Raw genomic sequence first — 50101 nt, 5'->3', positions numbered from 1 at the left:
ACACGGGTAATGTTCATGACGAGTTCTCCTCACCCTCAGGCTGGTTGGTGTTCCCGCCCACCAGTGTGGCGCAATGACGCCGATATAGGGTGGGGAGGACTCCATCCCATTGCTACCGACGCCATCCATGGCGTAGGACCTCCTCTACGGCTTGTCCCCAGCGCCCCTTGGTTTCTGTAACTGCGAGAGCTTTGGCCGAACACCTTGGCGGCGGGACAGCTCGGGGCGGGGCTGTCAGAATGGCCGGGTTCCCGTTGCAGGAGGGCCGGCCGTGGAGGCGCCACTGATCACGCTGCTGCCGCTGGCGTTGCTGGGGTATCTCAGCGGCAGTTGGCTCGGCGCGCTCACCGTCTGCCGGCTGGCCGGCGTGGGCGATCCACGCCTGGCAGGCTCCTTCAACCCGGGGTTTTCCAATGTCCTGCGCCTGCACGGCCGGCGACTTGCCCTGGCGACCCTGCTGGTGGATGCCGCCAAGGGGGTACCGGCCCTGGCGCTGGCGCTCCTGCTGGGGTTGCCGCCCTGGGCCCAGGGGGTGGTTGGCCTGGCCGTGCTGTTGGGCCACAGCTACCCGGCCTGGCACCGTTTCCGTGGCGGCAAGGCGGTGGCCAGCGCCTTCGGCGTGATGCTGGTGCTGACTCCGGGGGTGGCGCTGGTGTGTGCCGTGCTATGGGCGCTGCTCGCCTGGCGGGTGCGCACCGCCGCGGTAGCGTCCCTGGCCAGCGCCGCCGCCGCACCCCTGGCCAGCCTGTGGCTGGCGCCGGATTACGTCATCGTGGTGATCGCCTTCACCCTGCTGGTGCTGGTGCGCCACGTGCTCAATATCCAGCGCCTGGGACGCGGCGACGAGCCGCCCTTGTAAGCTTACGGCTCTTGCAGGGTATCCATGGGCCAGCGCGGTACTGCTTTCATAACGCCGGTCTCGTCACGCTCGCAGGCCTGCAGGCGTTGCGCGCTGTGACATAAAGAGCGCGATCATGGCGCCGTTCAGCTCCCGGCAGGCGGTTCCAGGGTATCCATGGGCCAGCGCGGCACTGCTTTCATAACGCCGGTCTCGTCACGCTCGCCGGCCTGCAGTCGCTGGGCGCCCACATAAGCGATCATGGCGCCGTTATCGGTGCAGAAGCGCCCCCGGGGATAGTAGGCCCGGGCGTCGCGCTTTGCGCACTCGCGCTCCAGCCGCTCGCGCAGTCGGGTATTGGCGCTGACCCCGCCGGCCACCACCAGGCGCTTGAGGCCGGTCTGATCCAGGGCGCGGCGGCACTTGATCACCAGAGTGTCGACCACCGCTTCCTCGAAGGCGCGGGCCACGTCGGCACGGGCCTGGTCGTCGAGTTTGCCCGTCTCCTCGAGCTGGCGGATGGCGGTGAGGGTGTGAGTCTTGAGCCCCGAGAAGCTGAAGTCGAGACCGGGGCGGTCGGTCATCGGTCGCGGGAAGCGCAGGCGTGCGGGGTCGCCGTGCTCGGCCAGGCGCGCTATCTGGGGGCCACCGGGGTAGTCCAGGCCCAGCATCTTGGCCGCCTTGTCGAAGGCCTCGCCAGCGGCGTCGTCAACCGATTCGCCGAGCAGGGTGTAGCGCCCGAGGCCGCGCACCTCGACCAGTTGGGTATGGCCGCCGGAGACCAGCAGGGCCACGAAGGGGAAAGCGGGACGGTCATCCTCCAGCATGGGTGCCAGCAGGTGGCCCTCCATATGGTGGACGCCGAGTACCGGGATGCCCAGCGCCCGGGCCATGCCGTGGGCAGTGGCGGCGCCCACCATCAGAGCCCCCACCAGGCCAGGGCCGGCGGTGTAGGCGATGGCGTCGAGATCCGCACGGACCAGGCCCGCCTCGTCCAGCACCTGCTGGATCAGCGGCAGCAGGCGGCGGGTGTGATCGCGGGAGGCCAGCTCCGGCACCACGCCGCCATATTCGGCGTGCATGGCGACCTGGCTGTAGAGGGCGTCGGCCAGCAGGCCGCGCTCGGTGTCGAAGAGGGCGACGCCGGTCTCGTCGCAGGAGGTCTCGATGCCCAGTACGCGCATGGTGTCGGCTCGGTGTCTCGGAAATGGCCGCCATTCTACGTGGAAAGGACGCGGAAAGCATTTGCATAGGCCGGGCGTGAGGTCTAGACTACTGTGCGCTGCAAGACTGGGTCGTGCACCCAGGTGGCGAAATTCCGCGACCGATACCCTCGTTTTCCGGCGCGCTCAGGCGTTCCGGGCGTTTGTTCGTCGCGAAACGTGCCACCCGCAGGGGTGTGCGTACTAACCGAACTCTAGTTACCTAAGGTAGGTGAGTGCTTAATGCCTTCTGTCAAAGTACGAGATAACGAGCCGTTTGACGTCGCGCTGCGTCGCTTCAAGCGTTCCTGCGAAAAAGCCGGTGTTCTCTCCGAGGTGCGTCGTCGCGAGCATTACGAGAAGCCGACTGCGGAGCGCAAGCGCAAGGCGGCGGCTGCCGTCAAGCGTCACGCCAAGAAGCTCCAGCGTGAGCGCAAGCGCTTCGAACGGCTCTATTGATCCGTACTGGAGACGTCGGGGCCCAGGCCCGGGCTGTCTCAGGAGGACGCCAAGCGGCCGCCATCCGGTGGCCGCTTGTTTTTTCCGGGTCGGTGGCGGCTGCCGTCGACCCAGGGTGATCACACCGCAGCCGTCGAGGTGATCCGACTTCATGGCCGGACAGATTCCCCAGCGCTTCATCGATGACCTGTTGGCCCGCGTCGACGTGGTCGAGGTGGTGGGTGAGCGAGTCCAGCTCAAGAAGGCCGGGCGCAACTACTCGGGCCTGTGTCCCTTCCATCAGGAGAAGACGCCGTCGTTTACCGTGAGTGCCGACAAGCAGTTCTATCACTGTTTCGGCTGCGGCGCCCACGGCAATGCCCTGCGCTTCCTGATGGAGTACGACAAGCTGCGCTTCCCCGAGGCGGTGGAGCAGCTGGCCGGCCGCCTGGGTATGGAAGTACCACGTGAGGGGGCCGACGACCCACGTGCCCAGGCCCGGGAGCGCAAGCGCAAGGAGGGTGTGAACCTCCTCGAGCTCTCGGCCAGCTTCTTTCGCGAGCGGCTGAAGATGCCGGAGGGCCAGGGCGCCCGGGAGTACCTGGAGCGCCGCGGCCTGGCGCCTGAGGTGATCGACACCTTCGGTGTCGGCTATGCCCCGGACACCTGGGAGAGCCTCAAGCGCCACCTCGGTGAGCGCGGGGTCGGTGAGGCGGTGCAGGTGGAGTATGGCCTGCTGGTGCATCGCGAGGAGAGCGGACGCACCTACGACCGTTTCCGCGACCGGGTGATGTTCCCGATCCGCGATATCAAGGGGCGCACCATCGGCTTCGGCGGGCGGGTGCTGGGCGATGCCAAGCCCAAGTACCTCAATTCGCCCGAGACCCCGGTGTTCCACAAGGGCCGCGAGCTCTATGGCCTCTACGAGGCGCGCCAGGCCGATCACCGTCTGGAGCGGGTGGTGATCGTCGAGGGCTATATGGACGTGGTGGCCCTGGCCCAGTTCGGCATCCGTAATGCGGTCGCCACCTTGGGCACCTCCACCAGTGAGGAGCATCTCGGGCGACTGTTCCGGCTGGTCAACGAGGTGGTGTTCTGCTTCGATGGCGACCGTGCCGGACGCCAGGCCGCGACACGGGCGCTGGAGACGGTGCTGCCGCTGATGATCGATGGCCGCCAGGCACGCTTCCTGTTCCTGCCCGAGGGGGAGGATCCGGACACTCTGGTGCGTCGCGAGGGCAGCGAGGCCTTCCAGGATCGCATCACCTGCGCCAGCCCGCTGTCGGAGTTCCTCTTCGACCAGGCGGCGGCAGGCCGCGACCTGGCGCGCATAGAGGATCGCGAGCGGTACGCCAGCCAGGTGCTGAAGGCGATCGGGCGCTTGCCGGAAGGGGTGCTCAGGTCGCTGATGCTGAGCGAGCTGTCGCGGCGCACCGGCGTCGAGGCGGCGAATTTCTCGGCCCTGCTGGCAAGGGGCGAGGGTGTGGCGGGGCGAGAGTCGCGCGGCGCACAGGAGCCAGCCGCCATGGAAGGGGGTGAAGGCAGCGCCATGTCGGAGCCGCCGCCCCGGGGTGAGAGCAGTGCCGCTCTTGCGCGTCGCTCCGGTGGGGCCTTGAGCCTGGCGGCGCGCGCCCTGCAGCTGCTGCTTCACGAGCCGGCGCTGGTGTCGCGATTGCCCGAGGAGGACGACTGGTGTCCGGAAGAGGAGCCCGACGGGGTGCTGTGTCGCGAGGTGATCCGCCTGCTGAGGGCCGGTGGCTACCGCAGCCCCCAGGTGCTGCTGGCGCACTTCCATGGCAGTCCCGAGGGTGAGCGCCTGGCGGCACTGGCACGACGTGAGCTGCTGATCCCGAAGCCGGCAAGGGGTGCCGAGCTGGAGGGGCTGGTGGCTCACTTCCGGCGGCACCGTCGCAGGCGCTCACCCCAGGAGGAGTTCGACGCACTGCTGGCCAGGGAGAAGGCGGGTGAGCGGTTGTCGCGGGAGGAGAAGCAGCGACTGATGGCGTTGATCACCGAACTGCATCGCTGACCGGAAGGTCAAAAAAACACACGACGGATTGGCGCTGCGGTTGATTTCTCTCCTAACATCCCCACATAGGAGACATCGCTCGGCACCGGCGTAACCTGACAACCTAACACACCTGAATGACCGCGCAAATAGATCGAACTGGCAGAAAGGTGCTTTCTGCCGCTATACTGTTCGGCTTTATGAGTTTTCTCCACCCAGCGCTTCAGGTGCTTCATTCTTCTTCGTCGAGATAGGGTTTCTATGGCTGGAAATGCGCAGCAGCAGTCGCGTCTGAAGGAGTTGATCGCGCGCGGCAAGGAACAGGGCTACCTGACCTATGCCGAGGTCAACGACCACCTTCCCGAGGATATCGCCGACCCGGATCAGGTGGAAGATATCATCGGCATGATCAACGACATGGGCATCAGCGTCGTCGAGGAAGCCCCCGATGAAGACACCCTGATGATGTCGGATCAGTCCACCGACGAGTCGGCGGCCGAGGAGGCCGTGGCGGCTCTGGCCGCCGTGGAAAGCGACGTGGGTCGCACCACCGATCCGGTGCGCATGTACATGCGCGAGATGGGGACGGTGGAGCTGCTGACCCGCGAGGGCGAGATCGAGATCGCCAAGCGCATCGAGGAGGGCACCCGTGAGGTAATGTCGGCGCTGGCCTACCTGCCCGGCGCGGTGGACTCCATCCTCGATGCCTATGATGCCACCCAGGACGAGGAGGCCCCCGGCCGTCTCTCCGACCTCTTCTCCGGCTTCATCGATCCCGACGAAGGTATTCCCGGTGTGGCCGAGGCGGAGGTCCCCGAGGAGGAGCCCCAGGCGGCGGATGACGACGACGAGGACGGCGAGGCCGAGGAGGAGACGACCGGCGGCCCGGATCCCGAGGAGGCCCGTGCGCGCTTCGAGCAGATCCGCGAGCAGAACGCTGCGGCCCAGGCAGCCATCGAGGCCCACGGCCGCCACGCCAAGCCCGCCCAGGAGGAGCTGGCGCGGCTGGCCGAACTGTTCTCCCCGATCAAGCTGGTGCCCAAGCACTTCGAGCGCCTGGTCAATCAGGTGCGCATCAGCGTCGAGCAGGTGCGCGCCCAGGAGAAGGCGGTGATGCAACTGTGCGTCAAGAAGGCACGCATCCCGCGCAAGACCTTCATCAAGGCCTTCCCGGGCAGTGAATCCGATCCCGAGTGGCTGGATGCCTTCGCCGGCGAGCACCCGAAGTATGCCGACCGCCTCGAGCCGCTGCGCACGGATATCCAGCGCGCCCAGCGCAAGATCGCCTTCGAGGAAGCGATGGTTCGCCTGCCGGTGCAGGAGATCAAGGAGGTCAACCGTCGCCTCTCCATCGGCGAGGCCAAGGCACGCCGCGCCAAGAAGGAGATGGTCGAGGCCAACCTGCGCCTGGTGATCTCCATCGCCAAGAAGTACACCAATCGTGGCCTGCAGTTCCTGGACCTGATCCAGGAGGGCAACATCGGCCTGATGAAGGCGGTGGACAAGTTCGAGTATCGCCGTGGCTACAAGTTCTCCACCTATGCCACCTGGTGGATTCGCCAGGCGATCACCCGCTCCATCGCCGACCAGGCGCGCACCATCCGCATCCCGGTGCACATGATCGAGACCATCAACAAGCTCAACCGGGTCTCCCGGCAGATGCTCCAGGAGATGGGACGCGAGCCCACCCCCGAGGAGCTGGGTGAGCGTCTCGAGATGCCCGAGGACAAGGTGCGCAAGGTGCTCAAGATCGCCAAGGAACCGATCTCCATGGAGACGCCCATCGGCGACGATGACGACTCGCACCTGGGCGACTTCATCGAGGACAGCTCCATGGTGCTGCCCATCGATTCCGCCACCGGAGAAGGGCTGATCGAGGCGACGCGCAACGTGCTGGGCGGCCTCACTGCGCGTGAGGCCAAGGTGCTGCGCATGCGCTTCGGCATCGACATGAACACCGATCATACCCTCGAGGAGGTCGGCAAGCAGTTCGACGTCACCCGCGAGCGGATCCGCCAGATCGAGGCCAAGGCGTTGCGCAAGCTGCGTCATCCCAGCCGCTCCGAGCCGCTGCGCTCCTTCCTCGACGAGTAGGGTGCGAATCGCGCCGGCTCCGGCCGGCGTTGGCGCCATGAAGAAGCCCCGACAGGCCAGGCCTGTCGGGGCTTCTTGTGTTGTCGGCGGCCGTGCGCCGGAGGCTCAGCCCGCCTTGCGCGCCAGGGCCCAGCGGCGGGCCAGCAGGACAAGTTCGATTACTGCGATCAGCAGAAGGGCGTAGCCGAACAGCTCCACCACCTCCTCGGCGGCACTCTTGAAATCACGCAGGTAGTTCTCCTGCAGGATCGCCTGCCAGAAGTCGCCACGTCCGTAGAGGCGCGAGAAGACGTAGGTGGTCAAGAAGCCCGCGGCGAACAGGCCGAAGGAGAGGCTGTTGGAATAGGCGGCGAACTCGGCCACGAAGGCGCGCCGGTGGCGGATGACCACGAACAGGATCGGCAGCACCGTGAGGCTGACCAGCAGCTGCCAGGCCCCGTCGAAGACCCGAGCATCGAGTAATGCATCCTGCTCGCGGATCAGCGAGGCGAACAGGAATCCGAACATCAGCAGGGCGACGAGGCGCAGCTGGCGCAGCCCGAGCATCACGTAGAGCAGCAGGGCGGAAGCGGTGGCCAGCAGGCTGGTCTGGGCCAGTTCGGTGAAGCCGCGTTCGGAGAAGCGGTCATCGGGGAAGTACAGGGCTTCGTAGAAGACCCCCTGGGCGATTCCCGCCACCAGCAGGATATAGAGCGTCGCACGCAGGCATACGGCACGGAACCCGATGGGCCAGGAAGGCTCGGGCAAAGACTTATGGGTCATGGCGAAGTTCGAATATGCAGGCAATAGTGTTTGCGTATTCTACCTGCCCCGCCAAGCGGTGGCTAACCTTGCTGGCTAGTTGTTTGCAAGCTATTGAATTCACGGGGCCTACACCATTAGTCTTGTTTTTACCCTGGCCTATTGCCGAGCCGGAATCACTCCTCTAGCTTACGTTAACGTAAAGTGCCGAGGCCGGTGGCCAACAGAGGGTCGCCACCCGTCCGATGCCGGCTGACCCCCGCTGTCATGCCGGTGACGACAACGGCCGACAACAACGACAACAGCACCACGGCGGGTCGCGCGATGCGACCCCGAGAGGACGATCCATGACCCAGGAGTTCATACTGGAGACTCGCGGGTTGACCAAGGAGTTTCGCGGCTTCACCGCCGTGGACGACGTCAACCTGCAGGTTCAGGAGGGGCATATCCATGCCCTGATCGGCCCCAACGGGGCCGGCAAGACCACCGTCTTCAACCTGTTGACCAAGTTCCTGCCGCCCACCCGCGGCGAGATTCTCTATCGCGGCAAGCCCATCACGCGCATGAAGGCCAACGAGATCGCGCGTCTCGGCCTGGTGCGCTCCTTCCAGATCTCCGCGGTGTTCGGTCACATGACCGCCCTGGAGAACGTGCGGGTGGCGCTGCAGCGCAAGCTGGGCACCTCCTTTCACTTCTGGAAGCCCGAGAGCAGCCTCGACCACCTCAACGACCGTGCCCTGGAGCTGCTCGCCGAGGTGGGTCTGGCCGAGTACGCCGATGTGCTCACCGTGGAGATGCCCTACGGGCGCAAGCGCGCCCTGGAGGTGGCCACCACCCTGGCGCTGGAACCCACGCTGATGCTGCTCGACGAGCCCACCCAGGGCATGGGTGCCGAGGACGTCGATCGCATCGTCGAGCTGATCCGTCGCGTCTCCAGGGGGCGCACCGTGCTGATGGTGGAGCACAACCTGAGCGTGGTCAGCCGGCTGTGTGACCGCATCACCGTGCTGGCCCGCGGTGCCGTGCTGGCCGAGGGCGACTATCAGGAAGTGTCGAAGAACCCCCAGGTGCGCGAGGCCTACATGGGCAGCGACGCGGCGGAAGAGGAGGCCAGCGCATGAGCCAGGCAGCCGAGGCGATCAGCGGGACTCGCGACGCCCATCCCCACCATGACGGCGCCGAGATGCTGCGGGTCAGCGACCTGCACGCCTTCTACGGCGAATCGCACATCCTCCACGGCGTCGACTTCGACGTGAAGCGCGGCGAGCTTGTGACCCTGCTCGGCCGCAACGGCGCCGGGCGCAGCACCACCCTGAAGTCGATCATGAACATGGTTGGTCGGCGCACCGGCTCGATCATGATCAACGGCAACGAGACCCTGGGCATGAAGCCCCACCGCATCCCGCGGCTGGGCATCGGCTACTGCCCCGAGGAGCGCGGCATCTTCTCGAGCCTCGACGTCGAGGAGAACCTGCTGCTGCCGCCCACAGTGCGCTCCGATGGCATGAGCCTCGACGAGATCTACGCCATGTTCCCCAACCTCTACGAGCGGCGCCGCAGCCAGGGCACGAGGCTCTCCGGCGGCGAGCAGCAGATGCTGGCCATGGCGCGGATCCTGCGCACCGGGGCGCGGCTGCTGCTGCTCGACGAGATCACCGAGGGCCTCGCCCCGGTCATCGTCCAGGCGCTCGGCGAGGTGCTGGTCAAGCTCAAGGAGCGGGGCATGACCATCGTGCTGGTGGAGCAGAACTTCCGCTTCGCCGCGCCGCTGGCCGACCGTCACTTCGTGATGGAGCACGGTCGCATCATCGAGGAGATCAGCGCCGCCGAACTGCCGTCGCGTCGCGACCACCTCAACAGCCTGCTGGGGGTGTGACGGCACGCCCGTCGCCCGGCAGTTTCACCACCGCCAACCGTATCGACAACAACAAACCGCCCCTCGTGGGCCACGGAGTCAATCATGACCTTCAACCGCAAGATTCTCGCTACCAGCGTTGCCCTGGCCACCGCCACCCTGATGGCCACCGGCGCCCAGGCCCAGATGAGTGATGATGCCGTGCGCATCGGCTATCTCGCCGACATGTCCGGCACCTACCGCGACCTGGCCGGCCCCGGCGGCCTCTCGGCCCTGGAGATGGCCATCGAGGACTTCGGTGGCGAGGTCAACGGCGCCCCCATCGAGGTGTTCAGCGCCGATGACCGCAACAGCGCCGATGTGGGTGCCAACACCGTGCGTGAGTGGTTCGACACCCGCAACGTCGACCTGGTCGCCGGCCTGGTGGCCTCCTCGGTTTCCATCGCTGCCACCAAGGTGATCGAGGAGAACGACGGCCTGGGCATCGTCTCCGGCTCTGCCGCCTCCAGCATCACCAACGAGCACTGCACCCCCAACCATATCCACTGGGTCTATGACACCTACCCGCTGGCCAACGGCACCGCCAAGGCGGTGGTCGAGCAGGGCGGCGATACCTGGTTCATGCTCACCGCCGACTACGCCTTCGGCCATGCCCTGGAGGGCGACGTGACCAAGGTAGTGGAGGAGAACGGTGGGGAGATCGTCGGCGGCGTGCGTCACCCCTTCCCGACCAGTGACTTCTCTTCCTATATCCTCCAGGCCCAGGGCTCCGGCGCCAAGATCGTCGGCCTGGCCAATGCCGGTGCCGATACCGTCAACGCCATCTCCACCGCCAGCCAGTTCGGCCTGACCCAGTCCGGCCAGCAGCTCGCCGGCCTGCTGATCTTCCTCAACGACGTCCACTCCATGGGCCTCGAGGATACCCAGAACCTGCTGCTGACCACCGGTTGGTACTGGGACATGGATGACCAGGCCCGCGAGTGGGCCGACCGCTACTTCGACCGGGTAGGCGCGCGTCCGACCATGGTCCAGGCCGGCATCTACTCCAGCACCATGCACTACCTGGAGACCGTGGCAGAGGAGGGCACCGATAATCCCGAGGCGATCCGCGCGGCCATGGCCGAGCGCCCGGTGGAGGATTTCTTCTCGCGCAACGGTCGCATCCGCGAGGATGGCCGCATGGTCCACGACATGTATCTGGCCCGCGTGAAGACGCCCGAAGAGTCCACCGGTGAGTGGGACGTCTACGAGATCCTCGCCACCATCCCGGCAGAAGAGGCCTACCGCCCGCTCTCCGAGAGCCAGTGCGACCTGGTCAACAACTGAGCGGATGTGGAACCGGCGGCGGCTACGGCCGCCGCCAGCTGACGGGAGGCCCATGAGATGACAATGATTTTCGGGGTGCCGGTGATGGTGTTCATGGGCCAGCTGATGCTGGGCCTGATCAACGGTGCCTTCTATGCCCTGCTGAGCCTGGGGCTGGCGGTGATCTTCGGCCTGCTGAAGATCGTCAACTTCGCCCACGGCGCCATGTACATGCTGGGCGCCTTCGTGGCCCTGCTGGGCCTGCAGTATCTGGGGCTCAATTACTGGGCGGCGCTGCTGGTGGTGCCGCTGGTGGTAGGCGGGCTAGGTATGCTGATCGAGCGCTTTATCCTGCGTCGCATCGCTCACCTCGACCACCTCTACGGGCTGCTCCTCACCTTCGGCCTGGCGCTGATCTTCGAGGGCACCCTGATCAACTTCTTCGGCGTCTCGGGCTCGAGCTATCCCACGCCCGAGGCCCTGCAGGGCGGGATGAACCTGGGCTTCATGTTCCTGCCCACCTATCGCGGTTGGGTACTGCTGGCGGCGCTGGTGGTCTGCCTGGCCACCTGGTTCATCATCGAGCGCACCCGCCTGGGCGCCTACCTGCGCGCCGGCACCGAGAACCCGTCGCTGATGCAGGCCTTCGGGGTCAACGTGCCCCAGCTGATCACCCTGACCTACGGCTTCGGGGTGGCCCTGGCCGCCTTCGCTGGGGTGCTGGCCGCGCCGCTCTACCCGGTGTCGCCGACCATGGGCTCGAGCCTTTTGATCGTGGTCTTCGCGGTGGTGGTGATCGGTGGCATGGGCTCGATCATCGGTGCGGTCATCACCGGCCTGGCCATGGGCCTGATCGAGGGCCTGACCAAGGTCTATTACCCCGAGGCCGCCAACACCGTGATCTTCGTGGTGATGGTGGTGGTTTTGATGCTGCGTCCCGCGGGACTCTTCGGCAAGGAGGCTTGACGCCATGTCGGCAACCCAGACCCTGACTCTCGCCATGCAGCGCCGCCGCCAGGCCAGGCTGCGTCGCAACGTTCTCTACCTGGTGCTGATCGCCATCGCCCTGGTGGCCCCCTTCGTGGCCTACCCGGTGTTCCTGATGAAGGTGCTGTGCTTCGCGCTGTTCGCCTGCGCCTTCAACCTGCTGCTCGGCTACGCCGGCCTGCTCTCCTTCGGGCACGCCGCCTTCCTGGCCACCGGCGGTTACTTCACCGGCATCATGCTGGCCAGCTACCCGGGGCTGACCCCCGAGCTGGGTATCCTGATCGGCACCTTCGCCGCCGTGGTGCTGGGCACCCTGTTCGGCGCCCTGGCGATCCGCCGCCAGGGCATCTACTTCGCCATGGTGACCCTGGCCCTGGCGCAGATGATGTTCTTCTTCTTCGTCCAGGCGCCCTTCACCGGCGGCGAGGATGGCCTGCACGGGGTGCCGCGGGGCGCGCTGTTCGGGCTGATCAGCCTCGACAGCAACCTCAACATGTACTACTTCGTGCTGGCGGTGTTCGTGATCGGTTTCGCCATCATCCAGCGCGCCGTGCACTCGCCCTACGGCCAGGTGCTCAAGGCGATCCGCGAGAACGAGCCGCGCGCCGTGTCGCTGGGCTACAACGTGGATGCCTACAAGCTGGTGGCCTTCGTGCTCTCGGCGGGCCTGGCGGGCCTGGCGGGCTCCACCAAGACCGTGGTCTTCCAGCTCGCCTCGCTGACCGATGCCCACTGGCACATGTCCGGCGAGGTGATCCTTATGACCCTGCTGGGCGGTGTGGGCACGCTGTTTGGCCCCCTGGTGGGTGCCGGCGTGGTGGTCAGCCTGCAGACCCAGCTGGCACAGTCGCCGCTCGGCAACTGGGTCAGCGTGATCCTCGGCGCCATCTTCGTGATCTGTGTGCTGAGCTTCCGCAGCGGCATCGTCGGCGAGATCCAGAAGATGGTGCGCAAGAACTTCAAGTGAACCCCGGTTCCTGCGATGAGCTTATACGATGACTTACGGCGCCTCGCGGGGCGCCTTTTCAATGCGCGCTGGACAGGCGTTGCGGCAGGTAGGCCACCAGGTGGTCGAGAAAGCGCTGCAGCTTGGGCGAGCGCTGGCGGTGGCGGGGGAAGACCGCCCAGACCGCCGTGTCGTCGTGGCGATAGGCGTCGAGCACCGAGATCAGGGCGCCGCTCGCCAGATGCTCCTCCACGTAGTAGTCGGGCAGCTGGGCCAGCCCCAGCCCCTTGAGGGCGGCATCGAGCAGCGCAGGCCCCGAGTTGGCTCGCCACGAGCCACTGACGCGTACCTCGCGACGCACGCCATCCACCGCGAAGCGCCAATGGTCACGACTGCCGACCAGGCAGCGGTGGCGGGAAAGCTCGGCCAGGGCATGGGGCTGGGAGATATGCTCGAAGTAGGCCGGGGCGCCGACCACATACTCGCGGCGTTCGCACAGTCGCCTGGCCACCAGGCTCGAGTCCTCCAGGCGGCCCATGCGGATCGCCACATCGAACCCCTCGTCGATGATATCCACCTGGCGGTTGGTGAAGTGCATGCGCACCTCCAGCTGAGGGTGTTCGAGCAGGAAGTCGTTGACCAGCGGCGCGATGAAGCGCTCACCGAAGGTGGTGGCCGAGGTCAGGGAGAGCCTTCCCCGGGGGCGGTCCTGGAGATCACCGATCGCCGCCTCGGCCTCGCGGAAGCCGTCGAACAGCTGGCGGCACTGGCGGTAGTAGAGGGTGCCGGCGTCGGTCAGATGGATCTGGCGCGTGGTGCGGTAGAGCAGGGCAGTGCCCAGTTGCTGCTCGAGCTGGGCCACCAGCCGGCTGACGTGGGAGTTGGAGACCGACAGCTCCCGCGCGGCCGCCGCAAAGGTACCCAGCCGCACCACCTCGACGAAGGCTTCGATACGATCCCAGCGCTGCATGGACTCTCCTGAAGAATGCAAGATTGTTGCTGTGTGGCAATAATGTAATGCCTTTGGTGCGGTTTATACCGGTTCGGTTTATAGCCTAGACTGTATCTGAACTTTCCCAAGCGAGGAGAACGAATATGAAATCACGCGCCGCCGTTGCCCTGGAAGTGGGCAAGCCTCTGGAGCTGGTCGAGATCGATGTCGAGGGCCCCAAGGCCGGTGAGGTGCTGGTGCGCATGGCCGCCACCAGCGTCTGTCACACCGATGCCTTTACCCTCTCGGGTGCCGACCCCGAGGGTCTGTTCCCCTCGGTGCTGGGCCATGAGGGCGCCGGCATCGTCGAGGAGGTGGGCGAAGGCGTCACCAGCGTGCGTCCCGGGGACCATGTCATCCCGCTGTATACCGCCGAGTGCGGCAAGTGCAAGTTCTGTCTCTCCGGCAAGACCAACCTGTGCAGCTCGGTACGCGCCACCCAGGGCCAGGGTCTGATGCCCGATGGCACGTCACGCTTCTCGCTGGACGGCAAGATGCTGCACCATTATATGGGCTGCTCCACCTTCAGTGAGTATACCGTGCTGCCTGAAGTCTCCCTGGCGGTGGTCTCCAAGGAGGCGCCGCTGGACAAGATCTGCCTGCTGGGCTGTGGCGTGACCACCGGTATCGGCGCGGTGATGAATACCGCCAAGGTCGAGCCGGGCTCCACCGTTGCCGTGTTCGGCATGGGCGCCATCGGCCTGGCGGTGATCCAGGGCGCAGTAATGGCCAAGGCCAGCCGCATCATCGCCATCGACGTCAACCCCGAGAAGTTCAAGCTAGCCGAGCAGTTCGGCGCCACGGACTTCGTCAATCCCAAGGATCACTCTTCCAGTATCCAGGAGGTGATCGTCGACATGACCGATGGCGGCGTCGACTACTCCTTTGAGTGCATCGGCAACGTGAACGTCATGCGCTCGGCGCTGGAGTGCTGTCACAAGGGCTGGGGCGAGTCGGTGATCATCGGCGTGGCCGGTGCCGGCGAGGAGATCAGCACCCGTCCGTTCCAGCTGGTCACCGGTCGGGTCTGGAAGGGCTCCGCCTTCGGCGGCGTGAAGGGCCGCTCGGAGCTGCCGGGCTACGTGGAGCAGTACATGAACGGCGAGATCAATATCGACGACTTCATCACCCACGACATGCCCTTCGAGAAGATCAACGAGGCCTTCGAGCTGCTGCACCGGGGTGAGAGCATCCGCACCGTGCTTCACTATTGACCGATACTTGCCCGCGCCCTTTCCGCCAAGTGCAGGCCGGGGACTCCCCGGCCTTCAGGAGACACCTCGATGACCATGACTGAGAACCTCGAGCTGGTATCGGCCAACAAGAGCTTCGGCGGCTGGCACAAACGCTACCGCCACCGCTCCCGGGCGCTGGACTGCGAGATGGTGTTCGCCATCTACCTGCCGCCCCAGGCCGAGACCCAGCGGGTGCCGCTGCTGTGGTGGCTCTCCGGGCTCACCTGCAGCGACGAGAACTTCATGCAGAAGGCCGGGGCCCAGCGCCTCGCCGCGGAGCTTGGCATCGCCATCATCTGCCCCGACACCAGCCCGCGGGGCACCGACTTGCCGGGTGAGCATGACAGCTATGACTTCGGCTCCGGCGCCGGCTTCTATGTCAACGCCACCCAGGAGCCCTGGAAGCGTCACTACCGCATGTATGACTATGTGACCGAAGAGCTGCCCTCGGTGGTGCGCCAGCACTTCCCGGTCAACGGTCGCGAATCGATCAGCGGCCACTCCATGGGCGGTCACGGTGCACTGGTGGCGGCGCTGCGTCGGCCGGGCCACTATCGCTCGGTGTCGGCCTTCGCGCCGGTCGTCAACCCCTCCGAGTGCCCCTGGGGGCAGAAGGCCTTCTCGAGCTATCTCGGCGATGACCGCGGCAAGTGGACCCAGTACGACGCCTGTGAACTGGTAGCCCGTGGCGCCTCCAGCCAGCCGCTGTTCATCGACCAGGGCGAGGCGGATGACTTCCTCGAGGAGCAGCTCAAGCCCGAGCGTCTCGAGGCGGTGTGTGCCGAGCACGACCATCCGCTGACCCTGCGCCGTCAGCCGGGATACGATCACAGCTACTACTTCATTGCCTCCTTTATCGAGGATCACCTGCGCTACCACGCCGAGCGACTGCACAAGAAGCGCTGAGGCAGCTGCCTCCCGTCGAGGCGACCGGGGCCCTATACTGGCCGCATGAGGGCTGTGGGGCCGTGATCAGGGCCCGGGACGAGGGGAGAGACGCATGCGACGAGGTCGGCGATGATCGCCAGGTGGAGACGCAGACTATGGGGCTGGCTGTGGAGAGCGTGCCTGGGCTTCGTGGTGCTCTCGGTGCTGCTGGTGCTGCTGTTCCGCCAGGCCCCGGTATTCGGTTCCATGGTGATGGTGGAGCGCAAGGTGCACTCCTGGGTGTCCCGGGAACCCATCGACATCCAGCACCGCTGGCGACCCTGGGAGGCGCTCTCTGACCACGCCAAGCTGGCGGTGATCGCCGCCGAGGACCAGCGCTTCCTGGAGCACCACGGCTTCGACCTGGTGGAGATTCGTCGTGCCTGGCAGGCGAGCCGCAACGGTGGTCGGCTGCGCGGGGCCAGCACCCTCAGCCAGCAGACCGCCAAGAACCTCTTCCTGTGGACCGGGCGCAGCTGGGTGCGCAAGGGCTTCGAGGCGTGGTTTACCCTGCTGATCGAGGCCCTGTGGCCCAAGCAGCGCATCCTCGAGGTCTACCTCAATATCGCCGAGTGGGATAGCGGCGTGTTCGGCCTGGAGGCAGCGGCCCAGCACTACTTCGGCGTCTCCGCCGAGCGGCTCAGCGCGGCCCAGGCCAGCCGCCTGGCGGCGATCCTGCCCGACCCGCGGGGTCGCGATGCCGCTCGGCCTTCTCCCGGGGTGGTCCAACGCAGCGCCTGGATCCGCCGGCAGATGAGCAACCTGGGAGGCGTCGCCTACCTGCAGAATTTCTAGGCGAAGCTTACGGCGAGCATGATCGCCCGCATTACAGCCACAATGACAAGAGCAGAATAGCGAGGCCGCCATGCACGATACCACCAGCCCCCAACGAGCACGCCGCCGCGGTCAGTCGCGTGGCCGCGAGCTGGCACCGCTGGCGCTGAGCGGGCTGCGCGCCCTGCTCGGCGACGAGCGTGCCGATCCGGCGCTGCGTCGCCGCGACCGGCTGATCGAGCACCTCCACGTCCTCCAGGACGCCCACGGCCACCTGGCCATGGCGGAGTTGCGGGCGCTGGCCAGCTACATGGCCCTGCCCATGGCGGCTATCTACGAGACCGCCACCTTCTATGCCCACTTCGACGTGGTCCACGACGACCAGGCGCCGCCGCCGGCACTCACCGTGCGGGTGTGCGACTCGCTCTCCTGTCGCCTGGCCGGCGCCGAGGCGCTGCACGAGCGGCTCGCGTCCGGTGCCGACCCCGAGGCGGTGCGGGTGCTGCGGGCGCCGTGCATGGGGCGCTGCGACAGTGCGCCGGTGGCCCAGGTGGGCCACCTGCACGTCCGTTACGCCACCGCGGAGGGGGTCGAGGCGGTGGTGGATACCGGCCACTTCCACCCCGAGGCGATCCTCTGGCAGCGCCTGGCCGACTACCGCGCCGCGGGTGGCTATCGGCTGCTGGCCGCATGCCAGGCCGGCGAGGTGGACTTCGCGGCGCTCTGCGAGGCCTTCGAGCATGCCGGGCTGCGTGGCCTGGGTGGTGCCGGCTTCCCGATCTTCAGGAAGTGGCAGGCGGTGCGCGCCGAGCCCGGACCCCGCTATGCGGTGATCAACGCCGACGAGGGGGAGCCCGGTACCTTCAAGGACCGCCACTATCTCGAGCATGAGCCGCATCGCTTCCTGGAAGGGGCCCTGGTGGGCGCCTGGGCGGTGGAGGCGGAGGCCCTCTATATCTACCTGCGCGACGAGTATCCCGGCCTGCATCGGGTGCTCACCGAGGCCATCGCCGAGCTCGAGGCCGGAGGCCTCGTACCGCCGGGCTATATCGTGCTGCGCCGGGGGGCCGGTGCCTATATCTGTGGCGAGGAGTCGGCGCTGATCGAATCCCTGGAGGGCAAGCCCGGCAAGCCGCGCCATCGCCCGCCCTTCGTGGCACAGCGCGGGCTCTTTGGCCGGCCCACCCTGGTCAACAATGTCGAGACCGTCTACTGGGTTCCGCGGATCTGGGAGCAGGGTGCCGACTGGTTTGCCGCCCAGGGGCGCCACGGGCGCCATGGCCTGCGCAGCTTTTCGGTCTCCGGGCGGGTTGCCCGGCCCGGGGTGCACCTGGCCCCGGCGGGGATCACGCTCGCCGAGCTGATCGAGGAGTACTGCGGCGGCATGGCCGAGGGGCATCGCCTCGTCGGCTACCTGCCCGGCGGTGCCTCCGGTGGCATCCTCCCCGCCAGCAAGGCGGACATCCCGCTGGATTTCGATACCCTGCAGGAGCACGGCTGCTTTATCGGCTCGGCGGCGATCATCGTGCTCTCGGACCAGGATGATCTGAAGGCGGTAGCGACCAACCTGCTGGGCTTCTTCGCCGACGAGTCCTGCGGACAGTGCACGCCCTGCCGGGTGGGCACCGAGAAGATGCTCACCCTGCTCGAACGCGATGAGTGGGATGTCGAGCAGCTCGAGCGTCTCGCCCGGGTGATGGCGGATGCCTCCATCTGCGGCCTGGGCCAGGCGGCGCCCAATCCGGTGACGAGCCTGCTGCGCGATTTCCGCGGTGAGCTCGAAGCCCGGCACCTGATCGCGAAAGGGTAGGGAGGTCGAGATGAGTGACTCCAGCAGCAACGACAGCTTCACCCTGACCCTGGATGGCGTCGAGGTCAGCGCGCGTCCCGGCGAGACCCTGTGGCAGGTGGCCAGGCGCGCCGGCGAGACCATCCCCCACCTCTGCTTCAAGGATGCCCCCGGCTACCGCTCCGACGGCAACTGCCGCGCCTGCATGGTGGAGATCGAGGGCGAGCGGGTACTCGCCGCAAGCTGTATCCGCGAGGCGGCCCCGGGCATGGTGGTGAAGAGCGCCGGCTCCGAGCGCGCCCGGGAGGCGCGTGAGGGGGTCATGGAACTGCTGCTCGCCGACCAGCCCGAACGCGATGCCGGCCCCGACCGCTCGAGTCACCTCTGGGCCATGGCCGACCGGCTGGCCATCGACGTCGGTGCGGTGCGTCAGCACCTGCCGTCCCGGACGGAGCGCGAGGCGCCCACGGTGCACCATGTCGCCGCACGCTCGGCAACGCTGCCCCATGCCGACGGCCATGACGCCACCCACTCGGCCATGAACGTCAACCTCGACGCCTGTATCGAGTGCGGCCTCTGCGTGCGCGCCTGCCGCGAGGTGCAGGGCAACGATGTCATCGGCCTGGCGCATCGCGGGGCGGCGGCCAAGATCGTCTTCGACTTCGACGACCCCATGGGGGAGAGCACCTGTGTGGCCTGCGGCGAGTGCGTCCAGGCCTGCCCCACCGGGGCGCTGATGCCCGCGACCCTGATCGATGAGGCAGGTCGCGGCGACTCCGCCGTGGCTGACCGCACGGTCGATTCCATCTGCCCCTACTGCGGCGTGGGCTGCCAGCTCACCTACCACGTCAAGGATGAACAGATCCTCTTCGTGGAGGGCCGCAATGGGCCCTCCAACCAGGGCCGGCTGTGCGTCAAGGGGCGCTTCGGCTTCGACTACCCCAACCATCCGGCCCGGCTGACCCGACCGCTGATCCGCCGCGAGGGAGCGCCCAAGGGCATGGATCCCGGCTTCGATCCCGCCAACCCACTGACCCACTTCCGCGAGGCGAGCTGGGAGGAAGCGCTGGATCTCGCCGCGAACGGGCTCACCGGACTCAAGGCGGCCCACGGCCCCGATGCGCTGGCCGGCTTCGGCAGCGCCAAGTGCTCCAACGAGGAGGCCTGGCTGTTCCAGAAGCTGGTGCGCACCGGCTTCGGTTCCAACCATGTCGATCACTGCACGCGGCTCTGCCATGCCAGCTCCGTGGCGGCGCTGATGGAGTGTCTGGGCTCAGGGGCGGTCACGGCGTCGTTCATGCAGGCGCTTCAGGCCGATGTGGTGATCCTCACCGGCTGCAATCCGGCGGTGAACCACCCGGTGGCTGCCACCTACTTCAAGCAGGCGGCGAGAAACGGCACCCGGCTGATCATCCTCGACCCTCGTGGCCAGGCGCTGGACGCCTACGCCTGGCGCAGCGTGCGCTTCACCCCCGGCGGTGACGTGGCGCTCTACAACGCCATGCTCCATGTCATCGTGGCCGAAAAGCTGTATGACCCGGCCTATATCGACGCCCACACCGAGGGCTTCGAGGCGCTGGCGACCAGCGTGGTCGACATGACCCCGGAGGCCATGGCGCCGCTGTGCGGCGTGGACCCCGGGACGGTTCGCGAGCTCGCCCGGGCCTATGCCGGGGCCGAGCGGGCGATGATCTTCTGGGGCATGGGCATCTCCCAGCATGTTCACGGCACCGACAACGCCCGTTGCCTGATCTCGCTGGCCCTGGCCTGTGGCCACACCGGTCGCCCGGGTACCGGCCTGCACCCGCTGCGCGGGCAGAACAACGTCCAGGGCGCCTCGGATGCCGGCCTGATCCCCATGGTGCTGCCCGACTACCAGCCGGTGGGCGATGCCCAGCTGCGCGCTGCCTTCGAGGAGCTGTGGAATACGCCCCTCGACGCGACGCCGGGACTGACCGTGGTGGAGATCATGGACGCCATCCTGGCCGGAACCATCAAGGGGATGTATATCCTCGGCGAGAACCCGGCGATGTCCGACCCCGACCTCCATCACGCCCGGCAGGCCCTGGCGGCCCTGGAGCACCTGGTGGTGCAGGACCTCTTCGTCACCGAGACCGCCCAGTTTGCCGACGTCATCCTGCCGGCCAGTGCCTGGCCCGAGAAGGAGGGCACGGTGACCAACACCAATCGCCAGGTGCAGCTGGGACGCGCCGCCGTGGCGCCGCCGGGAGAGGCGAAACCCGACTGGTGGATCATCCAGGAGATCGCCCGGCGCTTCGGCCTGGTCTGGGACTATGCCCACCCGCGGGAGGTGTTCGCGGAGATGAAGCAGGGAATGCACTCGCTGGACCACATCAGCTGGGAGCGCCTCGAGGACGAGGGCTCGGTGACCTATCCGTGCCCGGCGGACGATGCCCCGGGAGCGGACGTGGTGTTCTCCGATGCCTTCCCGCGCGCCGGCGGGCGGGCGAAGTTCTCGCCCACCCGACCGCTGCCGCCGGACGAGCCGGTGGACGCCGACTACCCGACGGTATTGACCACCGGGCGCCTGCTCGAGCACTGGCACACCGGCGCCATGACCCGTCGCAGTCGGGTGCTCGACGACCTGGAGCCAGAGGCCGCCGCCAGCCTGGCACCCGCGGAGCTGGGGCGCCTGGGCGTGGCCCCGGGGGAATCGATCACCATCGCCACCCGGCGCGGAACGATCACCCTCGTGGCACGGGCCGATCCGCGGATGCCCGAGGGCATGGTGTTCGTGCCCTTCGCTTTCGTGGAGGCGGCGGCCAACCTGCTGACCAACCCGGCGCTGGATCCCTTCGGCAAGATCCCGGAGTTCAAGTACGCCGCCTGTCGGCTGTCGCCGGCGGTGTCCTGACCACCAGCACCACCCCGGCGATGGCGATGGCCATGCCCAGAAGCGAAACTGGCGGCAGTGCCTCGTCGAACAGCCACCACGCCTGCAGGGCGGTGACCGGCGGTACCAGATAGAAGAGGCTCGCCACCCGCGAGGCCTCGCCGCGCTTGATCAGTGCCATCAGCAGCAGGATGGCACTGATCGAGAGCACCAGCACCAGCCACCCCAGGGTCATGGCGAAGGTGGCGGACCATTCGACATCGCGCTCCTCGAACAGCAGGGCACCCAGGCCCAGCAGGGTCGCCGCCGCCAGATACTGCACCACGGTGCCGGAGAGCAGCGGCATTCCGGTGCAGTAGCGCTTCTGGTAGAGCGTGCCGCCGGAGATGCCCAGCAGCGCCACAAGCACCGCGCCCAGCGCCCCCAGGCCGAAGCCCTGGAACAGGCTCTCCCCCGGGTCGAGCTTGCCCCCCAGCACCAGGATCACCCCGGCCAGCCCCAGCGCCAGGCCCAGCCATTGACGCATCGCCAGCCGCTCCCCGAGCAGCGGCCCGGCCAGCCCCGCCGTCAGCAACGGCTGCAGTCCCACCAGCAGCGAGGCGAGCCCCGCCGGCATGCCCAGGTAGATGCCGTAGAACACGCCTCCCAGATAGGCTCCGTGCACCAGCAGACCGGAGACGGCGATATGCCCCCATAGCGCGGGTCCCCTGGGCCACTCGCCGGAGAGCCAGTGGGCCAGGGGCACCAGCAGCGCCAGTGTCAGGGCGAAGCGGATGAACAGGAAGGTGAAGGGCTCGGCATAGGGCAGGCCGAACTTGGCGCCGATGAAGCCGGTGCTCCACAGTGCCACGAACAGCAGCGGCATGATGGCCAGCCAGAGCCGGTGGGGGGCGAGTGAGTCCATAGAGGCATCCTTGCGAGGCAAAGCCCGCATCATGGCCTCTGGTTAATCCCTTGCCAACCGGCCGCCGTCGCTCTGCCGGGACAAGATGTGTCGGATGACCCGCCCCCGCTCGTGCTTTGGTCGTATAGCCAATGTCGATTGGCTAACTGGTCAGACCAGTTTTTTTCCATATTTTACATGGCCTTGTATCTCATATCGGCACAGTGGTACGACGTCGGCGATCAGGAGTCCGTTGAATCAGTACGTTGGCTGGGCGTTGGGTTTTCGCTAGTTTTCTCAGGGGAGGCGCCCCTCGCGCCCTCACTGTCCGTGTTCGATGGAGTCGAACACGCTGTCGTTCCAGGCCGCTGAGCTGCCCGCGAACGACTTGCCGACCCAGGGAAGACAACAACAAGATCCGGTCGTCATCCCGAGAGGAGCCGACCGCCGCCATCTGGAGTTCATGTCATGCAAGACGACAAGCAGCCGTCACGCATCATCACGTCCCCCGGCGAAGAGGCCACGGCTCGTCGCGAGCCCGCCCGCCGCCGCTTCCTCAAGGCCGCCGCGGTCGGTTCCGCCGCCGCCGTGGCGGCGCCCTGGATCGGCAACGTCCAGGCTCAGGAGGGCATCCGCATCCGCATGCAGTCCTCCTGGCAGCCGGGCACCGTCGGCTACCGCACCTTCGAAGCCTGGGCCAAGGGCGTCGTCGAAGCGACCAGCGGCGAGGTAAGTATCGAGCCCTTTCCGGCCGGTGCCGTGGCTGGTGCCTTCGAGGTCGCCGATGCCGTGCGCAACGGCGTACTCGACGGCCAGAACTGGTTCACCGTCTACTGGCCCGGCAAGATGCCCGCCGGCGTATTCCTCACCGCCTTTCCCATGGGCCTCTCGCTGCCCCACCAGTGGGACATGATGTTCGGTGCCTACGGCGGCTTTGACATCGCCAAGGACCTCTACCGCAAGCAGGGCCAGGAGCTGCTGGGCTACGTCCACCACGACCTCAACCTGATCCACTCCAAGGTGCCGCTGCGCAGCTTCGACGACTTCGATGGCGTCAAGATCCGCATGCCGGGCGGCATCGTCGCCGAGACCTTCGCCGCCATGGGCGCGCGTACCACCCTGCTGCCGGGCTCCGAGGTCTATCCGGCCCTGGAGAAGGGCACCATCGATGCCGCCGACTTCACCGGTGCCGCGGTCAACTACGAGCTGGGCTTCTGGCAGGTGGCCGACTACATCATCATGGGCCCGCCCTCCACGCCCTGTCTGCACCAGTCCGTCGACCTCATGGATATCGCCGTCAACCGCCGCGTCTACGAGCGCATGTCCTCCCAGACCCAGGACCTGATGCACGACCTGGTTGCCGGCTACTCCCGCGAACACTACGCCGCGATCCAGAAGGCCAACGCCGAGGCCTGGCCCAAGTACCGCGAGAAGGGCGTCGAGATCATCCACCTCTCCGAGGAGGACGCCACCCGCTTCCGCGAAGTCGCCATCCCGCTGTGGTTCAAGTGGGCCAACAAGGACCCGGATGCCGCGCGGCTCTTCAAGGCGCACCTCGACACCATGATGGACCCTGCGGTGGCGTTGATCACCCCGGACGACATCAAGGATTACGAACTCAACGTCTGACCTTCCTGCTCGACCCTGCCGGGTGTTGTGCGCCGAGGGCCGCAGCACCCGGCTTGCCTAGGGCATAACTCTCAACCCCGCATCCCGTCGGCTCGATGATCCGTCGCCATCGCCGGGAGGTGATGGCACCGCGGAGGAGTTTTCATGAATTTCGAGATCAATTTCATTCTGCCCCACTGGCTCTACTGGTCGGTGCTGATTTTCCTGCCCCTGGTGGTCATGTTCTTCGTCGATCGCAGCTTCCGCCGCGGCGGTAGCATCGACGGAGGCGAGATCGCCGAGGTGCCCGCCGGCGAGGAGGTCGAGGTCGGCTTCCAGCCCCCGGGCAACCTGTTTACCCTGGTCATCGACCGCATTTCAGGCTTCTTCGGCCGCTACGTGGCCTACTGGTCGCTGGTCGCGCCCTTCGTGTTCGCTTACGAAGTGCTGATGCGCTACGCCTTCAACTCGCCGACCAACTGGGCCCACGAGTCGATGACCCTGATGTTCGGCATGCAGTACCTGATGGCGGGCGCCTTCGCCCTGCGCGAGGGCGGCCACGTGCGCGTGGACATCCTCTACCAGCGTGCCCGGCCGCTGACCAAGGCGGCCCTGGACCTGCTGACCTCGGTGTTCTTCTTCATCTTCACCCTGGCCCTGCTGGTGACCGGCTGGAAATTCTTCTCCCAGTCGGTGAGCGACCAGCTCTTCTTCGGCTCGAGCTACGCCAACGAGGTCTCCTTCACCGAATGGGCGGTGCAGTACTACCCGGTGAAGTTCATGCTGTTCTTCGGCGCACTGCTGCTGTTGTTGCAGGGCATCGCTCAGCTGATCCGTGACGTCCAGTCCTTCCGTCACCATCGTGCTCGGGACGAGCGGGGGCAGGGCTTCCCCAACCTGCTGGTGGCCCTCGGCGTGGTGCTGGCGGCGTGGACCCTGTTCGAGATGGTCAATATCGCCACCACCGACTACGAGAGCCTGGCCGGCAGTCTCGAGAACATCCTGAGTGGAGTGGGCATCGGCGGCCTGACGCTGGTGATGTTCGGCACCCTGATGGTGGTGCTGGTGGCGGGCCTGCCGCTGGCCTTCGTCACCGGTGGCCTGGGCGTGGCCTTCCTCTATCTGGTGGGCGATCAGAACATGCTCAACCTGATGCCGTCGCGCATCTTCCCGATGATGACCAACTACCAGCTCTCGGCCATCCCGCTGTTCATCTTCATGGCCTCGGTGCTGGAGAAGGCGGGGATCATCGAGGAGCTGTTCGACGTCGTCTACAAGTGGATGGGCGGCCTCAAGGCGGGCCTGGCGATCGCCACCGTCATCGCCTCCACGCTGCTGGCCGCCATGGTCGGCGTGATCGGCGCCGCGGTGGTGACCATGGGCCTGATCGCCCTGCCGGCGATGCTCAAGCGCAACTACGATCCGGAGATCGCCATCGGCTCGATCATGGCCGGCGGCACCCTGGGCATCCTGATTCCGCCCTCGATACTGGCCATCATCTACGGCGTCATCGCCCAGCAGTCGGTGGGCGAGCTCTATCTCGGTTCGCTGCTGCCCGGCCTGCTGCTGGCCTTCATGTACGGCTTCTACTGCTGGATGCGCGGCACCCTCAACATCAACATGGCGCCGCCGATGCCGGTCGAGGACCGCGTCGACATGAAGGAGAAGCTGCGCCTGCTGCGCAACATGCTGGCGCCCATCGTGCTGGTGGTGCTGGTGCTGGGTATCATCTTCACCGGCATCGCCACGCCGGTGGAGGCGGCCGGCATCGGCACCTTCGGCGCCCTGGTGGTGGCCGCGATGCACAAACGCCTTACCTGGCCCAACCTGCACGCGGCCTGCATGACCACCCTGGTCGCCTCGGCGATGGTGATGTGGATCATCTTCGGTGCCAGCATCTTCGTCGGCTTCTACATCCTTCAGGGTGGCCAGACCTTCGTGCAGGAGCTGATCTCCGGTGCGGGCCTCGGCCCCTACGCGGTGCTGGCGCTGATGATGGTGCTGCTGGTGGCGCTGGGCATGTTCCTGGACTGGGTGGGCATCCTGCTGCTGGCGGTGCCGATCTTCGTGCCGCTGATCAAGGGACTCACCTTCGATGGCGTGTTCGGCCTGCCCGGCGTCGACCCGGCCGATGTCTCGCTGTGGTTCGGTGTCATCTACCTGGTCAACATGCAGATGTCCTTCCTCAGCCCGCCGTTCGGCTATGCGCTCTTCTATATCAAGGGGGTGTGTCCGCCGCATATCACTATGGCGCAGATCTTCCGCTCCTCCTTCCCCTTCCTGGGGATCCAGGCGCTGGGACTGCTGTTGGTGATCCTGTTCCCGGCGTTGGTCACCTGGTTGCCCAACCTGGCCTACGGCTGATGGGTTCTGCCACGCAAAAGAGGGCGCCTGCGGTCGCTCTCGTTACATTCCAACACAAAACGATCTGAACTCCCCGGGACGCAGGTCGTCACAGGGGGGCACATACATGATGCAATATCCCTGGAGGTATCTATGAAACGCATGACTGCCCTGTTCTCCGCCGCCCTGCTCAGCGCTGGCCTGATGTCGGCCACCGCACACGCCCAGGAGGACTCTGCAGCCAATGCCGCCGAGCAGACCCAGGCCGCCGCCCCGGCCCAGGACTTCTCCGATGCCCAGCTCCAGCAGTTCGCCGATGCCTCCAAGGAGATCGCGGTGCTGTCCCAGGAGTACACCGAGCGCCTGCAGTCCGCCGAAGGCGAAGACGCCCAGCAGGAAGTACGCATGGAGGCCAACGAGGAGATGGTCAAGGTGGTCGAGGAGAGCGGCCTCGACGTGGATACCTTCAACGCCATTGGCCAGGCCATCCAGCAGAATCCCGAGCTGATGCAGCGTGTCCAGGAGATGGCTCAGTCGTAAGCCGCTCCTGACCCGACACCGACTCCCATCGGCATTCGACGGCCACCCTCCGGGGTGGCCGTTTTCGTAGGGAGTTCAAGGCGCTTTACAGCGACTCGGCAAGCTTCCAGACTTGGCGAAAATGGGCGGCGACGGGAGAGGACGCATGGAAGTGGAATGGCTGGAGATTCGCCAGCATATGGGGCGCTTCCCGCCCTTCGACGCGCTCTCCGACGAGCTGCTCGACGAGATCGCCGGCCAGGTGGAGGTAGCCTACTACCGCGCCGACAGCGATATCTTCGTCGCCGACCAGGAGGTTGACGTCCTGGGCTATGTGCGCAGCGGCGCGGTGGAGGTGAGCCGCCGCAACGGGGAGCTCTACGATCGTCGCGGTGAGGGGGAGATCTTCGGCCACTTCAGCCTGCTGCGTAACCACAAGGTGCGCTTCCCCATCCGCACCCTGGAAGACTCGCTGATCTACTTCATCCCCGATGCCGTGTTCCAGCGCCTGTGTGAAGAGGATGAGCACTTCGCCGATTTCGTCGAGGTGGAGCGCCCGCGTCTCGAGAGTGCGGTGGAGCATCAGAAGCAGCAGAACGACATGATGATCACTCGGGTGCGCAAGCTGCTCACTCGTTATCCGCTGATGCTCGAGGCGCGCACCACGCTGCAGGCGGCGGCCGGCCAGATCAGCGACTTCGGCGCCTCGGCGGTGCTGGTGCTGGACAGCCCCAGCGACAACCCGCGCTATACCTTCCGCGACAGCGAGGAGCGCGCCTGGCAGGTGCGCGGCATCCTCACCGACAGCGACTTCCGCCGCACGGTGGCCGAGGGGCGACCGCCCGATACCCCCATCGGCGAGGTGGTGAGTGACCGGCTGGTGGCGATCCAGTCCGACGAGTCGGTGCACGAGGCGATGCTGACCATGCTGCGCAATAACATCCACCACCTGCCGGTGATGCATCGCCGCAGCCCGGTGGGCATCGTGCACCTCTCCGATATCATCCGCTACGAGACCCACTCCAGCCTCTACCTGGTCAGCAATATCTACAGCCAGTCCACCGCCGAGGGGCTGGCCAAGCTGGCGCCGGACGTGCGTGCCGCCTTCGTGCGCATGGTGGAGGACGGTGCCGACTCGCGGATGATCGGCAGCGCACTCTCCACCATCGGGCGCAGCTTCACCCGCCGCCTGCTGGAGCTGGCCGAGGAGGAGCTGGGACCGCCGCCGGTGGCCTACTGCTTCATGGCCATGGGCTCCATGGCGCGCAACGAGCAGACCCTGGTCACCGACCAGGACAACGCCCTGGTGCTATCGGACGACTTCGATCCGAAGGCCCACGACGACTACTTCCTGGCGCTGGCCAAGCGAGTAAGCGATGGCCTGGCGGCCTGCGGTTACAGCTACTGCACGGGCGACATCATGGCCACCAATCCCCGCTGGCGCCAGCCGCTGTCGGTGTGGAAGGGCTACTTCCAGGATTGGATCCGCGATCCCACGCCGGAGCGCCTGCTGCACAGCTCGATCTTCTTCGACCTGGATGCGGTGTTCGGGGAGAACGCCTACGTCGAGCAGCTTCAGGACCTGATCGCTACCCAGGCTCCCCAGAGCCGACTGTTCCTGGCCGCCATGGCCCGCAATGCGCTGAATCGTACCCCGCCGCTGGGCTTCTTCCGCACCTTCGTGATGGAGAAGGACGGCAAGCACAACAACTCCATCAACCTCAAGCGGCGTGGCACGGCACCGCTCACCGACCTGATCCGTGTGCACTCCCTGGCCTGCGGCTCCCGGGCCCAGAACAGCTTCGAGCGTCTCGACGATATCGACCAGACCCAGCTGCTGGCCCAGGGCGTGAGTGCCAAGCTGCGTCATGCGCTGGAGTTCCTGACCATGGCGCGGATACGCCACCAGGTGATCGATATCCAGCACGAGCGGACACCCGACAACAATATCGAACCCGAGAACGTCAGTGACAGCGAGCGCCATACCCTCAAGGACGCCTTCCAGGTGCTGAGTAACGCCCAGAAGTTCCTCAAGTTCCGCTACCCTGTGCCGCCCGCCGCCGAGCGGCGGAGGCGCTAGGATGGCCATGGGGCGCAGGCAGCAGGCGGTACCGGGCTGGCCGGAGTATCTGGCCGACCGCGCGGGCCGGGTAAGTCATCCACTGCTGGCCGACTTCTTTTCTACCGGCTGTCCGCCGGCCGACACGCCCATCGGCGAGGCGCCGCTGGTGGCGCTGGATATCGAGACCACCGGCCTCGACCCGCGTCGCCATGCCATCGTCAGCATCGGCATGGTGCCCTTCAGCCTGGCGCGAATTCCGCTGCGCGAGGCGCGCTACTGGGTGCTCAAGCCCTATCGCGAGCTCACCGCGACTTCGGTAACCCTGCACCACATCACCCATGACGAGGTGGAGAATGCCCCGGACCTGGCCGAGGTACTGCCTGAGGTGCTGGGTCTGCTCCGGGGACGACTGGCGGTGGTTCACTATCGGCATATCGAGCGTGGCTTCTTCGATGCGGCCCTCAAGCATCGGTTGGGGGAGGGGCTGCTGTTTCCGGTGATCGATACCATGTCGCTGGAGGCACGGCTCTACCGCCAGTCGCTATGGGCGCGCTTCAGGCGCTGGCTGGGGCGCCCGCCGGTATCGATCCGCCTGCAGGCGAGTCGCGAGCGCTATGGCCTGCCCCCCTACCAGGGGCACCACGCCCTGGTGGATGCCCTGGCCACCGCAGAGCTGCTGCAGGCCCAGGTAGCCAGTCGCTTCTCGGCGGAGACCCCGCTAAGCGAACTGTGGAGCTGAGCACCTCGAGCGCCGTTCAAAGGCTCGGCCCATAAGCTCGACCCATAACGCAGCGAGGCGGCCCGAAGGCCGCCTCGCTGCGTCTTGCTGGCTGCTTGCCAGCCTGGGGCCGATCTACTTGGCCTTGGGCTCGCTCATCAGTCCCTTGACGATGGCATAGCAGCCCACCAGCAGCACCAGGGTGAAGGGCAGGCCGGTGGTCAGTGCCGCCGTCTGCAGCGCGCCGAGGCCGCCACCCAGCAGCAGGGCGATGGCGATGGCACCTTCGATCAGCGCCCAGAACACGCGCTGGGGCTTGGGTGCATCGACCTTGCCGCCGGCGGTGATGGAGTCGATCACCAGCGAACCGGAGTCCGACGAGGTGATGAAGAACACGATCACCAGCACGATGCCGACGAAGGAGGTGATGGCGCTCAGCGGCAGGTACTCCAGCATGGTGAACAGCTGCAGCTCCAGGGCGGCGTCCTGCACCTCGGAGATGCCGGAACTGATCACCTGGTCGATGGCGGTGGTACCGAAGGCGGTCATCCATACCACCGAGGCCAGGGTGGGCACCACCAGCACGGCGATCAGGAATTCACGCACGGTACGGCCGCGGCTGACACGGGCGATGAACATGCCGACGAAGGGTGACCAGGCAATCCACCAGGCCCAGTAGAAGGCGGTCCAGCCCTGGCTGAAGTTGGCATCCTCGCGTCCGAAGGGCATCGAGAGCGCCGGCAGGTTCTTCACATAGCCGAGCAGGTTCTCGAGCACGCCGGTGGCGATCATCAGGGTCGGGCCCACGGCGATCACGAACACCAGCAGCAGCAGGGCCAGGCCCATGTTGAGCTGCGACAGGCGCTGCACGCCCTTGTCGACGCCGAGCATGATCGAGCCCAGGGCGACGACGGTGATGCCCAGGATCAGCAGCACCAGCGTGACGTTGTTGTCGGGAATGCCGAACAGGTAGTTGAGACCGGCCGAGGCCTGGGTCGCCCCCAGCCCCAGCGAGGTAGCCAGACCGAACAGGGTGGCAAACACCGCCAGGATATCGATCAGATGGCCCGGCCAGCCCCAGATACGCTCACCCAGCACCGGGTAGAAGATCGAGCGCATGGTCAGCGGCAGGCCCTTGTTGAAGGCGAAGATCGCCAGCGACAGGCCCACGATGGCGTAGGCGCCCCACGGGTGCAGGCCCCAGTGGAAGATGGTAGCGGCCATGCCCAGCGAGATGGCGGCCTGCTGGTCACCCTCGGCACCGCCCAGCGGCGCCCAGTCGGTACGCAGGCCATCCTCGCCCATGCTGATGCCGCCGAAGGCGGTGCCATAGTGGCCCAGCGGCTCGGATACGCCGTAGAACATCAGGCCGATGCCCATGCCGGCGGCGAACAGCATCGCGAACCAGCCTGGGTAGCCGAAGTCCGGCGTGGCCTTGGCGCCGCCGATGCGCACCTTGCCCATGGGGGTGAAGATCAGCACCAGCGCGAGTATCACGAAGACGTTGGCACCGAGCAGGAACACCCAGCTCAGCTTGGTGGTCAGGAAGCTGAACATGCTGTTGAAGATCGGCTCCATCTGAGCCTGCATGGCCAGCGTCAGGATCACGAACAGCAGGATCACGATCGACGAGACCATGAACACCTTGCCGTGCAGATCCACGTCGATCCCCATGGGGGAAGCGGTGATGTTGTCCTGGCCGATCACGTAATCCGTGTCGATCAGGTTGGCTGCCCCCTCCGGGGCCGGAATCCCCTCGGAGCCCTGCTGAGGCTCCTGGGGCTTGTCATCGTTGGTCTGGTTGGCCACGAGACGTCTCCCTTGCGGTTATCGATGTACGCAGTTGTGTGTCGTAGCGGTTATTCACCTGCCCCCGGACGTACCAGGAATACCGAGGCCTTGGTGTGCGTTGCCACCTTGCCACCGTGGGACGGCATGATCACGTCCAGATGCTTGGGCGGATGGGTCGGCATCACCACCAGATCGGCACCCACCTTGTCGATGGCCTCGATCAGGTCGTCGTCGAGGTCGGCGATGGGGTCGGGGCTGACGATGGTGTGGGTGCTGACCGGCTGGCCATGTACCGCGGCACGCTTCTGGGCGAAGGCCTCCAGCTTCTGGGAGAACTCCTCCGGGGTGCGTGCCACGCTTCCCGGGGTGCTGGAGGTGATGCCCACGTAGCAGACCTCGGCATCATAGTGCTTGGCCAGGTCGGCCACCGTCTGCAGGGCGGGCTCGATCACCTCGATATGGGCGAGATCGATCGGCACCATGATCTTGCGATACATCACGGCATCTCCTTGTCGTTGCGATGAAGGGGCGAGGCAGCGCCCTGAGCAAGCATGTCCTATACAGCAAGGGACACTCGAAGCGTAGTCGCTCTCTGGCGATCAGTGCTTCAACGCATCACGCTTGTTGTACGCGAACTGTACACCAATGATGAAAGTGGCGCAGGTGAGCTCCGAGGAGCCCGCGCGATACAGCATAGCTGGCATGCCAGACATGAAGCAGGGGAACCACTCGCGTGGCTCCCCCGGGAAGGCGCGGCGAGCGCCGCGGGTCAGCAGGATCAGTTGGCGGCGTCGAGCCACTCCTGGACCTGCTCCTGGTTCTCCTCGACCCACTGCTTGGCGCTCTCGTAGGGGTCGGCGTCCTCTTCCTGGTTCATGAGCATGACCTCGCCCATGTCCTCTGCGGTCCACTCGAAGGCATCCAGGATGGCATAGGCCTCCGGCATATCCTCCTCGAGGCCCTGGCGCACGATGGTGTGGATCTGCTCGGCGCCGCCATAGACGTTCTCGGGATCCTCGAGATACTTGAGGTCCCAGCGGGCGAACATCCAGTGCGGGGTCCAGCCGGTGACGGCGATCGCCTCTTCGTTATCGATGGCCGCCTTGAGAGCCGCGCTCATGGTGGCGCCGCTACCGGTCTGCAGGTCGAGATCGAGCTCGTAGGCGTCGATTACGTCCTCGGTCAGGCGCATGATGCCGGCGCCCGGATCGATGCCCACGATCTTGCCGTCGAAGTCGTCGGCATACTCGTTGAGCTCCGCGATGCTCTCGGCTTCCACGTAGCTCGGTACCACCAGGCCGAGCTTGGTGCCGTCCAGGTTGACCCCGGTATCGACAAGTTGATCCTTGAGCTGGGCGTAGTAGTCCTCATGGGTGGTGGGCAGCCAGCCCGCCAGCAGGGCGTCGGCATCGCCGGTGGAGACGGCCTGCCACATGGCAGCGGCGGAGAGAGAGGTCATGTCGACCTCATAGCCGGCCTGCTCCAGCACGGCGCGCATGACGTTGGTCGAGGCCACTTCGGAAGACCACTCGACGTAGGCCAGGTGGACGGTGCCCTTGTCCTGGGCCTGGGCGGCGCCGGCAGTCAGGGCGGCGCCGGTGGCCAGTGCCAGGCCGGCGAGGCGGATGCGACGGTTAAGCAGATGCTTCATCGTGGTTCCTTCCTCCAAGTATGTACAACAACACTCTGGCGATTTCTTTTCGAGCTTTCAACCGAGGCCCTCAACGCAGCCTTCGGCCATCGGGCTCAGGACTTGCGCTGCTTGCGCAGGGACTGGGTCAGGCGGTCGAGCAGCATGGCCAGGATCACCACGGCGATGCCGGCCTCGAAGCCATCACCCGGGCGCAGACGCTGGATGGCACGCCACACCTCGCTGCCCAGGCCGTCGGCGCCGATCATGGCGGCGATCACCACCATGGAGAGGGCCAGCATGATGGTCTGGTTGATACCCGCCATCACCGTGGGCAGCGACAGCGGCAGCTGCACCTTGACCAGCTTCTGGCCACGCGTGGCACCGTAGGCGTCGGCGGCCTCGATCAGCTCGCCCGGCACCTGGCGGATGCCCAGGGTCGTGAAGCGGATCGCCGGCGGCATGGAGAAGATCACCGTGGCGAAGATCGCCGATACCGAGCCGATGCCGAAGAAGGGAATCGCCGGGATCAGGTAGACGAAGGCCGGCATGGTCTGCATGAAGTCGAGCACCGGCATGATCACGCGGTAGAGTCGCTCGGAAAGCGCCGCGGCGATGCCTACCGGCAGGGCGATCACCACCGCCACCAGGGTGGCGATCACCACCAGGGTGAGCGTCTCGATCATCGGGTCCCACAGGCCCAGGTTCCAGATCAGGGCCAGGCCGGCGGCAGCGCCGATCGCCAGGCGCATGTTGGCGACCCACCAGCAGAGGCCGACGATGATCAGCAGCAGGCCCCAGGGCGGCAGCCACATCAGGGCGTCGTTGAGGCCGTCGATGCCGGTCTGGGTGACCCGGGAGATGCCGCGGGTCACGATGGAGTACTCGCTGGTCAGCCAGTCGAGGCCACCCTCGATCCACTGGCCGAGCGGAATGCTTGGAATCTCGATCGCCATCACTGTTCTCCTGCCGCTGCGATATCGGTGTCTGCGTCTGCCGTGGAGCTCTCCTCGGTGGCCTGGGCGAGCTGGTCGAGCACGGCGCCCTTGACCACTACGCCGAGCAGGCGCTCGTCGTCATCGACCACGGCGATGGGGAAGCTCTTCTCGCTGAACATGGCGAAGAGGTTGTGCAGCGGCTCCTGGGGTCCCACCTTGCGGAAGTCCTGGGTCATGGACTCGCTGATGGTGTCGGCGCCCTGCCTGGCCGCCTGCTCCGCGGCATCCACCTCGAGCAGGCCCAACAGGGTGCGGTCGCGGCGGGTGACGTAGATGGAGTCGAGGTTGTGCTCGTGCATCTTGCGCAGGGTGGTACGCGGGCCGTCGCCCTCGCGGGCCACGGCGCGCACCTTGCGCATGGCGTGCTCGGCGGTGAGGATCTTGGACATGTCCACGCCTTCCACGAAGCGCTTCACATAGTCGTCGGCGGGGTGGGTCAGGATCTGCTCCGGGGTGCCGATCTGCACGATCTCGCCATCCTTGAGCAGGATGATGCGGTCGGCGATGTTGAGCGCCTCGTCGAGGTCGTGGGTGATGAAGACCGTGGTCTTCTGCATCCGGCTCTGCAGTTCCTGCAGCTCCTGCTGCATGTCGCCGCGGATCAGCGGGTCGAGCGCCGAGAAGGCCTCGTCCATCAGCAGCACCGTGGAGTCATTGGCCAGCGCCCGCGCCAGGCCCACGCGCTGCTGCATGCCGCCGGAGAGCTGGTTGGGGTAGGAGTCCTCCCAGCCGTCCAGGCCCACCTGCTTGAGCGCCTTGCGGGCGATCTCGGCGCGCTCGGCCTTGTCCACGCCGCGGATTTCCAGGCCGAATTCGGCGTTCTGCTGCACCGTGCGGTGGGGGAAGAGCGCGAAGTTCTGGAACACCATCGAGAAGTGGCGACGGCGGCACTCCAACAGTGCCTTGTCATCGAGCTCGGGAATGTTCTCGTCGTCGATGACGATCTCGCCCTCGGTAGGCTCGATCAGGCGGTTTAGGCAGCGGATCAGGGTCGACTTGCCGGAACCGGAGAGACCCATGATCACCAGTAGCTCGCCTTCATAGACATCGAAGTCGATATTGGAGAGTCCCAGTGTCTGTCCGGTCTTTTCGTGAATCTCGGCGCGCTTGAGGCCCTGGTCACGCAGTTCGAGCCCCTTCTTCGGATTGCTGCCGAAGACCTTGCTCAGGTTGCGAACCCGAATCTTGACGTTTCGGTTCTCATTCATTGATTTGCCTTCTTGTCAGTCCCTGGCGTAATGCAAACGGCGCAGCATGTGCCGGCCGATGCCGCCTATTTTGGCATGCGGGAGCGTTGACGGTTGCGAAAGGTCCTATACCCTACTTTTTTTTGAACGATCATTCAAATTAAAAAGCCTGGCGGTAACGCCAGGCAAAACAGCAGCAGGGCAGGGAAGAGGAGGACGAGGCTACGCTAGGGAGCCACCGGCGTCAGCCGATAGAGTGCGCCATGGGCGGAGTCCTCGAGCAGGTAGAGGGCCCCGTCTCGGCCCTGGCGGACGTTGCGGATGCGGCCGATCTCGCCCTCGAGGATCACCTCGCGCTCGACCACGTCGTCGCCATCCAGGGCCAGGCGTACCAGCCGCTCGCTGGCCAGGCCGCCGGCCAGCAGGTGGCCCTGCCAAGCGGGGAAGGTCTCGCCGGTGACCTCGGTGAGGCCCGAGGGCGCGAAGCGCCCCTCGAAGACATGCAGCGGGTCACGCATGCCCGGGGCGCTGTCGCGGCCGATGGGCTGGTTGGTGGCGTAGTCGTTACCGCGGCTCACCACCGGCCAGCCGTAGTTCTCGCCGGCCACCAGTCGGTTGAGTTCGTCGCCGGTGCGCGGACCATGCTCTGTGGACCAGGCGGTGCCGTCGGCGGCCACCGTGAGCCCCTGAGGGTTTCGGTTACCCAGGGTGTAGAGCTCGTCGAGCATTGCCGGGTCATTCACGAAGGGGTTGTCCTCGGGCACGCCGCCGCTGTCGGTCAGGCGCAGCACGCTGCCGGCATGGTCGCCGCCATCCTGAGCCCGGGGCGGTTCGCGGCCGCGGTCGCCGATGCTCATCAGCAGGGTGCCGTCAGGTAGCCAGGCCAGCCGCGAGCCGTAGTGTCGCCCGGGGGCGGAGAAACGGTCCTGCACAAACAGCGTCTCGACCTCCAGGAGGGCGTCCTCGCTCAGACGGGCGCGGGAGAGGGTGGTGGCGCTGCCGCCGTTGCCGGGCTGGCTCCAGGTGAAGTAGAGCCAGTCATTGCCACCGCCTTCCTCGCCGAAGTCGGGATGCAGGGCGAGGTCGAGCAGGCCGCCCTGGCCCCGGGTGCTCACCGTTGGCACACCGGCGAGGCGAGTGATCTCCCCCGCCTGGTCGATGCGCGCCAGGCGCCCCGGGCGCTCACTGACCAGCAGGTCGCCATCCGGCAGGAAGGCCAGCGACCAGGGGTGCTCGAGCCCCATGGCGATGCGCTCCAGGCGCAGGGCGTGATGGTCGCTCTCGAGCCGCTCGACCAGCGTCTCGGCGGCCTGGACGTGGTTATCCTGGGAAAGGCTGGCCGTGAGCAGGCCTCCCAGGCCCAGGCCGCCGAGGAGCAGGGCGGTGGTCACTCTATGCAGCATGGCCGGCATGGTCATCTCCTTGCGGGGCTTGTCGGGTATCTCCACACCAGCATAGATCGACAGGCGGACATCCACCGCAGCTCGGGCTACATCAGCCAGGCCAGCAGCAGCGGCAGGTAGAGCAGCGAGAGCAGGGTCGAGCAGAACACCAGGCTTGCCACATACTCCGGCTCGCGCCGCGCCTTCTGGGCGAACAGGTAGTTGAACACCGCCACTGGCATGCTCATCTGCAGCACCAGGATGCCCTGGGCCATGGCCGGCAGGCCGAGCAGGGAACCGATGCCCCAGGCCAGGGCCGCTGCCACCGGAATGCGCAGCAGGCTGAAGCCGACCCCGGACTTGAGGCTGCGGACCTGGATGCTGGCCAGCGAGACCCCCAGGGTGATCAGCATCAGCGGCACGGTGAAGCCCGAGATCAGGTCGACGCTATTGGCAAGCCAGCGCGGCAGGGTGGTATCGGTAAGCAGCAGCGCCAGCGAGATGACAATGGCGTAGACCGTGGGGGTTCGCACCAGGGTGCGCAGGGGGTTGTCCCGACTGGCCATCACCGAGCCTACGGTGAACTGGAACAGCGACACCGTGACCATCACCGTGATCCCGTAGGCAAAACCGGCACTACCGAAGGCGTAGAGCACCACCGGCAGGCCCATGTTGCCGGTGTTGGGGTACATCATGGGGGCGAGCACTACCCGCCACTCCTTGCCCAGCAGGCGTGCCATCAGCGGGGTGGCAGCCGCCATGGCCGTGATCACCAGGGCGGCGGCGAGCATGGTGCGGCCGACGTTGCCGGCATCGATCTCGGCATTGGCCAGCGAGGCGATGATCAGCGCCGGGGTGCCGATATTGAAGACCAGCCGGGTGACGAACTCCACCGGGTAGGGCTGACCCAGGCGGATCCAGAGATAGCCCAAGCCGGCGCCGGTAAGCACCGGGGCCATTACGGCGAAGAGTTCGGCAAGCATGCGGTCGTCCCTGAGGTAAAGAGCGGGTGACTATTGTCGGAAGCGGCGGCCGGCCTGGCAAGGCGAGCGCTCGATGTCAGGGGCGCCAGGCCTCGGGCACGGCCCGGCGCAGGCAGTCGAGCAGGGCGTCGACCCGGCGCGGGCGCTGGCCGTAGGGGTAGAGCAGGGTCACCGCCAGCGGCATCGGTCTCCACGCGGGCAGGCAGGCCACCAGTTCGCCGGGATGGTGGGCCTCGCGGGCGGCTACGATCCACTCCGGCAGCACCCCGATGCCCTGGCCGCGGGCGATGGCATCCACATGCAGCACCGGCAGGTCGACCCGCAGCCGTGAGCGTGGTGGACGGAAACAGAAGGCGCCCTGCTCGGAATGATGCAGCGTCAGCCCCGCGTGCGTGGTGCCCAGCAGGTCGATCCAGGGATGGTGTGCGAGTGCCTCGGGATGTGCCGGTGCCCCGTGGCGTGCCAGGTAGTCGGGGCTGGCATAAAGATGACGCGAGAGGCGCCCCAGCGGCTCCGCCCTGAGGCCGGCCTCGGTGGGTACCTCGCCCAGCCACACCTGCACGCACTGGCTCTCCGGCGAGCACTCCGCTTGTTCACGCGCCTGCAGGGTCAGCTCCACCTCCGGATGGCGTGCCAGGAAGTCCTCCGCCACCCCCGCCGCCCAGCTGCGCGCCAGCCCGCAGTGCACCCCCAGGGTGAGGCGCCCGCGCACCGCCTCGGAGAGGTCGGCCAGCGCCTCGCGACTGCGGCTGGCCAGGCGCAGCATCTCGCGACAGTAGTCGTGGAACAACAGCCCCGCCTCGGTAGGAATCAGACGGTTGGCCTGGCGACGCAGCAGGGGCTGGCCGAGCCGACTCTCCAGCTGGCTGATACGCCGACTCAGGGTCGACTTGGCCAGGCCCAGCTTTCGCGCGCTGCTGGTCAGGCTGCCCGACGCCATGATCGCGTCGAAGGCGGCCAACTCATCGAAGTCGTGCATGGGGGATAGGGTTCGCGATGGCGATGGCGACAGTATGGCATGCAATCAAAGCAATATAAATCATTGTCATTTGATCTTGCGATGCATTCCCTTGCTGGCAAAACGCCCCGGCGTGGCCGGGGCGAAAGGCAGGATCGAAACGGCGAGACGGCGTCTCGGGCGTGCTTAGAACTCGTAGCGGGCGGAGAGCCAGAGGCGGCGTCCCTCTTCGCTGTTGGCGTAGACGTTGCCGTATTCCGCACCGCCGTCGTAGGCGCGGTAATCGACGAAGTCCTTGTCGAACAGGTTCTGGACGGTGGCGCTGACCGTAAAGGCGTTGGTGACCCGGTAGCTGCCGCCCAGGTGGAACAGCGCGTAGGACTCGAAATCGCCCAGGTCGTCGTAGGAGGCGGCACCACGCACTCGCTCACGGTCACGGTAGCGCTCGCTGCGGTACTCGCCGGAGAGCCAGGTGCCGAGCCGATCGGTGGCCTGCCAGCGCAGGGTGGCGTTGACGGCGTGCTCCGGGGTGTCGGTCAGCGGCTCGCCCTGCTGCTCGCCGCTCTTCTGCTCGCTGTCGGTCCAGGTGTAGTTGGCGCTCAGGTTGACGCGCTCCGAGAGCTGGATGCGGGTCGATAGCTCGATGCCCTGGGTCTCGGCCTCATCGACGTTGATCTGCTGATCGTAGATCCCATCGGGAATGCTTGAGTGGTTGCTGATGTAAATCGGGTCCCCGTCGGTGATCTTGTCATCGAAACTGTTGTGGAACAGCGTGGCGCTGGCCATGAAGCCCTCGCCGTCGTCGTACTGGGCGGCGAGCTCGCTGCTGGTGCTCTCCTCCGGCTGCAGGTCGGGATTGCCGATGGTCAGCCTGGTGCCCTGGCCGGTGATGCCGTTGATGCCATCGTGAAGGTCATTGAGCGACGGCGTCCTGTAGCCGCGGCTGATGCCGCCCTTGAGGGTCCAGTCGTCGCTGGCGCTCCATACCAGGTAGCCGCGCGGACTGAACTGGCTGCCGAAGGCGTCGTGATGGTCGTAGCGGCCACCCAGGGTCAGCGCCCAGTCCTCGGCCAGCCACCACTCGTCCTCGACGAACAGCGCCCAGGTGGTCTGGGAGAACTCGTCGGTGGCCAGCCCGTCGGTCAGTTCGGAATCCATCCACTGGCCCCCGATCGTGGCCATATGGTCGCCAAGCGGCATCACGAACTTGCTGTCGAGCACGGTATTGGTGGTCTCGAGCTCTCGGGCATCACCGCCCACGATCCCGGGGAACCCTTCATAGGGCAGCCCCAGGGTGCCGGGGATGGTGCGCCCCGTGGTTTCGGTTGTGTTGTGCATCAGGCTGGATTCCCAGGTACCAGCGGCGAAGCGTCCGGTATGACCGATGGCGAGCTGATCGCGCTCGAAGCGCAGCTCATCGCTGTAGCCGTTGGCCACACCCGGGTCGGGCTCGCAGCTGCGGGTGCGCCCGTCCAGGGTGCCCAGTTGGCAGTCATCATTGTTGAAGCGCTGGCGGCTGGTCTCGCCGTCGAGCCATAGCTCGTGATCCTGGTGCGGAGTCAGGGTGAGCTTGGCACCCAGGCTGTAGACATCGCCCTCCACGGGGCTCGGACCGCGCTGGCTGACCGGCGTCTTGGTACCGTCCGCCTCGGTATAGGTCAGGCGCGAGGCATCACGCTCATAGAAGCGTCCGCGGACCTGTAGTCCCAGGGTCTCCTCGACCAGTGGGCCGCTGGCATAGACGCTAGTCTCGCGGCTATCGCCGAATTCGTCGTGCTCGTTGAAGGTGCTTTCCGCCTGCACCGAGCCGCTCCATTTGTCGCTCACCTTGCGGGTGATGATATTGATCACCCCGCCCATGGCATCGGAGCCGTAGAGGGTCGACATCGGGCCGCGGATCACTTCGATGCGCTCGATCGCCGAGACCGGTGGGAAGAAGCTGGTGGAAGTCTCGCCGAAGCCGTTGGGCGTGACGCTGCCGGCGGTATTCTGGCGGCGGCCGTCGATCAGGATCAGGGTGTAGTCGCTGGGCATGCCGCGAATGCTGATGTTGCGTCCACCGGTCTTGCCCACCTGACCGCCCACGTCGACGCCTTCCACGTCGCGCAGGGCATCGGCGATGGTGGTGACCCGCTTCTCCTCCAGCTCCTGGCGGCTGATCACCGAGATGCTGGCCGGGGCCTCGGCCATGGCCTGCTCGAAGCCGGCGGCGGTGACCACGATGTTATCCAGTTGCTGGCTCTCCTGGGCCAGGGCGGTGGAAGCGGTGGCCAGGGCCACGGCGCTGACCAGGGCACGGGGAGTGAAGCGGTTCATGATATTCCTTGAATGATAGTGATTATCAGAAGTGTTGGTATTCTATAAGAGAAAGTTCCTTAATTGATATAAATTCTCATGAAACGCCTTGTTGCAAGGAGTGGAACATCGGGCGGAGAGGCGGTGCGAGCCACGCAAACGCCCCGGCGTGGCCGGGGCGAAGCAGTGGGGGGTGACGCCTGGGCGTTGAGGCGGCGGGGGCCGCAGCAGGGCGCGAGGCCTAGAAGTCCACGGTGAGTCCCAGGTTGAGCTGGCGACCATCGAGCACGACCTCGTAGTCGTCGTTGGTGATCTCCTTGTCGCCTATGTTGTAGATACCGGCCTTGACGCGGGCCTTGTCGTTGAGGGCATAGACCAGGCCGGCGTCGACGAAGCCGTAGCCGGGGGTGCCGTCGCTCATGCTGCTGCGGCCCAGGTAGTCGCTGGTCCCGCCGCGGATGTTGTTCTGTACCCAGAGATTGAGGTCGCGGGTGGCCTGCCAGTCGAGGAGTAGGTTGAGCATGTGCTCGGGGATCTTGTTGAGCGGCTCGCCGGCGAACGCACCGGTCTTCTGCTCGGAGTCGGTGTAGGTGTAGCTGGAGGTGAGGTTCAGCCGGGATGTGATGTCATAGCCCAACGCCAGCTCCACCCCCTGCATCTCCGCCTCGTCGATGTTCTTGCGAGTGCTCAGGAAAACGAACTCGTTGCCGGCGTAGGGGCAGGTCCAGGTGGCGGGATCGTTGCGGTTGGCATCGGGGGTTTCGCAGAGGCGATCCTCGGCGATCTTGTCATCGAAGCGGGTGTGAAACAGCGTCGCGCTGGCGTTCAGACTCCCCGCGGTATCGTTGTAGGCGATACCCAACTCGTAGTTGGTGCTGGTTTCCGGATCGAGGTTCGTGTTGCCGATGATCAGGGCGCGCGGGTGCGGGGCGGGGGAGCCGCCGCCGCCGGTGCCGCGGCCGAAGCCTTCGGTGGCATCCGACAGGCTGGGTTGCTTGTAGCCGGTGGAGACGCCGCCCTTGAGGGTCCACTCGGGGGTCAGGTGATAGTTAGCGTAGACCCGCGGCGAGAGGTGGCCGCCGAACAGCTCGTCGTCGTCGTAGCGCACCCCGGTGGTCAGGTTGAGGTCGTCGGTGAGGCTCCACTCCATCTCCATGAACAGCGAGGCGAGCCAGCGATCCACGCGGTTGACGGCGCCGGGCACGTTGGAGGAGAGCAGGCCATTGGTGTCGTCGGTCAGGTCCTCGTACTTGTACTGGCCGCCGAAGGTCAGCATGTGATCGCCCCAGAAGTAGGTCGTCTGGGTGTTGAAGGTGGTCATCTCATTGGTCTTCTCCTCGCCGCCATCGCCGAGGTGTCGGTCGGAGATATCGTGCTGCAGGTAGGTATCGGTCAGGAAGCCGCCGTAGTTGCCCTTGTGCGACAGGGTGTAGACGTCCTTGTCGTAGCGGGTGGTGTTGGCCTCGGTGGGATTGCCGCGACCATCGACCAGGGCCATGCTGCGCCCGGGCCTATGGGTGTACTCCTTGGTGGAGGCGGTATAGCCCAGGGAGAACGCGTTGCGCTCGTCGGGCGTCAGGATCAGCTCGATACCGCCCTGGCGGGTATCGCTCTCGGGCGTGCTCTCGGCGTTGTCGTCGCCCCCGATATGGTCGCTCTCCTCATGGCCGACCCAGCTGCCGTGGAAGCGGGCGCTGAGCAGCCCCTCGATCAGCGGGCCGCCGGTGAAGAAGCTGACCTGCTGACCATCGTTGTTGATGTCGTTGAGCGAGTGGGTGTACTCAGTGGTGACCGAGCCCATCCACTCGTCGTTGACCTTCTTGGTGATGATATTGACCACGCCGCCCATGGCCTGGGAGCCGTAGAGCGACGACATCGGCCCACGAATTACCTCCACCCGCTCGATCATCGAGATCGGCGGCAGGCCGATCTGCTTGCCGCCGTCGGTGCCGTTGGTGTTGACCGTGCGACCGTCGTTGATCGGTCTACCATCGATCAGATACAGGGTGTAGCTGTCATCCATGCCGCGGATGCTGATGTCCTTCGATAGCCCCCCGCCGGTGACATAGACACCGGGAATGTTGTCCATGGCATCCACGATGCTCGAGTAGGACTGCTTGTTGAGCTCCTCGCCGCTGATCACCGAGATGCTGGCCGGGGCATCGGAGATCGCCTGCTCGAAGCCCGAGGCGGTGACCACCAAGGGCTCCAGTTCGGTGCCATCCTGGGCCAGGGAGGTGCCACTGGCGAAGGCGGCGGAGATCGCCATGGCCAGGCTGGAGCGTCGAAAGAGAAGGGGGAGTGAGGCTGGCATCTGTGGGGTTCCTTGCTCGTGGGGGTTGTGTTGGTCGGTGACCTTATTTGGGCAAAAACGATAAAGATTCGTATTCGTTCTTGAAAGTCTGTTTCATCGAAGGCCCTGTTCCGAGTGTTGCAACGCGGGTAGTGATAAGGTGTCGAGCCTTGTTGCAACCGATTCCCATTTCAAGGAGAGCGATTATGAAAGGATTTGGCAGCTGTGCACTGGCCTTGGCGATGGTGTCGCTGACCCTGGCGGGGCAGGCCACGGCGGAGACGCAGGCCTCTCAAGAGGCTCAGGCCACCCAAGGTCCGGCGGTGGTCAGCTTCGACTGGGGTAGCGTCGACACCCTGGAAGCGCTGGGGCTCGAGGCGCACGTCGTGGGGCTGCCCTATCAGGCGGCCCCGACCTATATGCAGCACCTGCTTGAGGGGCGTACCGATGTCGGCAGCCTCAAGACCCCGGATGCCGAGGCAGTGGCCTCGGCGGAGCCACAGCTGATCCTGGTCACCGGTCGCCAGGAGGAGGCGGCCGTGCCGCTGGGCGAGATCGCCGAGGTGGTGGATGTGACGCTGGAGAAGGGCCCCTTCTTCGCCGCCTTCGGCGACAAGGTGAGGGGGCTGGCCAAGCGCTACAACGCCGAGACGCAGGCCGAGGCGGCGCTGGCCGAGCTCTCCGCACACATCGAGAAGGCCCGAGCGTCGCTGCCGGAGGCGCTCTCGGTGGTGGTGGTTACCCACAACGACGGCAACTACTCGTTGCGCCAGGAGCCGGTGGTTGGTGAGCTGCTGCAGCTGGCGCCCCCACCGCTGCCCGAGGGGGTGGTGTCGGTGCAGCGTGGTGAACGCACCTTCACTCCCCTGCCCCCCGAGGTCATGGAACGCATGGCGCCGGATGCGGTGCTGGTGGTGGATCGCAGCGCGGCGATCGGCGAGGCGCCGCTGGAGGCCTCGGCGCTGCAGGAAGCGCTGGCCGACCAGGGGGGCGCCGCCATCGAGGTGGTGTCGCTGTCGGCGGATCTCTGGTACCTCTCCGGCGCCGGCCTGGTCAGCATTCGCGAGCAGGTGGATGAAGTGGTCGAGGCGCTCACCCACTGATTTTGTTGCGGTTTACCGAACGTCCTGTTGCCTGATCGGTGACATGCAAGAGATGTTGATAGTCATTATCATGCTTCACAGCCAAGGAGCCCCATCGATGCCCAAGTTGCCCCACATTGCCGCCGGAATCGCCGGCCTGGCTACCCTGTTGACCTTCTCCGTGGCCCAGGCGGCCAGCGTGGACACCGCTCACGGTGAGGTCGAGGTTCCCGATGCTCCCGAGCGGGTGGTGACCCTCTACGAGGGCGCCCTGGACGCCGCCCTGGCGGTAGAGGTGACGCCGGTGGGGGCGGTCACCACCCGCGGCGGCGATGGCGTGGCGCGCTACATCGAGGCCCATCTCGAGAGGGAGAACCGCCCGGCCATCGTCGGGGTGGTGCGCGAGATCAACCTGGAGGCGGTACTGGCCGAAAGGCCGGACCTGATCCTGGCGGCCCCGCAGCTCTCCGATGAGCAGTACGCGCTGCTGTCGCGGATTGCCCCCACCGTGGTGCCCGAGGCCCGTGAGCTGGCCGCCGACAACTGGAAGCATGAGGCGCGCCTGTTCGGCGCGGCCCTGGGCCGCGAGGCGGCACTGGAAAGCGCCATCGACGAGGTGGAGGCGCGCGCCGCCGGCCTGGCCGAGGCGCTCGCCGAGACAGGCATCGACGGCAGCGCCAACCTGGTGCGCTGGATGCCCCAGGGACCGCTGGTGATGTCCGAGGCGCTGTTCACCAGCGGCGTGCTGGCGGCCGCCGGCCTGCCGGTCGATGACGCCGGCCTGGTCAATCAGCGCGGGGTGCACAGCGACCCGCTGAGCCTCGAGAACCTCTCACGGCTGGAGGGCGACTGGCTGTTCCTGGCCACGCTGAACGAGGAGGGCGACCAGGCCCTGGCGGCCGCCAAGCAGTCCGCCGCCTTCGCCCGCTTGCCGGTGGTAGACAAGGGCCAGGTGATTCCGGTGGATGGCCAGCTATGGACCAGCGCCAATGGCCCGCTGGCCGCCCAGGCGATCCTCGATGACATCGAATCCGCGCTGCTGCCCTGATGCCGGCCGCTACTCTTCGTCTCCAGCCCCGCCTCCCGGCGGGGCCCTGGCGTGTGATGGCCCTGCTGCTGACACTGTTGGTGCCGGTGGTCGTTGCCAGCCTGCTGCTGGGCGCCGGTGACGTCACGCCGGCACGTGCCCTGGCCGTGCTGCTGGGGCGGGGCGATGACGAGGCCGCCTTCGTGGTGGGGTCGCTGCGCGCGCCGCGCACCCTGATCGGCATCGTCGTCGGCGTCTCGCTGGGCCTGGCCGGGGCGCTGCTGCAGGCCGTCTCGCGCAACCCGCTGGCCGAGCCCGGGTTGCTCGGGGTCAGCGCCGGCGCCGCCTTCGCGGTGGGCGTGGCGCTGTGGCTGGGGGCCGGCGCCGCCACCTTGCGCATCGCGGTGGGGCAGCTGGGGGCGCTGCTGGGTTGTGTGGCCGTGCTCGGCGTGGTGCGCCTGCGCGGCATGGGTGACGACCCGGTGCGCCTGGTGCTGGCCGGCGCCGCCTTCTCGGCGCTGCTCGCCTCGCTCACCTCGCTGCTGCTGCTATTCGATCAGCGCACCGCCGACGAGATCCGCTTCTGGGTGGTGGGCAGCCTGGCGGGGCGCCATCTCGAGGATCTGGTCGCGGTGCTGCCCAGCCTCGCCGTGGCGCTGGGGATCATCGCCGTCATCGCCCGGCCGCTGGCCGCCCTGGCGCTGGGCGAACGGGTGGCCTCGGGCCTGGGGCACCACCCGGGCCGCGTGCGCCTGCTGGTGATCCTGGCGGTGGCGCTGCTGGTGGGGGCGGCCACCGCGCTGGCCGGCCCCATCGCCTTCGTCGGACTGGTGGTGCCCTTCGCCGCCCGTGCCCTGGCTGGCCCTGACATCCGCCGCACCCTGTGGCTCTGCCTGCCGCTGGGGCCGCTGATGGTGCTGGTCGCTGATATCGTCTCGCGCCTGGTGGTGGCCCCCTCGGAGCTGCCCATCGGGGTGCTCACCGCGCTGCTCGGCGCCCCGGTGCTGGTGGCCGTGGTGCGGGCCCGCCGTCTGCCGACCCTGTGAGGAAGCGAGTATGAACACGGAGCAGGACCTTTGGGGCCAGACCCCGGCCGAGTGTCCATGCCTGTCTAGACGCTCATGGCGAGCGGACTTGGCGCCGCCGGGGGCTGACCCCGGCAGCGGCGGGGCCCCTTCCGGCTACTGGCACCTGACCCTCGGCCGCGCCAGCCTGCTGCTCGAGCGCCGCGCCCTGTGGGTCAGTGCGCTGCTGCTGTCGGCCCTGCTGCCGGCGTCGCTGGCCTATCTCGTCCTGGGCACCGAGCGGCTGCCTCTGGCGGGGCTGTGGCCCGCCCTTCAGGGCAGCGGCGATCCCTTCGCCGCCTTCATGGTCCAGGAGCTGCGCCTGCCGCGGCTGGTCGCCGCCTGGCTCAGCGGTGCCGCCTTCGCCCTGGCCGGCTGCCTGATGCAGTCCCTGGCTCGCAACCGCCTGGCCACGCCGGGTATCATCGGCATCGATAACGGCGCCACCGCCTTCGCGGTGGCCTCCATCGTGGGGCTTGGCGTCTCCCTGGCGCCGCCCGCCATGGCCCTGGCCGGCGGCGCTACCGCGGCCGCCATCACCTTCGGCCTGGCTAGCGGCGGCGACACCCGCGGCTACCGCTTCATCGTCGCCGGCATCGGCATCGGCGCGGTCTTCGGCGCCGTGACCCAGCTGATGCTGGCCCAGGTGGATATCGACAGCGCCAACGCCGCCTATCCCTGGACGGTGGGCACCCTCAACGCCCGCTCGCCGGGGGCGGTGACGGTGCTGGCCGCGGGGCTGGCGCTGGGACTGCCGCTGGCCCTCGCCCTGGGCCGCTCGCTGGCCGGCCTGCGCTTCTCCGATGCCGTGGCCAGCGGCCTGGGTCTCCCCCTCAAGCGCCGGCGACTCCAGGTGCTGACCCTCGCGGTGCTGCTCACCGCTCTGGCGGTGGCGGTCGCCGGCCCGGTGGGCATGGTGGGGCTGATCGGCCCGGAGATCGCCCGCTCGCTCTCCTCGCCGCGCGGCGTGCCGCTGGTCGCCTCCGCCCTGGCCGGTGCCCTGGTGATGGTGCTGGCCGACTTGGTGGGGCGCCTGCTGCTGGCGCCCATCGAGCTGCCGGTGGGCATCGTCACCGCCATCGTCGGCGGCCCCTGGCTGCTGTGGATCCTGCTGCGACCCTCGAGGAGCCCCGCATGAACGCCTCCGCCCACCCCGCGAACCTGCTGCAGGCCAGCGCGCTCTCCCTGGCCCACGGCCGGACGACCATCATCGACGACCTGGCCCTGACCCTGCCGCCGGGCCGGGTCACCGCCATCGTCGGCCCCAACGGTTGCGGCAAGTCGACTTTGCTGGCCGGCCTGGCACGGCTGCATGCCCCTGCTGGGGGAGCTGTGCTGCTCGACGGTGAGGACATCCAGCAACTGCCGGCCCGGGAGCTGGCGCGACGCCTGGCACTGCTGCCCCAGGAGGCCAGCGCCCCCGAGGGACTGACCGTGGCCGATCTGGTGCGCTTCGGTCGTCAGCCCCACCAGGGCTGGCTGCGCCAGTGGTCGGCGGACGACCGCCGGGCGGTGGCCGAGGCGGTGGCCGCGGCGGGCCTCGAGGCCCTGGCCGAACGTCCCCTGGAGGCGCTCTCCGGTGGCCAACGCCAGCGCGCCTGGATCGCTATGACCATCGCCCAGCAGACGCCGCTGCTGCTGCTCGATGAGCCCACCTCGGCGCTGGACCTGGGCCACCAGCTGGAGGTGTTCGAGCTGGTGCGTTCGCTGGCCAGCCGTGGGCGCACCATCGCCCTGGTGCTCCACGACCTGGCCAGCGCCTGCCGCTACGCCGACCACCTGGTGGCCATGCGTGATGGACGCATCGTCGCCCAGGGGGCGCCGGCCGAGGTGGTCACCGAATCCCTGGTGCGCGGACTCTACGACGTCGCCTGCACCCTGCTTCACGACCCGGCGACGGGCACCCCCATCCTTACCGACCTGCGTCGACTCCCCTAGCCCACCCGGTGCCCATGTTGGAGGGACGAGGGGGAGTCGCTATCCTGCCCGGGTCAACCACAAGGACTCCCCATGACCCCCACCCCGGCGACTCCCAACAGCTTCCAGGCGCTGGTGCGCCTGCTGCGCTACGCCCGCGGCTACCGTCGGCGCATCATCGCCGCCAGTGCCTGCTCGATCATCAACAAGCTCTTCGATATCGCGCCGGAGATCCTGATCGGTGTGGCCATCGATGTGGTGGTCAATCAGGAGGAGAGCTTCGTGGCTCGGGCGGGCTTCACCTCGGCTCAGGAGCAGATATTCGTTCTGGCGATCCTGACCTTCTTCATCTGGGCCGGCGAGTCGCTGTTCGAGTACCTCTACAAGATCCTGTGGCGCAACCTCGCCCAGCGCCTCCAGGCCGACATGCGCCTGGACACCTACGAGCACGCCCAGCGCCTGGACATGGCCTACTTCGAGTCGAGGAGCTCGGGGCAGCTGGTGGCCACCATGAACGACGACGTCAACCAGCTGGAGCGCTTCCTCGATGGCGGCGCCAACTCGCTAATCCAGGTGGGGGTCACCGTGGTGGCGGTGGGGGCAGTGTTCTTCGTCATCTCGCCCTTGATCGCGCTGCTCGCCTTCACGCCCATTCCGCTGATCATCTGGGGCGCCTTCTACTTCCAGCGCAAGGCCGGCCCGCTCTATGCCGACGTGCGCGAGAAGGTGGGCGATCTGGCCAGCCGGCTCTCCAACAATCTGGCCGGCATCGCCACCATCAAGAGCTTCACCAGCGAGGCCCGGGAGGCGGCGCGGTTACGCGAGGTGAGCGAGGCCTACGTGGAGGCCAACCGCCGCGCCATCCAGGTGAGCTCCGCCTTTATCCCGGTGATCCGCATGGCGATCCTGGCCGGTTTCCTGGCCACCTTCACCATGGGCGGCATGCTCGCCCTGCGCGGCGACCTCAACGTGGGCGCCTACGGGGTGCTGGTATTCCTCACCCAGCGCCTGCTGTGGCCGCTGACGGGGCTTGCCGAGGTGATCGACCTCTTCGAGCGCGCCATGGCCAGCACCCGTCGCATCCTCGACCTGCTGGCGGTGCCGATCACCGTGCGTGACAACCATGATGCGCCCCTGGCCGAGCCACTGCGGGGCGAGGTGAGCTTCGAGGGCGTCGGCTTCCGCTATGCGGCGAGCGACGTCGGTGTGGATGACGTCAGCCTGCATGTGCCCGCCGGCCACACCCTGGCCCTGGTGGGCGCCACCGGCTCCGGCAAGTCGACCCTGATCAAGCTGCTGCTGCGCTTCTACGACCCCGGCGCCGGGCGGGTGCTGATCGACGGCCAGCCCATCGGTGAGGTGAGCCTGGCCTCCCTGCGCGGCGCCATCGGCCTGGTCAGCCAGGATGTCTACCTGTTCGAGGGCACGGTGCGTGACAATATCGCCTACGGGAAACCGGACGCCGCGGAGGACGCCATCGTCGAGGCGGCCAGGACTGCCGAGGCGTGGGAGTTCATCCGGGCGTTGCCCCAGGGGCTCGACACCCCGGTGGGCGAGCGCGGTATTCGCCTCTCCGGTGGCCAGCGCCAGCGCCTCTCGTTGGCCCGGGCGCTGCTCAAGGACCCGCCCATCCTGGTGCTGGACGAGGCCACCAGCGCCGTGGACAACGAGACCGAGGCCGCCATCCAGCGCTCGCTGCGCCGCATCGGTCACGGTCGCACCGTGATCATGATCGCCCACCGCCTCTCCACCATCATCCACGCCGACGAGATCGTGGTGATCGAGGGCGGGCGGGTCACCGAACGCGGCACCCACCAGAGCCTGCTCGAGGCCGACGGGCGCTACGCCGCCCAGTGGCGGGTGCAGACCGGGGCGCTGCTGGCCGCCGCCGAGGGGACGAACGCCAATGCGTGAGGCGCTGGAGCGCCACCAGGTGTGGTGCTACCTGGCGGCGCTCCTGGTCGGGCTCGGCCTGGGGCTGACCCGCCCCGCGGCCGCCGCCGGCCTGGAGCGCACACTCTGGCCGTTGCTCGCCGTGCTGCTCTACGCCACCTTCACCCAGGTGCCACTGAGTCGGTTGGGTCTGGCCTTGAAGGATTGGCGCTTCGCCACGGCACTGGTACTCGGCAACTTCCTGCTCATGCCGCTGATCGTCGGCAGCCTGGTGGTGGCGCTGCCGCTGGCGCCGGCGGTAAAGCTCGGTGTGCTGATGGTGCTGCTGGTGCCCTGCACCGACTGGTTCATCACCTTCACCCACCTCGGTCGCGGTGATGCCGGGCGGGCCATCGCCGCCACGCCGCTGCTGCTGGCGCTGCAGTTGGTGGCGCTGCCGGCCTATCTCTGGCTCTTCCTGGGAACAGGGGGGATGACGGCCGCC

At 66.9% G+C, this 50101-nt stretch carries 40 protein-coding genes and 1 pseudogene; 26 read left to right on the top strand and 15 right to left on the bottom strand.

Annotated elements, in window-relative coordinates; all coding sequences use genetic code 11:
- The first annotated feature begins 271 nt into the window (after positions 1-271).
- A complete protein-coding gene (plsY, locus tag LWH48_RS12365) occupies positions 272-859 on the top strand; it encodes a glycerol-3-phosphate 1-O-acyltransferase PlsY (protein WP_442908315.1) in 588 nt (195 codons plus the stop codon).
- 125 nt (positions 860-984) lie between these two features.
- Here plsY and tsaD read toward each other — a convergent pair whose 3' ends face one another.
- Positions 985-2022: a tRNA (adenosine(37)-N6)-threonylcarbamoyltransferase complex transferase subunit TsaD gene (gene tsaD / locus LWH48_RS12360; RefSeq protein ID WP_232912811.1), complete on the bottom strand. Its 1038-nt coding sequence runs from the start codon at positions 2020-2022 to the stop codon at positions 985-987.
- Between the two features lie 261 nt (positions 2023-2283).
- Here tsaD and rpsU point away from each other — a divergent pair, with 261 nt between their 5' ends.
- On the top strand, positions 2284-2499 hold the full coding sequence (rpsU, locus tag LWH48_RS12355) for a 30S ribosomal protein S21 (protein ID WP_016416934.1): 216 nt from the start codon (positions 2284-2286) through the stop codon (positions 2497-2499).
- Positions 2500-2650: 151 nt separating this feature from the next.
- A complete protein-coding gene (gene dnaG / locus LWH48_RS12350) occupies positions 2651-4507 on the top strand; it encodes a DNA primase (RefSeq protein WP_232912810.1) in 1857 nt (618 codons plus the stop codon).
- A gap of 8 nt (positions 4508-4515) precedes the next feature.
- On the opposite strand, the gene LWH48_RS12345 is transcribed toward dnaG, so the two are convergent.
- Positions 4516-4722: a hypothetical protein gene (locus LWH48_RS12345; protein ID WP_161431301.1), complete on the bottom strand. Its 207-nt coding sequence runs from the start codon at positions 4720-4722 to the stop codon at positions 4516-4518.
- Positions 4723-4747: 25 nt separating this feature from the next.
- Between LWH48_RS12345 and rpoD the strand changes: the two genes are divergently transcribed.
- On the top strand, positions 4748-6580 hold the full coding sequence (gene rpoD, locus LWH48_RS12340; protein ID WP_232912809.1) for an RNA polymerase sigma factor RpoD: 1833 nt from the start codon (positions 4748-4750) through the stop codon (positions 6578-6580).
- A gap of 105 nt (positions 6581-6685) precedes the next feature.
- Here the strand turns inward: rpoD and LWH48_RS12335 are convergent, their stop codons facing one another.
- Positions 6686-7342, bottom strand: a complete 657-nt coding sequence (locus tag LWH48_RS12335) for a hypothetical protein (RefSeq protein ID WP_161431303.1) — start codon at positions 7340-7342, stop codon at positions 6686-6688.
- Positions 7343-7668: 326 nt separating this feature from the next.
- Here LWH48_RS12335 and LWH48_RS12330 point away from each other — a divergent pair, with 326 nt between their 5' ends.
- The 5 genes from LWH48_RS12330 to LWH48_RS12310 all read left to right on the top strand — a co-directional run bounded on the left by LWH48_RS12330 (position 7669) and on the right by LWH48_RS12310 (position 12435).
- On the top strand, positions 7669-8442 hold the full coding sequence (locus LWH48_RS12330) for an ABC transporter ATP-binding protein (RefSeq protein ID WP_232912808.1): 774 nt from the start codon (positions 7669-7671) through the stop codon (positions 8440-8442).
- A 62-nt stretch (positions 8443-8504) separates the two neighbouring features.
- Entirely contained in the window at positions 8505-9197 is a 693-nt protein-coding gene (locus LWH48_RS12325) for an ABC transporter ATP-binding protein (RefSeq protein ID WP_232912814.1), read from the top strand.
- A gap of 84 nt (positions 9198-9281) precedes the next feature.
- A complete protein-coding gene (locus LWH48_RS12320) occupies positions 9282-10502 on the top strand; it encodes an ABC transporter substrate-binding protein (RefSeq protein ID WP_232912807.1) in 1221 nt (406 codons plus the stop codon).
- Between the two features lie 57 nt (positions 10503-10559).
- Positions 10560-11447 (top strand): branched-chain amino acid ABC transporter permease, encoded by an 888-nt coding sequence (locus tag LWH48_RS12315; protein ID WP_161431306.1) that lies wholly within the window; start codon positions 10560-10562, stop codon positions 11445-11447.
- Between the two features lie 4 nt (positions 11448-11451).
- On the top strand, positions 11452-12435 hold the full coding sequence (locus LWH48_RS12310) for a branched-chain amino acid ABC transporter permease (RefSeq protein WP_232912806.1): 984 nt from the start codon (positions 11452-11454) through the stop codon (positions 12433-12435).
- Between the two features lie 58 nt (positions 12436-12493).
- Here LWH48_RS12310 and LWH48_RS12305 read toward each other — a convergent pair whose 3' ends face one another.
- Positions 12494-13384 carry a LysR family transcriptional regulator gene (locus LWH48_RS12305; protein ID WP_232912805.1) on the bottom strand — a complete coding sequence of 297 codons (891 nt, stop codon included), beginning with the start codon at positions 13382-13384 and terminating at the stop codon, positions 12494-12496.
- A 125-nt stretch (positions 13385-13509) separates the two neighbouring features.
- Between LWH48_RS12305 and LWH48_RS12300 the strand changes: the two genes are divergently transcribed.
- From LWH48_RS12300 to fdhF, 5 genes are all read left to right on the top strand, one after another.
- Complete coding sequence (locus LWH48_RS12300; protein ID WP_232912804.1) at positions 13510-14619, top strand: S-(hydroxymethyl)glutathione dehydrogenase/class III alcohol dehydrogenase; 1110 nt, start codon at positions 13510-13512, stop codon at positions 14617-14619.
- 69 nt (positions 14620-14688) lie between these two features.
- Positions 14689-15546, top strand: coding sequence for an S-formylglutathione hydrolase (gene fghA, locus LWH48_RS12295; RefSeq protein WP_232912803.1), 858 nt, complete (start codon positions 14689-14691; stop codon positions 15544-15546).
- 111 nt (positions 15547-15657) lie between these two features.
- On the top strand, positions 15658-16362 hold the full coding sequence (mtgA, locus tag LWH48_RS12290; protein ID WP_232912802.1) for a monofunctional biosynthetic peptidoglycan transglycosylase: 705 nt from the start codon (positions 15658-15660) through the stop codon (positions 16360-16362).
- 70 nt (positions 16363-16432) lie between these two features.
- Positions 16433-18151 carry an NADH-ubiquinone oxidoreductase-F iron-sulfur binding region domain-containing protein gene (locus LWH48_RS12285; RefSeq protein ID WP_232912801.1) on the top strand — a complete coding sequence of 573 codons (1719 nt, stop codon included), beginning with the start codon at positions 16433-16435 and terminating at the stop codon, positions 18149-18151.
- 10 nt (positions 18152-18161) lie between these two features.
- Positions 18162-21005: a formate dehydrogenase subunit alpha gene (gene fdhF, locus LWH48_RS12280; RefSeq protein ID WP_232912800.1), complete on the top strand. Its 2844-nt coding sequence runs from the start codon at positions 18162-18164 to the stop codon at positions 21003-21005.
- On the opposite strand, the gene LWH48_RS12275 is transcribed toward fdhF, so the two are convergent.
- The gene (locus LWH48_RS12275) at positions 20965-21888 is read right to left on the bottom strand and encodes a DMT family transporter (protein ID WP_232912799.1); all 924 of its coding nucleotides are present in this window, start codon (positions 21886-21888) and stop codon (positions 20965-20967) included. The genes fdhF and LWH48_RS12275 overlap by 41 nt on opposite strands.
- Before the next feature lie 447 nt (positions 21889-22335).
- On the opposite strand from LWH48_RS12275, the gene dctP reads away from it, so the two are divergent.
- The 5 genes from dctP to LWH48_RS12250 all read left to right on the top strand — a co-directional run bounded on the left by dctP (position 22336) and on the right by LWH48_RS12250 (position 29138).
- Positions 22336-23496 carry a TRAP transporter substrate-binding protein DctP gene (gene dctP, locus LWH48_RS12270; RefSeq protein WP_232912798.1) on the top strand — a complete coding sequence of 387 codons (1161 nt, stop codon included), beginning with the start codon at positions 22336-22338 and terminating at the stop codon, positions 23494-23496.
- Between the two features lie 144 nt (positions 23497-23640).
- Positions 23641-25839, top strand: coding sequence for a TRAP transporter large permease subunit (locus LWH48_RS12265; RefSeq protein ID WP_232912797.1), 2199 nt, complete (start codon positions 23641-23643; stop codon positions 25837-25839).
- Between the two features lie 132 nt (positions 25840-25971).
- On the top strand, positions 25972-26358 hold the full coding sequence (locus tag LWH48_RS12260) for a DUF4168 domain-containing protein (RefSeq protein ID WP_161431316.1): 387 nt from the start codon (positions 25972-25974) through the stop codon (positions 26356-26358).
- A 145-nt stretch (positions 26359-26503) separates the two neighbouring features.
- The gene (locus LWH48_RS12255; RefSeq protein WP_232912796.1) at positions 26504-28417 is read left to right on the top strand and encodes a DUF294 nucleotidyltransferase-like domain-containing protein; all 1914 of its coding nucleotides are present in this window, start codon (positions 26504-26506) and stop codon (positions 28415-28417) included.
- Between the two features lies 1 nt (position 28418).
- Positions 28419-29138, top strand: a complete 720-nt coding sequence (locus tag LWH48_RS12250; RefSeq protein WP_161431318.1) for a 3'-5' exonuclease — start codon at positions 28419-28421, stop codon at positions 29136-29138.
- A 114-nt stretch (positions 29139-29252) separates the two neighbouring features.
- On the opposite strand, the gene LWH48_RS12245 is transcribed toward LWH48_RS12250, so the two are convergent.
- From LWH48_RS12245 to LWH48_RS12200, 10 genes are all read right to left on the bottom strand, one after another.
- Positions 29253-30926: a BCCT family transporter gene (locus LWH48_RS12245; RefSeq protein WP_161431319.1), complete on the bottom strand. Its 1674-nt coding sequence runs from the start codon at positions 30924-30926 to the stop codon at positions 29253-29255.
- A 50-nt stretch (positions 30927-30976) separates the two neighbouring features.
- A complete protein-coding gene (locus LWH48_RS12240) occupies positions 30977-31405 on the bottom strand; it encodes a universal stress protein (RefSeq protein ID WP_161431320.1) in 429 nt (142 codons plus the stop codon).
- 281 nt (positions 31406-31686) lie between these two features.
- Positions 31687-32559 carry a glycine betaine ABC transporter substrate-binding protein gene (locus tag LWH48_RS12235; protein WP_232912795.1) on the bottom strand — a complete coding sequence of 291 codons (873 nt, stop codon included), beginning with the start codon at positions 32557-32559 and terminating at the stop codon, positions 31687-31689.
- Positions 32560-32654: 95 nt separating this feature from the next.
- Positions 32655-33488 carry an ABC transporter permease gene (locus tag LWH48_RS12230; protein ID WP_232912813.1) on the bottom strand — a complete coding sequence of 278 codons (834 nt, stop codon included), beginning with the start codon at positions 33486-33488 and terminating at the stop codon, positions 32655-32657.
- Positions 33489-33493: 5 nt separating this feature from the next.
- Positions 33494-34744, bottom strand: a complete 1251-nt coding sequence (locus LWH48_RS12225) for a quaternary amine ABC transporter ATP-binding protein (RefSeq protein ID WP_232912794.1) — start codon at positions 34742-34744, stop codon at positions 33494-33496.
- Between the two features lie 206 nt (positions 34745-34950).
- Positions 34951-36135: a PQQ-dependent sugar dehydrogenase gene (locus tag LWH48_RS12220; RefSeq protein WP_232912793.1), complete on the bottom strand. Its 1185-nt coding sequence runs from the start codon at positions 36133-36135 to the stop codon at positions 34951-34953.
- Between the two features lie 77 nt (positions 36136-36212).
- Positions 36213-37088, bottom strand: coding sequence for an AEC family transporter (locus tag LWH48_RS12215; protein ID WP_232912792.1), 876 nt, complete (start codon positions 37086-37088; stop codon positions 36213-36215).
- A gap of 76 nt (positions 37089-37164) precedes the next feature.
- The gene (locus LWH48_RS12210; protein ID WP_232912791.1) at positions 37165-38067 is read right to left on the bottom strand and encodes a LysR family transcriptional regulator; all 903 of its coding nucleotides are present in this window, start codon (positions 38065-38067) and stop codon (positions 37165-37167) included.
- A gap of 165 nt (positions 38068-38232) precedes the next feature.
- Positions 38233-40362, bottom strand: coding sequence for a TonB-dependent receptor domain-containing protein (locus tag LWH48_RS12205; protein ID WP_232912790.1), 2130 nt, complete (start codon positions 40360-40362; stop codon positions 38233-38235).
- Positions 40363-40582: 220 nt separating this feature from the next.
- Positions 40583-42655, bottom strand: a complete 2073-nt coding sequence (locus tag LWH48_RS12200; protein ID WP_232912789.1) for a TonB-dependent receptor domain-containing protein — start codon at positions 42653-42655, stop codon at positions 40583-40585.
- Positions 42656-42840: 185 nt separating this feature from the next.
- Between LWH48_RS12200 and LWH48_RS12195 the strand changes: the two genes are divergently transcribed.
- The 7 genes and pseudogenes from LWH48_RS12195 to LWH48_RS12165 all read left to right on the top strand — a co-directional run.
- Positions 42841-43737, top strand: a complete 897-nt coding sequence (locus LWH48_RS12195) for an ABC transporter substrate-binding protein (protein WP_232912788.1) — start codon at positions 42841-42843, stop codon at positions 43735-43737.
- A gap of 97 nt (positions 43738-43834) precedes the next feature.
- Positions 43835-44764 carry an ABC transporter substrate-binding protein gene (locus tag LWH48_RS12190; RefSeq protein ID WP_232912787.1) on the top strand — a complete coding sequence of 310 codons (930 nt, stop codon included), beginning with the start codon at positions 43835-43837 and terminating at the stop codon, positions 44762-44764.
- 56 nt (positions 44765-44820) lie between these two features.
- Positions 44821-45789 (top strand): FecCD family ABC transporter permease, encoded by a 969-nt coding sequence (locus LWH48_RS12185; RefSeq protein WP_232912786.1) that lies wholly within the window; start codon positions 44821-44823, stop codon positions 45787-45789.
- 88 nt (positions 45790-45877) lie between these two features.
- Positions 45878-46945, top strand: a complete 1068-nt coding sequence (locus tag LWH48_RS12180) for a FecCD family ABC transporter permease (RefSeq protein WP_442908314.1) — start codon at positions 45878-45880, stop codon at positions 46943-46945.
- Positions 46942-47745: an ABC transporter ATP-binding protein gene (locus tag LWH48_RS12175; RefSeq protein WP_232912785.1), complete on the top strand. Its 804-nt coding sequence runs from the start codon at positions 46942-46944 to the stop codon at positions 47743-47745. The genes LWH48_RS12180 and LWH48_RS12175 overlap by 4 nt, the downstream gene beginning before the upstream one ends.
- Positions 47746-47817: 72 nt before the next feature.
- Positions 47818-49638: an ABC transporter ATP-binding protein gene (locus LWH48_RS12170; protein ID WP_232912784.1), complete on the top strand. Its 1821-nt coding sequence runs from the start codon at positions 47818-47820 to the stop codon at positions 49636-49638.
- Positions 49631-50101: pseudogene (locus LWH48_RS12165) on the top strand (arsenic resistance protein); the annotation flags it as partial. The gene LWH48_RS12170 and the pseudogene LWH48_RS12165, both read left to right, overlap by 8 nt.

The sequence above is a fragment of the Halomonas sp. G15 genome (assembly GCF_021282295.1).
In the GTDB taxonomy this organism is placed as follows: Bacteria; Pseudomonadota; Gammaproteobacteria; order Pseudomonadales; family Halomonadaceae; genus Halomonas; species Halomonas alimentaria.
The sequence above is the reverse complement of the archived record's forward strand: the minus strand, read 5'-3'. Positions and strand labels throughout refer to the sequence as shown.

Excerpts from the sequence above, each read along its gene's own strand:
- tsaD (WP_232912811.1), bottom strand. The coding sequence starts at position 2,022 with ATGCGCGTACTGGGCATCGAGACCTCCTGCGACGAGACCGGCGTCGCC.
- rpsU (WP_016416934.1), top strand. The coding sequence starts at position 2,284 with ATGCCTTCTGTCAAAGTACGAGATAACGAGCCGTTTGACGTCGCGCTG.
- dnaG (WP_232912810.1), top strand. The coding sequence starts at position 2,651 with ATGGCCGGACAGATTCCCCAGCGCTTCATCGATGACCTGTTGGCCCGC.
- LWH48_RS12345 (WP_161431301.1), bottom strand. The coding sequence starts at position 4,722 with ATGAAGCACCTGAAGCGCTGGGTGGAGAAAACTCATAAAGCCGAACAG.
- rpoD (WP_232912809.1), top strand. The coding sequence starts at position 4,748 with ATGGCTGGAAATGCGCAGCAGCAGTCGCGTCTGAAGGAGTTGATCGCG.
- LWH48_RS12335 (WP_161431303.1), bottom strand. The coding sequence starts at position 7,342 with ATGACCCATAAGTCTTTGCCCGAGCCTTCCTGGCCCATCGGGTTCCGT.
- LWH48_RS12330 (WP_232912808.1), top strand. The coding sequence starts at position 7,669 with ATGACCCAGGAGTTCATACTGGAGACTCGCGGGTTGACCAAGGAGTTT.
- LWH48_RS12325 (WP_232912814.1), top strand. The coding sequence starts at position 8,505 with ATGCTGCGGGTCAGCGACCTGCACGCCTTCTACGGCGAATCGCACATC.
- LWH48_RS12320 (WP_232912807.1), top strand. The coding sequence starts at position 9,282 with ATGACCTTCAACCGCAAGATTCTCGCTACCAGCGTTGCCCTGGCCACC.
- LWH48_RS12315 (WP_161431306.1), top strand. The coding sequence starts at position 10,560 with ATGACAATGATTTTCGGGGTGCCGGTGATGGTGTTCATGGGCCAGCTG.
- LWH48_RS12310 (WP_232912806.1), top strand. The coding sequence starts at position 11,452 with ATGTCGGCAACCCAGACCCTGACTCTCGCCATGCAGCGCCGCCGCCAG.
- LWH48_RS12305 (WP_232912805.1), bottom strand. The coding sequence starts at position 13,384 with ATGCAGCGCTGGGATCGTATCGAAGCCTTCGTCGAGGTGGTGCGGCTG.
- LWH48_RS12300 (WP_232912804.1), top strand. The coding sequence starts at position 13,510 with ATGAAATCACGCGCCGCCGTTGCCCTGGAAGTGGGCAAGCCTCTGGAG.
- fghA (WP_232912803.1), top strand. The coding sequence starts at position 14,689 with ATGACCATGACTGAGAACCTCGAGCTGGTATCGGCCAACAAGAGCTTC.
- mtgA (WP_232912802.1), top strand. The coding sequence starts at position 15,658 with ATGATCGCCAGGTGGAGACGCAGACTATGGGGCTGGCTGTGGAGAGCG.
- LWH48_RS12285 (WP_232912801.1), top strand. The coding sequence starts at position 16,433 with ATGCACGATACCACCAGCCCCCAACGAGCACGCCGCCGCGGTCAGTCG.
- fdhF (WP_232912800.1), top strand. The coding sequence starts at position 18,162 with ATGAGTGACTCCAGCAGCAACGACAGCTTCACCCTGACCCTGGATGGC.
- LWH48_RS12275 (WP_232912799.1), bottom strand. The coding sequence starts at position 21,888 with ATGGACTCACTCGCCCCCCACCGGCTCTGGCTGGCCATCATGCCGCTG.
- dctP (WP_232912798.1), top strand. The coding sequence starts at position 22,336 with ATGCAAGACGACAAGCAGCCGTCACGCATCATCACGTCCCCCGGCGAA.
- LWH48_RS12265 (WP_232912797.1), top strand. The coding sequence starts at position 23,641 with ATGAATTTCGAGATCAATTTCATTCTGCCCCACTGGCTCTACTGGTCG.
- LWH48_RS12260 (WP_161431316.1), top strand. The coding sequence starts at position 25,972 with ATGAAACGCATGACTGCCCTGTTCTCCGCCGCCCTGCTCAGCGCTGGC.
- LWH48_RS12255 (WP_232912796.1), top strand. The coding sequence starts at position 26,504 with ATGGAAGTGGAATGGCTGGAGATTCGCCAGCATATGGGGCGCTTCCCG.
- LWH48_RS12250 (WP_161431318.1), top strand. The coding sequence starts at position 28,419 with ATGGCCATGGGGCGCAGGCAGCAGGCGGTACCGGGCTGGCCGGAGTAT.
- LWH48_RS12240 (WP_161431320.1), bottom strand. The coding sequence starts at position 31,405 with ATGTATCGCAAGATCATGGTGCCGATCGATCTCGCCCATATCGAGGTG.
- LWH48_RS12235 (WP_232912795.1), bottom strand. The coding sequence starts at position 32,559 with ATGAAGCATCTGCTTAACCGTCGCATCCGCCTCGCCGGCCTGGCACTG.
- LWH48_RS12225 (WP_232912794.1), bottom strand. The coding sequence starts at position 34,744 with ATGAATGAGAACCGAAACGTCAAGATTCGGGTTCGCAACCTGAGCAAG.
- LWH48_RS12220 (WP_232912793.1), bottom strand. The coding sequence starts at position 36,135 with ATGCCGGCCATGCTGCATAGAGTGACCACCGCCCTGCTCCTCGGCGGC.
- LWH48_RS12215 (WP_232912792.1), bottom strand. The coding sequence starts at position 37,088 with ATGCTTGCCGAACTCTTCGCCGTAATGGCCCCGGTGCTTACCGGCGCC.
- LWH48_RS12210 (WP_232912791.1), bottom strand. The coding sequence starts at position 38,067 with ATGCACGACTTCGATGAGTTGGCCGCCTTCGACGCGATCATGGCGTCG.
- LWH48_RS12205 (WP_232912790.1), bottom strand. The coding sequence starts at position 40,362 with ATGAACCGCTTCACTCCCCGTGCCCTGGTCAGCGCCGTGGCCCTGGCC.
- LWH48_RS12200 (WP_232912789.1), bottom strand. The coding sequence starts at position 42,655 with ATGCCAGCCTCACTCCCCCTTCTCTTTCGACGCTCCAGCCTGGCCATG.
- LWH48_RS12195 (WP_232912788.1), top strand. The coding sequence starts at position 42,841 with ATGAAAGGATTTGGCAGCTGTGCACTGGCCTTGGCGATGGTGTCGCTG.
- LWH48_RS12190 (WP_232912787.1), top strand. The coding sequence starts at position 43,835 with ATGCCCAAGTTGCCCCACATTGCCGCCGGAATCGCCGGCCTGGCTACC.
- LWH48_RS12185 (WP_232912786.1), top strand. The coding sequence starts at position 44,821 with ATGGCCCTGCTGCTGACACTGTTGGTGCCGGTGGTCGTTGCCAGCCTG.
- LWH48_RS12175 (WP_232912785.1), top strand. The coding sequence starts at position 46,942 with ATGAACGCCTCCGCCCACCCCGCGAACCTGCTGCAGGCCAGCGCGCTC.
- LWH48_RS12170 (WP_232912784.1), top strand. The coding sequence starts at position 47,818 with ATGACCCCCACCCCGGCGACTCCCAACAGCTTCCAGGCGCTGGTGCGC.